Source organism: Allobosea sp. TBD101 (genome assembly GCF_059817965.1).
This window is the reverse complement of record NZ_CM187543.1, coordinates 5,004,712-5,060,101: the sequence shown is the minus strand read 5'-3', so window position 1 is coordinate 5,060,101 and position 55,390 is coordinate 5,004,712. Positions and strand designations below refer to the sequence as shown.

Genomic DNA, 55,390 nt, shown 5'->3' with positions numbered 1-55,390 from the left:
TCGCCAGCAGGCCGAGAACCAGCGTGCGCTGCGGCGGCAGGGCCGTGGCCGAGATCATCACCGGCGCCAGGAAGAGGATCGCGAACGGGTTCTGCAGGCCGCCTGTCATGAAGAGCAGGGCCGCGAGCTGGGCGATGTCGAAGCCGAGCAGGGCGGTCGCGGCCCTGTCCTGCAGGCGGTGGCTCAGCGGGAAGCGGATGCGCAGCGCGATATTGAGCCAGGCGGAGACCGCGATGACGCTGAAGCACCAGCCGAAGGGCAGGGGGAAGCCGAGGCCGAAATGCACGCCGGCGACGGCGAGGCTTTGGCCTGCAATGGCGAGCCAGCGCAGCCGAACCAGCGTATCGAGGCGCAGGTGACGGCTGGAGCGCGCCAGAACCGGGGCGGATAGGTCCGGGAAGCTCAAGATTCGAGGATCTCCTGCGCGGCGCCTGCCAACGGTTTTGCCTGCTTCATCCACATCGCAGGAAAATCTTAGCCTTTAGCCGGGTTGAATGAGAACAAAATCAACGTAAGGTGCGATGCTGCGACGCATCATCGCATGCTGCGTCGCCAGAAGGACGTTGGATCGTATGTACGGGGCCGCCATGTCGTTTGCCTACCATGCCTACGAAGCGGTTCACATGATGGTGAGCCCGGTGCGCGGGGTTTCGGATGCGATGCATCTGGCCTTCAAGAATCCGGCGAATCCGCTGACCTACACGCCGTTCGGCCGCAGCGTCGCGGCTTCCTGCGAATTGTTCGAGCGCATGACGCGCCGTTACGGCAAGCCCGCCTTCGGCCTCGACGAGACCACGATCAACGGCGTCAAGGTCGCGGTCGAGGAGCGCGTCGTCTGGGAGCGCCCCTTCTGCAAGCTGGTCTATTTCGACCGCAAGATTCCATCCAGCCGCCGCAAGCCGCAGCCGAAGGTGCTGCTGGTCGCGCCGATGTCCGGCCATTACGCCACGCTGCTGCGCGGCACGGTCGAGGCCTTCCTGCCCGGCCATGAGGTCTACATCACCGACTGGGTCGATGCCCGCCTGGTGCCGCTCTCCGAGGGCCGCTTCGACCTTAACGATTACATCGATTACGTCATCGGCATGCTGCAGATGCTGGGGCCGGACACCCATGTCATGGCGATCTGCCAGCCATCTGTGCCGGTCATCGCCGCGATCGCCCGCATGGAGGCCGAATCCGACCCCTGCGCGCCGCGCTCGATGACGCTGATGGGTGGCCCGATCGATACCCGCCGCTCGCCCACCGCCGTCAACCAGCTCGCGATGGAGCGCGGCACGGACTGGTTCCGCCGCAATTGCATCACCGTCGTGCCGTTCCCGAGCCTGGGCGCGTTCCGGCAGGTCTATCCGGGCTTCATGCAGCTCTCGGGCTTCATGGCGATGAATATCGACCGCCATGTCACCGCCCATTACGACATGTTCAAGCATCTCGTCAGTGGCGACGGCGATTCCGCCGAGAAGCATCGCGATTTCTACGACGAGTATCTGGCGGTGATGGACCTGACCGCCGAGTTCTATCTCCAGACCGTCGACACCGTCTTCGTCCAGCATGCCCTCCCCAAGGGCGAGATGATGCATCGCGACAAGCCGGTCGATCTCACCGCCATCCGCCGCGTCGCGCTGATGACGGTCGAGGGCGAGATGGACGACATCTCCGGCGTCGGCCAGACGCAAGCCGCGCATGATCTCTGCGTCAACATCCCCGACGACAAGCGCGCCCATTATCTCCAGCCGAAGGTCGGACATTACGGCGTCTTCAACGGCTCGCGCTTCCGTGCCGAAATCCAGCCGCGCATCTCCGACTTCATGGTCAGCCTCGACATGGAAGCGGCCAAGGAGCGTCGCGGCGACAGCGCCAAGGAGCAGCGCAAGGCGCTCAAGGTCGTCCGCTAAGACCTCCCTTTCCCATCGCCCGCGAATCCCGCACAATCGCAGGCGATGCGCATCTCCCTGTTCAGGCGCCAGCCGGATCCCGACCGGATCGAGGTCGTGCATGCCGGCGCGCGCTATGCCGTTCTGATCAAGCGCCGCGCCGCTGCACGGCGGATGACGCTGCGCGTCTCGCAGGCGACCGGCGAGATCACCCTGACCTTGCCCGAGCGTGCCGATTTCGCGGCAGGCCGCACCTTCGCGGAGAATCATGGCGGCTGGATCGCCGCGCGCATGGCCAAGCGCCCGCGCCCGGTGCCGTTCGAGCCCGGACAGAGCATCCCCTTACGCGGCGTGCCGCATCGCATCGTGCACTGGTCGAAGGCGCGCGGGCTGACGCAGGCGACGCGCGATGCCGACGGCGCGCCGGTGATCGCAGTGGCCGGCGATGCCGCCCATGTTTCGCGCCGGGTCAAGGATTTCCTGCGGAAGCTCGCGCTCGAGGATATCGAGAAGGCCGTGCGCCGCCACACGGCGACGCTCGGCATCTCCGCCCGCAAGATCACCATCCGCGACACGACCAGCCGCTGGGGCTCCTGCTCCTCTCAAAGGGACCTCAGCTTCTCCTGGCGCCTGATCCTGGCGCCGTCCCCGGTGCTCGATTATCTCGCGGCCCATGAGGTGGCGCATCTCAGGGAGATGAACCACTCGCATCGCTTCTGGGCGCTGACCCACAAGCTCTGCCCTCATACCGAGGAGGCGGAGGCCTGGCTGAAGCGCCATGGCGCCAGCCTGCACGGCTATGGTTAAGCCGAAGGCTCTGCCGCAATTCCGCCGTTAACCACTTTCTGAAGACTGCCCCCGCACACTGAAGGCCGATTCGCTTTCAGCGTGAGTATGCCTATGGGTCAGGTCATTGCGTTCCGCCTTCCGCAGCAGCCGGCTGCTGCCGCCGAGCCGGTGCTCGGGCTGATGTCGGCCGTCGATTTCGCCCTGCGCGATCTCGCCGAGATTCTCCCTCATATCGCGCTCGATTCGGCGCGCCAGCAGGCCGAGGCCTGCCGCGCCATGCTGGCGCAAGCCTTCGACGCCGAGGTCGAGGCCGAACTCGGGAACTAGAGCATTTTCGAGCGAAGTGGGCACCGGTTCGCGTGAAGAAAATGCGATAAACAAGAATTCAGGGCCTTTCGCGATTTCGGAGAAATTGGAAAAGGCCCTGATCCCGCGCCCGCGCATGCCGCCCCCGGCGATGACGCGGGTTGCCGAAGCGGCTGAAGTGTCGAACCTTTCCGGGAAAGAGCCGGTGATCCGCCGGCGAAACAGCCCGGGAGGCTTCATCCGTGTTTCTGACCAACAGCGATATGGTCGATCTCGTCGATCTCCGGCATCGGCTGCATCGCAGGCCTGAAATCTCGGGCGAGGAGCGCGAGACCGCCGCGACCATCGTCGATTTCCTGAAGCCGACCGGCCCGAACCGCATCGTCACCGAACTCGGCGGCCACGGCGTCGCGGCGATCTACGAGGGCACCGAGCCAGGCCCTACCGTGCTGATCCGCGCCGAGCTCGACGCGCTGCCGATCGAGGAAATCTCCGACGGTGAGCACCGCTCCGAAATCCCCGGCAAGGGCCATCTTTGCGGGCATGATGGTCATATGACCATCCTTGCAGGCCTCGCGCGTGGCCTGCAGCGCAACCCGCCGAAGAAGGGCCGCGCGATCCTGCTGTTCCAGCCGGCCGAGGAAACCGGCGCGGGCGCCGCTGCCGTCATGGCCGATCCGAAATTCGAGGAGATCGTGCCGGATTACGCCTTCTCCCTGCACAACCGCCCCGGCGTCCCGGTCGGTCACGCCCGTATCTCGGAAGGCGCAGCCAACTGCGCCTCGCGCGGCATCAAGATCATCCTGACCGGCGAGACATCGCATGCCTCGACGCCCGAGCACGGCCGCTCGCCGGCGCCGGCCATCGCGACGCTGATCCCCGCTCTGACCGCGCTCGGGCCGGGCGGGCCACTCGACGCCAATTTTCGGCTGGTCACCGTGACCCATGTCGAGATCGGCGAGCAGGCTTTCGGCATCGCGCCGGGCCATGGCGAACTCTGGGCGACGCTGCGCACCGTCAACGACGCTCAGATGGGCGCGCTCTGCGAAGCCGCCGAGAAGCTCGCGCGCGAGGCGGCCGAGGCCGGTCGTTTGACTGTCGAGATCAGCTATCACGACATCTTCCACCATTGCGAGAACGAGCCGGAAGCCGTCGCGATGCTGCGCCGGGCGATGGACGAGGAGAAGGTGCCGCATGGCCCGACGCCGCCCTCGCGCGGCTCGGAGGATTTCGGCCTGTTCGGGCGCCGCTCCAAATCGGCGATGTTCCTGCTCGGCTCGGGTGAGACCGCGCATCTGCACAATCCGGATTTCGATTTTCCGGATGATGCGATCGGCCCCGGCGCGCGCGTTTTCATGCGGGCCTTGCGCAATCTGCTCGGCGAAGTCCGGCCGCAGGGTTGAGGAAGCACGACATGGCTTTGGATTGGACCCGCGCCGCGACCCGCGCGCAGGAGATCGTCGCGAACTGGCAGGGTGCGGCGGGGCCGGGCGGCGCCGTCGTGCTGTTCGACCGCGACGGCGTGCGCGAAGCCTTTGCCGGCGGCCTCGCCAGCATCGAATACGGCGTGCCCTTCACGCCGCAGACGCCGAACCGCTTCGCCTCGATCAGCAAGCATATCCTGGCGGTGGCATTGTTGCGCGCCGGCATCCCGCTCGATGCGCCGCTCGGCCGCTGGCTCGGTGAACTGCCGGCGCCGCTCGCCGCGGTCGAACTCGGCCGGGCGCTGGACATGACCGGCGCCCTGCCGGACATGATGGAGTCCCTCTGGCAGCAGGGCGTGCCCTTCACCGCGACACTGAGCGCGGAGGAGGTCTTCGCGTTTGCCTGCCGCCTGCCTTCGCTGAGTGCCGAGCCCGGCACCGAGATGGCCTATTCCAACACCGGTTGGCGCCTCGGGCAGCGCATCCTCGAGCAGGTCACCGGTAAGCCTTATAAGGAGACTGTCGCGGAACTCTCGGGCGAGCTGGGTGCCTCCTTCCGCCTGCCCTATGACGGCTCGGAGATCGTGCCCGGCCTCGCCACGGGCTACTGGAACGATGGCACGTCCTGGCGGCGTGGCCATAACGGCCCGCATTTTTCGGCCTCGGGCGGCATCGTCGGTTCCGCCGCCGACCTCGCCGGCTGGGCCTCGGGTCTGCTGGCCGGCCGAGGCTCGCTCGCCGGCATGCTGGAGCGCCTGACGGCGCCGCGCCATTTCGCTGACGGCAGCGAGAGCGTCTACCGCCTGGGCCTGGTCTGCAGCCGGTTGGGCGAGACCGGGATCGTCGGCCATGGCGGCTCGCTTTCCGGCTATCGCAACCATTTCTGGATGTCACCGGCCCATGGCGTCGGCGTCGTCGTGCTGACCAATCGCGAGGAAGAGGCGCTCTGGCCCGCCCTGACGGTGCTGGCGGCCCTGCTTGGGCAGGAACTCCCCACGATCGCGCAGGCGCCTGTCGGGCTGTTCGTCAGCGACGAAGGGCCGTTCTGGGCCGAGCTCGCCACGGATTCGATCAGCTATATGGGTGGTTTCGAGCGTCTGATCACCGATGGCGACAGCAGTTTGCGCAGCCTGCCGGCCTATCTCGATATTCGTCTCAAGCGTGACGGCGAGGATCGCCTCACCGGCCTGATCGGCGGCGTGCAGCGCTCGCTCGCTCGCGTGCCGGCCGATACGCCGCTCGACGCGCGGCTGGTCGGGCGCTGGCGTGATCGGCATTTCGGTACGGAGATCGAAATCCGGGCCGACGGTACGGCCCTGATGCCCTGGCCTTCCGGCGGGACGGTGTCGCGCCTGACGCCGCTGCCGAATGGTCGTGCGCTCGCCAGCCACCAGCACGGCCCCTGGCTTGCGCGACCCTGCCTCTGGCTCGATGCCGAAGGCAGCTTGCGGGTTGCCGGCCACCGGGCAAGAATTTTGCAGATGCAACGAGCATGAAACGCGCCGGCTGAAGCGGCTCCGCAGAGGGGCGAGCCGCAGGGCCGGTGACGAAGGAGGAGAACGCCTGATGCAACTGTCCCGTTTCACCGCCGCGCTGCTGCTGTCGGCGGCCACGTTCCTGCCGCTTCCGGCATCGGCGCAGTCGCAGCCGGCCTCGAACCGCATCCTGCGGGTCGCGCCGCATGCCGACCTCAAGACGCTCGATCCGGTCGCTGCCTCCATCGTCATCACCCGTATGCACGGGCTGATGATCTACGAGACGCTCTTCGCCTGGGATTCGAACCTCCAGCCGAAGCCGCAGATGGTCGAGAGCTTCGAGACCTCGCCGGACAAGCTGACCTGGACCTTCAAGCTCCGTCCCGGCCTGAAATTCCATGACGGCCAGCCGGTGACGACCAAGGACGTCATCGCCTCGCTCGGCCGCTGGATGAAGCGCGACACCATCGGCGGCAAGCTCGCGGAATACACCGATGGCATGGAGGCGGTGGACGACGCCACCTTCCGCCTCAAGCTGAAGCGGCCGATGGCGCTGGTGCCCTCCGCGCTGGGTTCCGCCGTCGGCCAGATCCCCGTCATCATGCGCGAGTCCGACGCCAAGTCCGACCCGATGAAGCCGATCACCGAGACGATCGGCTCCGGCCCGTTCAAGTTCAACCGTGAGGATTGGCGCAGCGGCTCGAAGGTCGTCTACGACCGCAATCCCGATTACGTCCCGCGCTCCGAGCCGGCTGATGGGCTCGCCGGCGGGCGCGTCGTCAAGGTCGACCGCGTCGAATGGCAGATCATGCCGGATGCGGCGACCGCCGCTGCCGCGCTCCAGACCGGCGAGATCGACATCTGGGAGCAGCCGAGCCAGGACCTGATCCCGGTCATCTCGACCAACAAGCAGGTCAAGGTCGACCGCTATTCCAACCTCGCCAATCAGGTGATGCTGCGGCCGAACCATCTCCATCCGCCCTTCGACAATCCGAAGGCGAGGCTCGCCTTGGCCTATGCCACCGAGCAGGCCGATTTCCTCGCGGCCGGCTTCGGCGACGAGGAATGGTGGAAGCGCTGCAACGCCTATTTCGTCTGCGGCGGCCCGAACGGCACGGAGATCGGCAGCGAGGGCTATGCCAAGCCCAATCTCGACAAGGCCCGCGAGCTGCTGAAGGAGAGCGGTTACAAGGGCGAGAAGCTCGTGCTCTCGACCAGCAACGACATCGCCCCGATCGGCCGCATGGCCGAGGTCGCGGCCTCCGCGCTCAAGGCCGTCGGCTTCAATGTCGATGTCCAGTTCGCCGACTGGGGCGCCGTCACCACCCGCCAGCAGAACAAGAGCACGCCGGACCAGGGCGGCTGGAACCTCTTCGTCACCTACGCCTCGGGCGCGACCATGCAGTCGCCCCTGACCAATATCGGCACCAACATGGCCTGCGAGCGGGCCTGGGCCGGCTGGCCCTGCGATGCCGAGGCGGAGAAGCTCCGCGGCGCCTTCGTCGATGCCCCCGACGACGCCAGCCGCAAGGTGGCCCTCGAAGTGCTGCACAAGCGCCTGACCGAGATGCAGCCCTATCGGGTGCTCGGCCAGTTCGATCAGCCCTATGCCCGGCGCACCAATGTCGCCGGTGTCCTGGCCGCGCCGGTCATGCTGTTCTGGAACGTCGAGAAGAAGTGACGCGAGGGGAAATTCTCCCCGCTTCCCCTTTGAGCGGTGATCCCGGACAAGCGGCGTCAGCCGCGCCGATCCGGGATCCATGCCTGAGCTTCTATCGGATGCGCTCCGGCATGGATCCCGGGTCTCCGCTTCGCTCCGCCCGGGATGACGGCGCGGGTGAAACGTTAAAGCGTCGCCCGCCAGACGAAATCGCGGCGCTCGCCCGGCGCCAACCGGAGGATGCCGGGCTTTTCCGCGATTTCGCCCTGCCAGCCGGCGGGGCTCGCCATGCTGTACCAGGGCTCGATGCACAGGAACGGCGCGCCTGATGGCTTCGACCAGATGCCGAGGTCCTTGTAACCTTCCCAACTCACCGTCACGGCGCGGCTCTCCCGCCCTGACGCGTCGATCGCCGCGAAGCGCACCGAGCGGTTGGCGGTATCGGGGATCACGATCGCATCGTTGACGAAGAGGCGCTCGTCGAGATCGAGCTCCTTGCCGGAGAAAGGCAGGGGGATCGGCGCGGTCAGCAGGCCGGCTTCGACGCCGAGGCCGTGACCCGGCTCCGCCTGCGGGAAGGTCAGGCGATGCGCCTGTTTCGCGATGCCTTCGGTCAGCGGCCAGAGAAAGGCCGGATGCGCGCCGACACCGCAGATCAAGGGCTCCTCGGCCGGATTGCTGACGCGCGAGATCACGGTCAGCGTATCGCCCGCGACCGCGTAGATCATCTGCAGCACGAACCGGAACGGATAGATCGCCAGCGTTTCCGGGCTCTCCCGCAATTCCAGCACCGCCCGGTCGGCGCTGCGCTCGACCCAGGAGAACAGGCTGTCGCGCGCGAAGCCATGCTGGGTCAGGCGGTAGGAGTGCCCCTGATGGATCAACGTGTCGTCGGTGAGGCGCCCGACCATCGGGAACAGCACCGGTGCATGGCGCGGCCATTCCGGCCCACCGTTCCAGAGCGCCGGCCCGTTTGCGTCGGAGAGCGCGATCAATTCGCCGCCTTGTGCCCGCACCGTCGCGCGCAGCCGGTCGGAGGCGATCTCATGGGTCTCGGTCATCATCGTCTCCGTCGGCGGCACCTCTCGGGATAGCCGATCGGCATCGCTAAAATCCACCGCTGCGGGAGCCGGTCGGTTATGACATGCGTTTCACGCAAGAATGACTGCCTCGATCGCAGCGGTCATGCGACGGAGGTACTTCCCCATAAGGTAATCGAAATCAGCAAGGCTTTGCAGAAAATGGCCTTTCCAGAGATTTCCCGTTCCTTGACGGGTCGATCCGCGATACCGATTCTGCTGCCTCTATCGCGTCGGCTGTCGCCGCCGCTGCCCACGCCGTCAGGACCATCGATGACCGTTACTGCCAATAGCCGCGCCGCCGATCACGCCATCGATCCGCTCTTCCTCGAGCGCTGGTCGCCGCGTGCCTTCACCGACGAGATCATCTCCGAGGCCGGGCTGAAGGTGCTGTTCGAGGCGGCGCGCTGGGCCCCGTCCTCCTACAATTCGCAGCCCTGGCGTTTCATCTATGCGCGGCGTGGCACGGCCCATTGGCCGGCACTGCTCGGCCTGCTCAACCCGTTCAACCAGTCCTGGGCGAAGAATGCCGCTGCGCTGATCTTCGTCGTCTCCAAGGAGACCATGGCGGTTCCCGGCAAGGCCGAGGAGGTGCCGTCCTATACTCATTCCTTCGACGCCGGCGCGGCCTGGGCCAATCTCGCCCTGCAGGCGGTGCGTATCGGCTGGCAGGCGCATGGCATGGCCGGTTTCGATCAGGCGCGAGCTCCGCAGACCCTGAAGCTGCCGGCGGGCTACCGCGTCGAGGCGGCCGTTGCCATCGGCAAGCCCGGCGACAAGGCGCAATTGCCGGAGGCCTTGCAGGCGCGAGAGACGCCGAGCCAGCGCAACCCGATCAGCGTGACCGTTTTCGAGGGCATCTTCGCGGGTTGAGCGCTCGCCTCTTGCAGCGGGGCGCATTTCGCGCGATCCCGCTACCTATGCCGAAGGAGCCACGCCTTGCTGATCACCCGCCGCCAGTTCGCCGCCGGCTCGCTCGCCGCGCCCGCCATCCTGAAGGGCGGACAGGCCTTCGCCGCCGGCCGGCCCATGACCGTCGCCTCGCTCCTGGGCGAGGACAAGCCGGAGACGAAGATCTGGCGGCGCATCGCCGATATCCTGGAGCGCACGGCGCCCGGCCGTTTCGATCTGCGGGTCGTGCCCAATGCCGCGCTCGGCGGCGAGAAGGAGGTCGCCGAGGGCCTGCGCCTCGGTTCGATCCAGGCGGCGCTCTCGACCGTGTCGTCGCTCTCGACCTGGGTGCCCGCAGGGCAGATCCTCGATCTGCCCTTCCTCTTCCGCGATCGCGGCCATCTCGGGCGCGTGCTCGCGGGACCGCTCGGAGACGCACTGAAGGAGCTTTATCAGGCGCAGGGCTTCGTCGTGCCGGGCTTCATCAACTACGGCGCCCGCCATCTCCTGGCGAAGGAGGCGCTGACCACCCCAGCCTCGGTCAAGGGCAAGCGCATCCGCGTCATCCAGAGCCCGCTCCATACCGCGCTCTGGTCGGGCTTCGGCGCCCATCCGACGCCGATCCCGATCCCCGAGACCTATAACGCGCTCAAGACCGGCGTGGTCGACTGCATGGACCTGACCAAGTCGGCCTATGTCGGTTTCCGCCTGTACGAGGTCGTGCCGGTGCTGATCGAGACCGGCCATATCTGGGCAAGCGGCGTCGTGATGTTCGCCGCGCCCTTCTGGAAGGCGCTGACGCAACAGGACCGCGAGGCGCTGACCGCTGCGGTCACCGAGGGCATCGCCTATTTCGACGAGTTGATGCGGGCCGATGAGGACGCCTCGATGGCGCGCGCCCAAGCCGAAGGCGGCAAGGTCGTGCCCGCCGAGAACCGCCAGGGCTGGCAGGACGGCGCCCGCAAGGTCTGGGAGAGCTTCGCGCCGCAGCTCGGCGGCATGTCGGGCATCGAGGCCATCGCGCAGAGCCGCTGAGACCAGCATCGACGGGACGAGAACCATGCCGCTTTCGATCGACCATATCGTCATCGCTGTTGCCGATCTCGACGCGGCCATCCGCGACTACACGGCGCTCGGCTTCACCGTGCTGCCCGGCGGCGAGCACCCGCGCGGTTCGCGCAATGCCTTGATCGTGTTCGAGGACGGCGCCTATCTCGAGATCATCGCCTTCCCGCGCCCGCTGCCGGGTTATCGCTGGTGGCAGGTGCTGGATCGCGCCGGTCCCGGCCTCGTCGACTATGCCGTGCTGCCGGATGATCTCGACGCCGATCTCGCCCGCGCCCGCGCCGCTGGCATCGTCATGGAGGGGCCGATCGATGGCGGTCGCCTCCAGCCCGACGGCACGCGCATCGCCTGGCGCTCGGCGCGTCCGCCGGAGCCCGACATCCCGTTCCTCTGCACCGACGTCACGGCCCGCAGCCTGCGCGTTCCCGAAGGGCCGGGCCGTCGCCATGCCAATGGCGTGACCGGGGTTGCCGGCGTCACCGTGGCGGTGCAGGACCTCGCGACCTCGGTCGCCCGCTACCGCTCCCTGCTCGGGCGCGAGCCGGTCGCTATCGGCGGCGTTCCCGGTCTCGGTTTCGGGCTCGCCCAGTTCCGCATCGGCCGACAGACCCTGTCCCTGGCCGAGGCGCGAGGCTCGGCCGCTGCCGGCCTTGGCGAGCATCTCGTCCGCCGAGGGCAGGGGGCCTATGCCATCTCCTTTTACGGTCCCGATGATGCTCGCCTCGACGACGGCTTGGCTCATGGCGCCCGCCTGGAAATCGTCCGCGACCTCTAGCCGCTGGCGCCGTCATGATGCGGTCACGCCTGCAGGCGAGAGTGGCCCGTTACCTTAAAATAGTTCTATTTCTGTAGTAAAAACAAGAGCTTGCATCGAATCGTCGGCGCGCCTATCTCTCCCTCGCGATCAGTGAATCAGCCGACGGAGAAACCGAATGGGTGGCGTCACCGAGGTCGATGTCGCAGCCGCGATCGGCCGCATCGACGAGATCATCATCCGCGAGATCGTTCGCACCGGAGCGAGCCGGCCGGAACTGCGCCGGGCCCTCGCGCTCGCCAAGGGGCCGGGCGACCTCGACGCTGATGCGGCCTTGCCGCCGCGCATGCAGCGCCTCGTCGACCTGCTGGCGGTGACCTTGCCTGAGCAGGGGCCCAAACCCATCCAAGGGCCACAGCGCCGCCGCCATGCCGCCATCAAGGGCATCGAACGTGCAGCCTGATCAGGGGAGCGCCGAATCGCTGGAGACCGCCCGTGCCGAGATCCGGGAGGCGGTCATGACAGCTTTTTGCGCCGCGCTCCACGATACTCGCCTGCCGCCGCTCGCTTTGATCGAGCTGGCGGCGGCAGCGGTCGGTTCTGTCTACAGAGAGGTGGCGGATGCTCATTGCGGTGACCAGCCATGCCCTTGCGGCTGGCATCCGCGCCTCCAGGTGGATCTGGAGGCGCTTCAGGCGGCGCTGGCGCTGAACGCGACGCCGGTTCCATCCGGCGATCTCGCCCGCATGGCCGTGCTCGGCCGGGCCTGATCTCGCATTCGCGCTTGAGGACGTGCTAAGCCGCCGCGAACCGGCGGAGCAGCATGCGCAACATCCTCATCATCGGCATCGGGGCCGGCAATCCCGAGCACATGACGATCGAGGCGATCGAGGCGCTGAACCGTGCCGATATCCTGTTCATCCCCGACAAGGGCGAGGAGAAGGCCGCGCTTCGGGCCCTGCGCGAGGCGATCTGCGCGCGCTTCATCCGCAAGCCCGGTTACCGCACCGTTCCCGTAGAAATTCCGCGTCGCGCCGAGGCGGGCGATGATTATCACGGCGTCGTCGATGACTGGCATGAGCGCATCGCGGCCCGCTACCGCGCCCTGTTCGAAGCCGAGCTGCAGGACGGGCAGACCGGCGCATTGCTGGTCTGGGGCGATCCGGCGCTTTACGATTCCACCTTGCGCATCATGGATCGCGTCGCTGCCTCTGGCCTCGGCCTCGACTGGCAGGTCTATCCCGGCATCAGCAGCGTCCAGGTGCTCGCCGCGCGCCATCGCATCCCGCTCAACACGATCGGCGCGCCGATCCTGATCACCACCGGGCGTAAGCTGGCGGCTGGCTTTCCGGCCGATCAGGACAGCGTCGTCGTCATGCTCGATGGTGAGCAGACCTTCGGCAAGATCGATCCCGCCGGGCTCGATATCTTCTGGGGCGCCTATCTCGGCACGCCCGACGAAATCCTGCGCGCCGGCCCTCTGGCCGAACTCTCCGCCGAGATCGCCGAGGCGAGGGCGCAGGCCCGCGCGCGGCATGGCTGGATCATGGACACATATCTGCTGCGCCGCCGCCCGGCTTGACGCAGCCGCCGGCATCCGCCATCGCTCGCGCCGATCTTTCTGGAAGCGCCGGAGCCACCTGATGTCCCTCGCCGATCTCAACCAGACCATCGACGCCGCCTGGGAAAACCGGGCCGAGATCGGCGTCCAGACCAAGGGCGCCGTCCGCGAGGCCGTCGAGCAGGCGATCGAGATGCTCGATGCCGGCCAGGCCCGCGTTGCCGAAAAGCAGGGTGCCGACTGGATCGTCCACCAATGGCTGAAGAAGGCGGTGCTGCTCTCCTTCCGCCTGACCGACAACGTCATCATGGCCAATGGCCCGGGCGAGAGCGTGTTCTGGGACAAGGTGCCCTCGAAGTTCGAGGGCTGGGGCGAAAATCGCTTCCGTGCTGCCGGCTTCCGCGTCGTGCCGCCGGCGGCCGCGCGCAAGGGCTCCTTCATCGCGTCCGGCGTCGTGCTGATGCCGTCCTTCGTCAATATCGGCGCCTATGTCGATTCCGGCACCATGGTCGACACCTGGGCGACGGTCGGTTCCTGCGCCCAGATCGGCAAGAACGTGCATCTCTCGGGCGGCGTCGGCATCGGCGGCGTGCTCGAGCCGCTGCAGGCCAACCCGACCATCATCGAGGACAACTGCTTTATCGGCGCCCGCTCCGAGGTCGTCGAGGGCGTGATCGTCGGCGAGGGCTCGGTGCTCTCGATGGGCGTCTTCATCTCGGCCTCGACCAAGATCGTCGACCGCGCCACCGGCCAGGTCCATGTCGGCAAGGTGCCGCCCTATTCGGTGGTGGTGCCGGGCTCGCTGCCGGGCAAGCCTTTCCCGGATGGCACGCCGGGTCCGGCGCTCTCCTGCGCCGTCATCGTCAAGACGGTCGACGCGCAGACGCGTTCCAAGACCGGCATCAACGAGCTGCTCAGGGACTGATCCCCTCACACAACGCCGTCATTCCGGGCGCAGCGAAGCGGAGACCCGGAATCCATCATAGAGCGAGATGCCCTTGGATGGATTCCGGATCGGCGCCGCTATTGCGGCTTGTCCGGAATGACGCTGTGGTGGTGCTGAGCCTCAACCCACCGGCGTCGGCGCACCCGTGCCCTGCGGATAGGGCTCCGGCGGCTCGGCCGCGGGCGGCGCCGCGCTGTGCGCATCGGCCAGCGCATCGCGCAGCTTCTGCTCCTGCGAGCGGTCGAGCGAGGTCTTGAGCACCGTACCGCCGGTGCCGCGGATCGCCTCCAGCACCTTGTCGCCGGTCACCTTGTTGACCAGTACGAACAGTGCCGCATTGCCGGGCTGCAGGCTGGTGGACAGGTCCTTCATGAACTTGTCGTCGACGCCGTAATCGGTCAGCGCCCCGCCGAGCGCGCCCGACGCCGCGCCGAGTGCCGCGCCGAAAATCGGCATCAGGAAGATCGCGCCGATCAGCAGCCCCCAGAACGAGCCGGACACGGCGCCCATCGCGGTCGTGTTCAGGAGCTGGTTGAGCTTCACCTTGCCGCCCTCGTGCATCACCGCGATGGCGGCATCGCCGATCTCGATCAGGTATTCCTTCTGCAGGCCGATCAGCTTCTGGCGCATCTCCTCGGCGCGGGCCTCGGTCGAATAGACGATGACGACGAGATCGGACATGGCGAAACTCCTGGCTAGCGGATGCTGGCATGCTGGCCCGGACGGATGACGGGATCAAGGCAACGCGCAACTGGGCGCGGTGGTTCCGTTTCCCCTTACTCGCCGCCGATCGCCTTGGCCGTCTCCACGGCACGGCCGCGCAGCGGCAGTTCCTGCATCCGCGCCAGGGACAGCCAGGCGAAGGCGAAACCGAGGCTCGCGGCGCCGAAGACATAGCGGAACAACACGACCATGGTCTCGCGGTCGACGGTGCCGAGCTTCAGCGCTTCGGGCGAGAGCTGCGCGCCGACGCCGCCGACGCCACCCAGCACGATCGCGCCGAACACCGCGACGATCAGCGCCCCGCCGATCTGACGGAAGAAATTGGCGACCGCCGTCACCGTGCCGAGCTGATGCGCCTGCACGGCATTCTGGATCGCGACGGTCGCGACGGGCAACAGCGTGCCGAAGCCGATGCTGACGACCGCCAGGATCACGCAGAAGGGCAGGAGCGGGATCTGGCCGGAGAAGGCGGCGAGAACAGCCGTCCCCGTCATCGCGACGAACAGCCCGGCCAGCGGCACGCGCTTGTAATGGACGAGATGCGACATCGCCCGGCCGGAGCTGGTCGCGCCGATGACCGTGCCGCAGGTCAGCGGCAGCAGGCCAAGGCCGGAATGGGTGGCGCTCAGGCCCATCACCGTCTCGAAATAGAGCGGCAGGTAGATGGTCAGGCCGATGAAGGTGCCCATGCCGAACCCGGCGGCGACCGTGCCGCGCCGGACGACGCGGTTGCCGAAGAGGTCGAGCGGAATCAAGGGCTCGGCCGCCCGGCGCAGGCGCCAGGCGAACAGCGCCCAGAGCACCAGGGAGACCACGACGAGGCCCGCGATCGGGAGTGAACTCCAAGGATAGGCGGTGCCACCCCAGGACAGGGCGAGCAGCAGCGACACCGTCGCCAGCGTCATCAGTACGGCGCCGAGCACGTCGAGCTTGTGTGGCCGCTCATGGCGCGGCAGGCGCTTCAGGGCTGCGCTCGACATCCAGTAGGCGCCGAGCCCGAGCGGCAGGTTGATCCAGAAGATCACCGACCAGTGCAGCTTCTCCGCGAGGAAGCCGCCGAGGACCGGGCCGAGCAGTGAGGACGACATGAAGACGCTGGCGAAATAGACTTGGTAGCGCCCGCGTTCCTTGGGCGGCACCATGTCGCCAACGATGGTCTGGGCCAGTGCGATCAGGCCGCCGCCGCCAAGCCCCTGCACGAAGCGCGCGAGGACGAGCAGCCAGAGCGAGGGCGCCAGCGCGCAGGCGATCGAGCCGATCACGAAGACGATGATCCCGGCGAGCAGCGTCACCCGGCGACCATGGATATCGGCGAGCTTGCCGTAGAGCGGCGTCACCGCGGTCGAGGCCAGCAGGTAGATCGTGACGATCCAGGAGAGATGCGTGACGTCGTTGAGTTCGCGGCCGATCGTCGGCAGCGCGGTCGCGACGATGGTCTGGTCGAGCGCGGCCAGGAACATCGCCAGCATCACGCCGATCAGGACCGAGCGGATATCCGCGGGTGTCATGGCCGCGGCATGGGCTGGGGCGTCGAGCCGCTTATCCATGGAGATTGTAATCTTGCTTGCGTCTGAGGAATGGCTGGAGGGTAGTCGCAGCGTAGGTCATGCGCCAGAGGCGCGTTGGCGGGGCGGCCCTGCGGCGCGGGCGGGACAAGCTGCCGCAGATCAGCCCAGCTTGGACTCAGCCCAGCTTGGGCAGGGTATCGCGCAACGTCGCGGGCGCGCCGTCTGGCATGGCAGCCTCGACGATCTCGTGCGTCCGTTGCCAGATCGGTACGGCCGAGGCGAGCAGCGCCATCCCGTCCTCTGTCAGCGTCAGCAGGCGGCCGCGGCGATCGGCCGGATCGACAGCGACAGCGACGAGTCCGCGCCGTTGCAGCGGCTTCAGCGCGGCGGTGAGCGTCGTTCGATCCATCGCCAGCAGCGCTGCCAGCGGGCCGAACGAGGCCGGCACCGGGCGATTGAGGGCCATCATCAGCGAGAACTGGCCGTTCGTCAGCCCGACCGGGCGCAAGGCTTCGTCGAAACGGCGCGCCAGCGCCCGCGCCGCGCGCTGCACATGCAGGCACAGGCAATGGTCGCGCACATGCAGCGTCGTCGCGAAGGGAACGATCCGTTTGCCGTCCATGTCGTCTGCATGTTGACTGCCGTTAGGCAAGTCAAGCCAGGCTTGCTCCGCAGATTCCACGCTGATCGGCGGAGCTGCGCCCTGGAGCGTTGCGAAAGTCCTCGGACGGCCACAGGAGGAAAGGTCCATCATGCCGCTTCTCGCCGCGAAGAATGCCATGCTGGTCGTCATCGACTTCCAGGCCAAGCTGATGCCGGCGATCCATGACGGCGAGACGGTGTTGCTCAATGCCGGGCGCCTCGCCGAGGCGGCGCGTCTGCTCGACGTGCCGGCGGTCCTGACCGAGCAATATCCGCGTGGCCTCGGCACGACGGTGCCGGAATTGGCTGGCGTTGCTCCCGCCGTGGCCAAGATGAGCTTCGATGCCTGCGGCGAGCCCGCTTTCCTCGAAGCCGTGGCGGGAGATCGCGAACTGGTGGTCTGCGGCTGCGAGGCGCATGTCTGCGTCGGGCAGACCGTGCTGACCTTGCTGGAGCATCGTCGCCGGGTCGTCGTAGTCGCCGATGCGATCGGCTCGCGCGTGCCGCAATCGCGCGAGATCGCATTGCAGCGCATGGCAAGCCACGGCGCCGAGATCGTCACCACCGAGATGGTGCTGTTCGAATGGCTAGGGAGTGCCGAGCACCCGCAGTTCCGAACGGTCTCGAAGCTGATCCGTTAGATGTTGTTTGACTGGATGGCAGTGGCTTGAGCGACACCCTTGTCATTCCGGGGCTTCGCGTAGCGAAGAACCCGGAACCCACGACTGGGCGAGCCGTCGGCAAGGAGCTATCGAGGGCGCCCAGTCGTAGGTTCCGGGTTCGCGCCTGAGGCGCGCCCCGGAATGACAAGGGTGTCCAGACGTGGTCCAGCGGTCGTTCGGCTGCCTTGATCGCGGCTCTTAGAGCGGCTTCTTGATCGCCTTCGAGATGACGCCGACGATGCCCTCGCGGAACAGTAGGACGCAGAGCACGAAGATGCCGCCCTGGACGACGGTGACCCAGGCGCCGAGCGTCGCGAGATAGTTCTGCATCGCGACGATGACGATGGCCCCGACGATCGGTCCGAAGACGGTGCCGAGCCCGCCGACCAGCGTCATCAGCACGACCTCGCCGGACATGGTCCAGTAGACGTCGGTGAGCGAGGCCAGCTGGAAGACGATCGCCTTGGTCGCGCCGGCCAGCCCCGCGAGCGTCGCCGAGAGCACGAAGACCATGAGCTTGTACTGGTTGGCGCGGTAGCCGAGCGAGATGGCGCGGGGCTCGTTGTCGCGGATCGCCTTGCAGACCTGGCCGAAGGGCGAATGGATGACGCGGTAGATCAGCAGCAGCCCGCCCATGAAGATGGCGGCGACGAGCCAATAGAGCGCGCGGTCGTCGGCAAGGCTGACGAGGCCGAAGAGCTTGCCGCGCGGCACGGCCTGGATGCCGTCCTCGCCGCCTGTGAAGCGCGGCGTCTGCAGCGAGAAGAAGAACACCATCTGGGCGAGCGCCAGCGTGATCATCGCGAAATAGATGCCCTGGCGGCGGATGGCGAGCGCGCCGAAGACGAGGCCGAGCCCCGCGCCGACCGCGGTGCCGAGCAGGATCGCGAGCTCCGGCGTCAGGCCCCAGTTCTTGGCGGTATAGGCCGAGACATAGCTCGCCATGCCGAAATAGGCGGCATGGCCGAAGGACAAGAGCCCGCCATAGCCAAGCAGCAGGTTGAAGGCGAGCGCGAACAGCGCGAAGCACAAAACCTTCATCACGAAGACGGGATAGGCGACGAAGGGTGCGATCGCGAGCATCACGGCGATCGCGATGAACAGGTTGCGGTGCAGGCGCGCGGTGCCGTCGTCGGTCTCGGCGAGCGAGAGGCCGGCGGCGGGGGCGTCGGTCGAGGCAAGGTCGGTCATGTCTTCAGTCCTTGCGTCTTACGTCAGGCCGTGCGGCCGAACAGGCCGGCGGGCTTCACCAGCAGCACCAGCACCATGATGACGAAGATCACGGTGGCGGCGCCTTCCGGATAGAACACCTTGGTCAGGCCCTCGATCAGGCCGAGCGAGAAGCCGGTGACGATGGCGCCCATGATCGAGCCCATGCCGCCGATCACGACGACCGCGAAGACGACGATGATCAGGTCGCCGCCCATGTTCGGGTTGACCGAGTAGATCGGCGCGGCGAGCACGCCGGCGAAGGCAGCAAGCGCGACGCCGAAGCCGTAGGTCAGCGTCACCAGGAGCGGCACGTTGATGCCGAAGGCCTGGGTCAGCGTCGGGTTCTCGGTCGCGGCCCGCAGATAGGCGCCGAGCTTGGTCTTCTCGATCAGGAACCAGGTGCCGAGGCAGACGATCAGCGAAGCGACGATCACCCAGGCGCGGTAGTTCGGCAGGAACATGAAGCCGAGATTCTGGCCGCCGGTCAGCTGCGGCGGGATCGCGTAGGGCAGGCCGGACGAGCCGTACTGGTTGCGGAACAGGCCCTGGATGATCAGCGCCAGGCCGAAGGTCAGCAGGAGCCCGTAGAGATGGTCGAGATGGGCGATGCGCTTCAGCAGCAATCGTTCGACCGCGACGCCGGTCGCGCCGACGATGATCGGCGCCAGCAGCAGGGCCGCCCAGTAGTTGAGGCCGAGATAGTTCAGGCACATCCAGGCGACGAAGGCGCCCATCATGTACTGTGCGCCATGCGTGAAGTTGATGATGTTGAGCAGCCCGAAGATCACCGCCAGCCCGAGGCTGAGGATGGCGTAGAACGAGCCGTTGATCAGGCCGAGCAGGACCTGACCAAACAGCGCTTGCGGCGGAACGCCTAGAAGCTCGAACATGCGGGACTCAGATCATCGTGTGGGGCGGGCTCTCGATCCTCTTCGTCACCCCGGCCAGGCGAAGCGCAGAGCCGGGATCCATCGTAGAGTTCCGGAGCCCTCCGATGGATCCCGGGTCGACCTGCGGTCGCCCGGGATGACGGCGGAGGACGTCTTGGCGGCGTTCAGCCGCGGCGTCACTTGACTAGCGAGCAGCCGGTTTCGGCCAGCGGCTGGAAGGCCTGCTCAGCCGGCAGCACCGAGACCTGCTTGTAGTAATCCCACGGGCCCTTCGACTCCGACGGCTTCTTGACCTCGTAGAGATACATGTCGTGCATCTTGCGGCCGTTCGGACGGATCGAGCCCTTGCCGAACAGCGGATCCTCCGTCGGCATCTCCTTCATCTTGGCCATGACGGTGGCCGAGTCCTTGCTCTTGGTCGCCTCGACCGCCTTCAGATAGTGCAGCAGGCCGGAATAGACGCCCGCCTGGACCATGGTCGGCTTCTTGCCGCCATTGAGCTTGGCGAAGCGCTCCGACCAGGCGCGGGTGCCGTCGTCGCGATCCCAGTAGAACGACTCGGTCAGGACGAGGCCCTGTGCCGCCTGCAGGCCGAGCGAGTGCACGTCGGTCAGAAAGACGAGCAGGCCCGCGAGCTTCTGGCCGCCGGCGACGATGCCGAATTCGCCCGCCTGCTTGATCGCGTTGGTGGTGTCGCTGCCGGCGTTCGCAAGGCCGATGACCTTGGCCTTGGAGGCCTGCGCCTGGAGCAGGAAGGACGAGAAGTCGGTGCCCGGGAACGGGGTGCGGACCGCGCCGACCACCTTGCCGCCGTTCTTGATGACGGTGGCGCTGGCGTCGCGCTCCAGCGCGTGGCCGAAGGCATAGTCCGCGGTCATGAAGAACCAGCTGTCGCCGCCGGCCTTCACCATCGCGCCGCCGGTGCCCTGCGCCAACGCATAGGTGTCGTAGGTCCAGTGGATGGTGTTGGGGCTGCAGGCCTTGCCCGAGAGGTCCGACGAGCCGGCGCCCGAGTTGATGTGGATCTTGTTCTTCTCCTTGGTGATCTGGCTCACCGCCAGCGCGACCGAGGAGGTCGGCACGTCGAGGATCAGATCGACGCCGTCCTGGTCGTACCACTGCCGGGTGATGGTCGAGCCGACGTCGGGTTTGTTCTGGTGATCGGCCGAGACGATCTCGACCTTGATGCCCTTCTCGGCCGCCTTGAAGTCCTCGACCGCCATGCGCGCCGCGATCACCGAGCCTTCGCCGGCGAGGTCGGCATAGAGGCCCGACCGGTCGTTCAGCACGCCGGCCTTGACCGAGATCTGCTGGGCGAGCGCGGGGGCCGCCATCAGGGTCGCAAGCGCCGTGGTCGCGAGAATCGTCTTCAGCTTCATGATCGTTCTCCCTCTGTCGATACCGGGCGAGCCGGTGCTGTTCTGGTGGATCGCGCTGCTTCAGACGCCGAGATAGCGATGCAGCTTGTCGATATTGGCGTCGAGCTCGGCGTTCGGGATCATGTCGATCACCTTACCTTGCTCGACCACGTAGTGCCGGTCCGCGACCGTCTGGGCGAAGCGGAAGTTCTGCTCGACCAGGATGATGGTGAAGCCCTTTTGCTTGAGCATGCGGATGGTGGCACCGATCTGGTCGATGATGACGGGGGCGAGACCTTCGGTCGGCTCGTCGAGCAGCAGCAGGTTGGCGCCGGTGCGCAGGATGCGGCCGATCGCCAGCATCTGCTGCTCGCCGCCCGAGAGCTTGGTGCCCTGGCTCTTCAGCCGCTCCTTGAGGTTGGGGAAGAGCGTGAAGATCTGCTCGACCGGCAGGCCGCCCGGCTTCACCTGCGGCGGCAGCATCAGATTCTCCTCGACCGAGAGGGTCGAGTAGATGCCGCGTTCCTCCGGCACGAAGCCGATGCCGAGCCTTGCGATCGAGCGCGAGGGCAGGCCGATCGTCTCCTTGCCCTCCAGCGCGACCGAGCCCTTGCGCTTGCCGATCACGCCCATGATCGATTTCAGCGTCGTGGTCTTGCCGGCGCCGTTGCGGCCGAGCAGCGTCACCACCTCGCCGGGCGCCACGTCGAAATCGATGCCATGCAGGACATGGCTCTCGCCATACCAGGCCTCGAGCCCGCGGACCTTGAGCAGCGGGGCGGTGCCTGCGGCCACCGCGGGGGTCTTCAGCGCTTCAGTGGTGGCCATGGCCGACTCCCGAGCCGATATAGGCCTCGACCACGCGCGGGTCCTTCGAGACGGTGGCGTAGTCGCCCTCCGCCAGCACCTGGCCGCGCGCCAGAACGGTGATCCGGTCCGAGAGCGAGGCGACGACCGAGAGATTGTGCTCGACCATCAGGATGGTGCGGTTGGCCGAGATCTTGCGGATCAGCGCCGCGATGCGCTCGACATCCTCGCGGCCCATGCCGGCCATCGGCTCGTCGAGCAAGAGCATTTCGGGGTCGAGCGCCAGCGTCGTCGCGATCTCCAGCGCACGCTTGCGGCCGTAGCTGAGTTCGCCTGCGGTCAGTCCGAGGAACGGGGTGAGGCCGACGGCGTCGACCAGGCTCGCGGCCTCGGCGTCGAGCTCCTTGAGTGAACTCTCGGAACGCCAGAAATCGAACGAATCGCCGCGCTTGCGCCGCTGCAGGGCGATACGGACATTGGTCAGCACCGAGAGCTGCGGGAACACCGCCGAGATCTGGAACGAGCGCACCAGTCCGAGCCGGGCGATCTCGGCCGGTTTCTCGCGCGTGATGTCGCGGCCGTTATAGACGATCGAGCCGCGCGTCGGCGCCAGGAATTTGGTCAGCAGATTGAAGCAGGTTGTCTTGCCGGCGCCGTTCGGCCCGATCAGAGCGTGAATAGACCCGCGACGTACACGGAGATCTACGCCGTTCACAGCTGTAAAGCCGGCAAATTCTTTTGTAAGGCCTGATGTCGAAAGAATAGTATCCTCAGACATGCCGGTTGCCAGCCTTCATCAGCTTGCTCTTTCTTTTTTAAGCGGTTCCCCTTGCATGTCATGCTGCACCGCGCTCCGGGCATAAGTCAACGCTGGAGGGTTTCAAAGCGGTCTTGGCAGGCGTGCACTCATCCCTTCGTCTTATGCTGCGCGTCTCATGCAAACGAAGGATGCAGGCGCCTCCGCGCCGGTTCGATGCTCGCGATCCGGCGCGCGATTCGGCGCAGTGTTTGAACCGACGCCGGGGTTCGCGCGACGAAGGGATGTTCCGGTTTACCACCGGAGCGTGTTGCGGTAAAAAAGACGGCCACCTTTCGTCCATATTGCCGCCGTGTTTTTTGATTGTGCGCTGCGCCGACCGTTGCGGGCGGGCAGCCGATTGCCGAATTGGGGAGGTTGTCGTGAACTTCGCGTCTCTGGTTCCAGGGTTCCGTGCCCGAATGGCTGTCGCCTTTGCGCTGGTGCTCTCAGCGGTGGCGCTGGCCTCTCCCGGCTCTGCGGCCGTGCCCGAGCGGCGGGTCGCGCTCGTTATCGGCAACAGCGCCTATACGGCGGTGCCGCCGCTCGCCAATCCGCAGCGTGACGCCAAGGGCATTTCCGCTGCGCTGAAGCGTCTCGGCTTCGACGTCGTCGAGGGCTACGACCTCAAGATGGACGAGATGACGGGCATCGTGCGCGAGTTCGCGCAGAAGCTCGACGGCGCCAAGGCCGGCCTCGTCTATTATGCCGGCCACGGCATCGCCGTCGGCGACGAGAACTACCTGATCCCCGTCGACGCCTCGCTGCGTTCGGAAGCCGATCTCGATTTCCGCGCGGTCAACGTCCAGCTCGTGCTGCGCCAGATGCAGCGCGACGAGCGCGTCAACATCGTCATCCTCGACGCCTGCCGCGACAACCCCTTCGCCGCCCAGCTCGCCGCGAAGTCGCGTGCCGTCACCCGTGGTCTGACCGCGATCGAGACGCAATCGGCCTCAGGCATCCTGATCGCCTTCGCGACCGACCCGCGCGCCACGGCGCTCGATGGCGAGCGCGACGGCAACAGCCCCTTCACCAGTGCGCTGCTCAAGCATATCGAGACGCCGGAAGTGTCGATCACCACGGTGATGGACCGCGTGCGTGCCGATGTCTGGGAAACGACCAACAAGAAGCAGAAGCCCTGGACCAATTCCTCGATCATCGGCGAGTTCAAGATGAACCCGACGCTGAAGCTCGCCGCGGTTGATGCCGGCGTGGCCGCGACCAAGACCATCGACGCGGCCGTGCCGATGCCGGCGATGCCTGCCGCTCCTGCGCTCGATCGCGCCCAGATCGACATCAAGACCTGGGAAGTCGCCGAGCGCGGCAATTCAGCCGCCGACTACCGCGCCTATCTCGACGCCTTCCCGTCGGGCCAGTTCGCGACCTTCGCCCGCAACCGCCTCGCCAGCCTCGAGGCGTCGAAGCCTGCGAGTGGTTTCCTGGCGACCCCTCCGGGCGTCACCGAAGAGGCGCTGAAGAAGGAGATCGGCACCGCGCAGACCGAGACCGCGATGAAGCTCGACGCCAAGGGCCGGCGCGAAGTGCAGACCCGCCTGCGCGTCAGCGGCTTCCAGCCGGGCAAGGCTGCCGCCGCCTTCGGTCCGAGCCATCGCAAGGCGATCCAGGCCTGGCAGAAGTCGCGCAGCATCCCGGAGACAGGCTTCCTGACCGCGATGCAGGTGAGCGCGCTCCGCGTCCAGAGCGAGACCGCCTATCAGGCTGTCCTCGCCGAGGAGAAGGCCGCGGCCGAGAAGAAGCGCAGCACCAAGACCGCCGGGGAAGGCAAGGCTGCCACCCGCAACGTCTCCTCCTATGACGGCGACGAGATGTACCAGCGCGACCTCGCCCGCGAGCGTGGCCAAGCCTATCAGGGCACGACCACGACACCGCGTCGGGGCACGACCAGCACCGGCTATCAGGGCCGCGTCCGGACCCGTGAAGGCGATGCCGGTGACAGCGCCGGCGCGGCGATCTTCGGCGGGATCGTCGGCGGCGTGCTCGGTGGCGCGATCGGCGGCGGTTTCCGCCGCTGACGCACCGTTCCTGGTTCATACCATCGAAGGCCGGTCCCTTGGGCCGGCCTTCTTCGTTTCAGCCGTCGTGAAGCTGTGGTTCGGCGCAAAGTCGCGTCAGCGCCGCCGCAATCTGGTTCCGGCCAGCATCGGGCTGCTGATGCAAGGCAGCAATCTCGGCCAGGTCCTGGGACCGGCCGTGGTCGGGCTGGTGATCTCCGGCATCGGCCTGGCTCGTGGCGATCCTCGCCGTTCTGGCGGTGCTGGTTTCCTTCGGCCTGCGCCGCGATCTCGCCGGCCTCGCGCTCAGCCGCGCTCCCAGCCAGCCCTGACCAGCTCGGGCACGTCGCATGCCTCCTCCGGCCAGCCGACGCAGAGATAGGCGACGAGCTTCCACGCCGGCGGTGTATCAAGGGCGGCGGTAATCGCGCCGGGATCGAGGATCGAGACCCAGCCGACGCCGAGCCCGTGGACGCGCGCCGACAGCCAGAACTGCGTGATCGCGGCGACGACCGAGTAGTCCAGCATTTCCGGCATGGTGGCCCGGCCGAGGCCATGGCCGCGCTCGGTGCCATGATCGCAGAACACGGCGAACTGGACGGGCGCCTCTCGCAAGCCTTCCAGCTTGAGGCGGGCATAGAGCGCCGCCCGTTCGCCGTCATAGGACGCAAGCGCATTCGCATTGCAGCGGCCGAAGCTCTCCTGCACGGCCGCGCGCTGTGCTGGCTGCGCCACGGCGACCCAGCGCCAGGGCTGCGCATGTCCGACGGAAGGGGAGAGGCTGGTCTGTGCCAGGAGCGCTTCGATCAGCGCGTCCGGGACCGGATCACGCTTGAACCGCCGGACATCGCGCCGCCAGCGCAGCAGCTCCTCGAACTGCCGGGCGAAAGCTTCGTCGAACTCCGGCGCCTGTCTCACGCCGGGCCTGCCGTCGCGATGGCGTGGAAGAACGAGCCCGTCACAAGGCCGCGCCGGCTTCCGGCGGGAACGGGCGCCGAGCCGTGCGGGTCCGTCACCACGGCGAAGGGCGGGTCCTCGCCCTGCGCGACGATGCTTGCATAGTGGAATTCATGCCCGGTCAAGGTCGTGCCGGCTGCCCCGAGCGGGCCATCCGCCGCCAGAACCGCCCGGCGATAGCCGAGATTCATCTTCCGTTTGGCGAAGGAGGTCTCGACCGAAAGCAGGCCGGCCATCTCATGCACGACGCCCCCGGCATCGGTCAGGTTGCGCCCGAGAACCATGTATCCGCCGCACTCGCCATGCACCGGTCGGGTCCGTGCGAAGTCGCGCAAACCTTCAAGGAAGTGGCTCGCTGCCGCGATCGTGCCGGCATGCAGCTCCGGATAGCCGCCCGGCAGCCAGCAGGCATCGCAATGATCCGGCGGCGCCTCGTCCTTGAGGGGCGAGAATGGAGCAAGTTCGGCACCCGCCGCGCGCCATCCTGCCTCGACATGCGGGTAGACGAAGGAGAAGGCGGCATCACGAGCGATGGCGATCCGGCGGCCGGGTGCGGGCAGGGCCGGGGCGTTGTCGTCGATCGCTGTCGGGAGCGTCGTCGCGCCGGCAGCTGCCATGACCGCATCGAGATCGACGGCCTTCGAGACGGCTTCCGCAAGGGCATTCAGCCGTGCATGCAGGTCGGCGGTCTCGCCGGCCTGGACCAGCCCGAGATGGCGTTCCGGCAGGATCAGGCTCGCTTCGCGCGGCAGCGCGCCGAGGACCGGCAAGCCGATGCGCTCCATGCCCTGTCGGACCAGCCGTTCATGACGGGCGCTCGCGACCTTGTTGAGGATCACGCCGGCGATGCGGATGCGCGGATCGTAGAGCTTGCAGCCGAGCGCGACCGCCGCCACCGATTGCGCCGCCCCGGATACGTCGATGACGAGCACGACCGGCCAGCCGGTCAACGCGGCGATATCGGCGCCGGCGCCGGTATGCCCAACCTCGCCCGGCACGGCGTCGAACAGCCCCATCGAGCCCTCGGCGATGACGATGTCGGCGGCATCGGCCGCTTCCCCCGCGATCCGGCCGAGCAGCCCGTCCGTCATCGCATAGCTGTCGAGATTGGCGCTGGGCGCACCCGTCGCAGCGGCATGAAAGGCCGGGTCGATATAATCCGGCCCGCATTTCAGCCCGCGCACGGTGAGGCCACGCCGCGTCAACGCGCGTTGCAGCCCGAGCGTGATCGTGGTCTTGCCGGAGCCGGAGCGCGGCGCGGCGATGAGCAGCCCGCGCGCGTTCATTGCCCGCCTCGCGGCCGGAAGCGGCGGTCGTAATCGACCGAATAGAGCGCACTCTCGCCGAAATCGTCGGCCGCCAGCGCAGGCCCGACCAGGATCAGCGCAGTACGCTCAAGCGCGCTGTCACGAACTTTCGCGGCGATGTCGGCGAGCTTGCCTTGCAGCACGGTCTCATCCGGCCATGTCGCGCGGAACACGACCGCGACCGGGCAATCGGCCCCGTAGAAAGGTGTCAGCTCCGCCACGACCTGCTCGACGACATGGATCGAAAGATGGATGGCGAGCGTCGCACCGGAGGCGGCGAAGGTTGCGAGCTTCTCCTTCTCGGGCATGGCCGAGGCTCGGCCGGAGGTACGCGTCAGGACCAGCGATTGCGCAACGCCCGGCAAGGTCAGCTCGCGCTTCAGCACGGCGGCGGCGGCGGCGAAGGCCGGCACGCCCGGTGTCACCGTATAGGGAATGTCCGAGCGGTCGAGCCGGCGCATCTGTTCGCCGCAGGCGCTCCAGATCGAGAGGTCGCCGGAATGCAGCCGCGCGACGTCCTGTCCGGCGCGGTGGGCGGCCTCCATCTCCGCGATGATCGCGTCGAGATCGAGCGGAGCGGTATCGACGACGCGCGCGCCCGGCGGGCACCAGTCGAGCATCGCCTTGGGGATCAGCGAACCCGCATAGAGACATACAGGCGAAGCCGCGATCAGGTCGCGTCCACGCAAGGTGATGAGATCGGGTGCGCCGGGGCCGGCGCCGATGAAATGGATGGTCATGCGGGGCTTCTGGCGAGCGCGCAGGTCACGCGCGCGGTTGCGATGCGTGGTTGCACCAGTTCGCCGCCGGGACCTGCGGCAGCCAGCGCCGCGGCTTCCGCCACCGAGCCGACGCCGTAGAGCGAGGCAATCCGGGTCGAGCGCGTCGCGCAGGCGGCCTCGAAGCCCTTCAGGGCCTCGTCGGGGATGGCGACGAGTTCGGCCGCGCGTTCGGTGGCGGCAGCGACCATCCCGGCTTCCGCCACGCGGCTCGCCAGCGTAGCGAAGCGTGGCGTTTGCGCACCCGCAAGCCCTGCGCTCGCCAGGGCCTGATCGAGGCAGGCGAGGATATCGGCGGCCTCCGTGCCGGGCCGGATGCCGATGCCGGCAATGAGGCGGCCGGTCATCGGGAAATCCCTGTGATAATACACGCCGTCATCCCGGGCGACCGAAGGAAGACCCGGGATCCATGCCTGAACCGTTCCGGAATGGATCCCGGATCGGCGCCGCAAACGCGGCTTGTCCGGGATGACGCGGTGGGTTGTACGGAGCGCGTCAAGGCTTCTCGACCCGCCATTGCGTCACCGGCATCGCCGGGCGCCAGCCATGCTTGCCGCCGACAGGCGCGAGCCGGTCGATCGAGATGCGCCTGAGCGAGCCGCCATGCTCGGCATGGAGCGCGGCGAGCTTGGCCTCGCCTTCGATCGTCACGACATTGGCGACGAGCCGCCCGCCCGGCTTCAGCGCCGCCCAGGCGGCGTCGAACAGCCCATCCTCGGTGAGGCCGCCGCCGATGAACACCGCATCCGGTGCCTCGCGGCCGACGAAACCGGCCGGCGCCTCGCCGACGACCTCGACGGAAAGCCCGCCGAGCTTGAGCTTGTTGCGCCTGATGCGCTCGGCCCGCTCCGGTTTCGCCTCGAAGGCGACGGCCCGGTTGCGCAGATGGCGCTGGCACCATTCGACGGCGACCGAACCCGAGCCTCCGCCAACATCCCAGAGCAATTCGCCGCCGCGCGGGGCGAGTGCCGAAATCGTGATCGCGCGGATTTCCGACTTGGTGATCTGCCCGTCATGGGCGAACCACTCCTCGTCGAGCCCCGGCGCCAGCGGCAGGATGCGGGAGTCGCGGGTGGCCGCGACCTCGACCGCGATCAGGTTGAGCGGCACGATATCGTCGAGCGCGAAGGCGTCGGCGCGGGTCTCGCGGATGCGTTCCTGTGGCCCGCCGAGCGATTCCATCACCACGATGCGGCTCGCGCCCATGCCGCGGGCGGTCATCAGTTCGGCGACGGCGCGCGGCGTCGTCTCGTCCCAGGACAGGGCCAGGATGCGGGCCTCCGGCTGCAGATGCGGCACGATCCGGTAGAGCGTGCGGCCATGCAGCGAGACCAGCGCGCATTCCTCCTGCGGCCAGCGCATCCGCGTGCAGGCCATCGAGAAGGAGGAGAGCTGCGGGATGATCCGCATCTCCTCGGCCGGGATCGCCCGGCTGATGCTGTTGCCGATGCCGTAATGGAACGGATCGCTGGTCGCGAGCACGCAGACCTTGCGGCCGCGCTCGGCCAAAATCTGCGGGAGCGCGTTGCGGAAAGGCTGCGGCCAGGGCCGAAGCTCTCCCGGCACGGAGCCGACGAGCGCGATATGCCGCTCGCCGCCGAAGACGATTTCGGCCTCGTTCAGCGCGGCCAGCGCCTCGCGGCTTAAGCCCGTGGCACCGTCCTCGCCGAGACCGATCAGCGCGAGCCAGGGAGCTGGCACCTCGACGCTCGACAGAACACCCGATTCACGCAAAACTGTCGTCATGACCGTCCTCATCCTTGGCGGAACGACTGAAGCTGCTGCGCTTGACCAGCACCTGGCTGATCAGGCTCCCGATATCCGCGCCATTATCTCGCTGGCGGGCCACACCGTCGATCCCCGCCCGACCAATTTGCCGGTTCGCATCGGGGGCTTCGGCGGTGTCGAGGGCCTGAGGCGCTATCTGGTCGAGGAAGGCATCGTCGCCGTCGTCGACGCGACCCATCCCTTCGCCGCGATCATGCCTTTCCATGCCGAGCATGCCTGCAAGGCCGAAGGCGTGCCGCTGCTCGCGATCCGCCGCGATTCCTGGAAGCCGCGTGCCGGCGATCGCTGGAAGTCCGTGCCCGATATCGAGGCCGCCGCACAGGCGCTGGGCGACGCGCCACGGCGCGTCTTCCTCACCGTCGGTCGTCTGGAGCTGCCCGCTTTCGCCGACGCTCCGCAGCATCGCTATCTCGTCCGCGTCATCGAGCCGATCGGAGACCGCCTGCCGGTGCCGCATGTCGATGTCATCCAGCAGCGCGGCCCCTTCGACGTCGACGATGAGGAGGATCTGATGCGCCGTGAGGGCGTCGAGATCCTGGTCAGCAAGAATTCCGGCGGGCCGGCGACGGTCGGCAAGCTCGTGGCGGCGCGCCGGTTGTCCCTGCCGGTGGTGATGGTGGAGCGCCCGCCCAAGCCCGATGTCGAGACCGTCGATCATATCGATCAGGTCCTGCCCTGGCTGGTGGCGCAGGGCATCTTCGCGACCGAGCGCGGCGTGTAGACGTAAGGCGCGGCGCCCTCGCGCGCGATCAGGCGCGTGCCCGACGCCCCGATCATCACCAGCGTCGCCATATCCGCTGTGCCGGCAGCCGCGACGGCTTCCGCCAGCGTCAGGATGCGCAGGTATTCGTCCGGCCGCCCGACGGCGCGGGCGAAGAGCACCGGCGTCGTCGCGTCGCGCTGCTTGGCCGCCAGCTCCAGCGCCTTGCCGAGCTGCCAGGGCCGGGCCTTCGAGATCGGGTTGTAGAGGCAGATCACCAGATCCGCAGTGAGCACCGCTTCGAGCCGTGCCGTCACGACGTCCCAGGGCTTCAGGTTGTCCGAGAGCGAGATCGCGCAGAAATCGCCGCCGAGCGGGGCACCGGCCCGTGCCGCCGCCGCGAGCATCGCGGTGATGCCGGGCTCGACACTGATCGGAAGTCCGCGCCATTCCATTGGCCCGGCCTCCAGCGCCTCGAACACCGCCGCCGCCATGGCGAAGACGCCGGGGTCGCCGCCCGAGACCACCGCGACCGTCCGGCCGTCCGCCGCCAGTTGCAGCGCATGCGAGGCGCGCTCGACCTCGACGCGGTTGTCGGAGGCATGCTTGGTCAATCCCGCCCTTTCGGGCACCCGGTCGACATAGGGGCCGTAGCCGACGATATCGGTCGCGGCATCGAGTGCCGCCTGCGCGGCCGGCGTGATCCACTCCGCTGTGCCCGGGCCGAGCCCGACGATGGTGAGGGAGCCGGTCATGCCTGGTCTCTCCTTCTCCGCCCCATATTCCTTCGCGCCGTCATCCCGGGCGACCGCAGGGAGACCCGGGATCCATGCCGGAACGCCGACCTCGGGAAGCTCAGGCATGGATCCCGGATCTCCGCTTCGCTGCGTCCGGGATGACAGCGGGGAGGTGGAAAAAGAGACGGGAGTGCCTTCACAGGCGCCGCCCTTCGCCGGGCACCAGCACCATCGCGAAATAAGGCGCCTCGTCATCGCTCTTGTCGGCAAGGCGCGCCACCACCTGTCGTGCCATCGTCGCGCGCTCGACATAGATCGCCCGCCCTTCCAGCCCGGCGGCGACAAGCGCGCGGCGCACCTTCGGCAGGTTGCGGCCGAGCTTCATGATGACGGCGGCGTCGGTATCGGCGAGGCGCCGCGCCAGCTCGGCTTCCGGCAGCGTGCCTGGCAGCACGGTCATGACGTCGTCGCCCCACGTGATCGGCGCGCCGGCTTCGCCCCAGGCCCCGGTCATGCCGGTGACGCCGGGCACCACCTCGGTCGGAAAGCGGTGGCTGAGCCGCCGCCACAGATGCATGAAGGAGCCGTAGAAGAACGGATCGCCGTCGCAGAGCACGGCAAGCGTCCGCCCGGCCTGCATCTCGGCGGCAAGTCGCTCGGCCGCCTCCTCGTAGAAAGCCGCGATCGGGCCGTCGTAGTCGGGCTCGCCGACGCTGGCCTCGATCGTCACCGGGAAGGCAAGCTCGATCTCGCGGGCCGGATCGGGCGCGATGATCGCGTCCGCCGTGCTGCGGGCATTGCCGCGTCGGCCGCGCTTGCAGAAATGCACCAGCCGGTCGGCCGTGGTGATGATCTCCCGCGCCCTGACCGTCATCAGGTCCGGCGCGCCGGGCCCGAGCCCGACGCCGTAGAGCAGGGTCCTGTTCGTCCCACTCATGGCTTATTCCTTGTCCTGCGCCAGCGCGTTGACGGCCGCCGCCGCCATGGCCGAGCCGCCGCGCCGTCCATGCACGACGACGAAGGGCACGCGCCCGTCCTTCGCGAGCGCGTCCTTTGATTCCGCCGCGCCGACGAAGCCGACGGGGATGCCGATCACGGCAGCGGGCTTCGGCGCGCCGGCATCGAGCATTTCGAGCAGGCGGAAGAGCGAGGTCGGCGCATTGCCGATCACCACGACCGAGCCGGCGAGCCGGGGCTTCCAGAGCTCCATCGCGGCGGCGGAGCGGGTCGTACCCATCTGAGCGGCGAGCGCCGGAACCTGCGGATCGTCCAGCGTGCAGAGAACCTCGTTGTTTGCCGGCAGGCGGGCGCGGGTCACGCCATTGGCGACCATCTTGGCATCGCAGAGGATCGGCGCGCCGCTCCTGAGCGCGGCCTGCGCGACCTCCGCGAAACCGGCGGACATCTCGACATCCCTGGGCAGGTCGGTCATGCCGCAGGCATGGATCATGCGGACGACGATGCGCTCGGCCGCGCCGCTGAACCGGGTCAAGTCAGCCTCGGCGCGGATGATGGCGAAGGAGCGCTCATAGATCGCCGCGCCGTCCTGGATGTAGTCGTATGCCTTGCTCAACCCTGCGATCCCGTCGTGCGCAGGGCCTTGGCCAGCCGCGCGTGAATGTCTTGTCCGGGCTGCAATCGCGTGAGCAGCGCCGAAAGGTCAAGCGTCGCGACCGGCTTGTCCCGCGTCGTGCCGCCCGGCACGACGTCGTAGCGCCCGTCTCGCCCCACCAGCGTGAGATCAGCCGCTGCCGGATGAGCACAGGCCTTGACGCAGCCGGAGACATGCAGCGTCACACCCTGCGCAAGCAGATCGGCGGCAGCGTCGGCGAGCCTGGCTGCATCCGCCATGGTCGGCGCCTCGGCGCGCGAACAGGCGGGGCTGCCGGCGCAAGCCTGCACCGAGAGGCGGGGGTCGTCGTCCTGCGTGATGAGGCCGAGATCGCCGGCCAGCCGCAGCAGCGCCTCTGCTCCGGTGCGGTCGAGATCGCGGAAGGCCAGCCCGCGCCAGGGCGAAAGCCGGATGTCGGCCTCTGCCTGGGCCGTGCCGAGCCTGTCGAGCGTCTCCGCATCGCAGCGGCCGAAGGGCAGGCCGACGAGCGCGGCGAAACGATCGCCCTCCAGAGCAAACAGCCCGGCGCGTCGGGGCGGCATCCGTGGCGCCGGAGCGGCGGCTTCGGGCAGGGCGCTCAGGCTCGCCAAGGCCTCGGGCGACAGGTCGCGCAGGCGGCGGATCTGATCCGGCGTGGCGGCTCGCAGCGCTGCAAAGTCACGCAGGATCGCGGCCACGGTCGGCACGGCTTCTGTGACCGGGATAGGGCCGAGCCAGAGACGATCGGCGAGGCACAAGGCTGCGCTCGTGGCGTCCATCCCAACCAGCCGGATATCGCAGGAGAAATCATCGAGGGCCTGCGCGCCGCCATCGTCCACGACGACGCCGAGCTTGGCCGGCAGGCCGGGTACGGTACGGGCGCGTTGCTCGATCTGTGCGGCCAGTGCGGCGGCGTCGATCAGGCCGGTCGGGTCCCGTCCGGCCAGCGGCGAGACCAGTGTCACACGTTGCGGCCCGTCGCCCTCGTGCTCGTCGACGAGATGTTCCCCCAGCAGGCGCTCGATCAGCGTCGGATGACTTTCGATCGTCACGCCGCGGATCTGCAGATTGGCGCGGGCAGAAATCTCGATCAGCCCGTTGCCATGCTCTACTGCCAGCGCCGCGATCCGCCGCAATTGCGCTGGTGCCAGCTTCGCGCCCGGTGGATGCAGTCGCACCAGCCAGCCGTCGCCGGTCTCCATCGGCCTCAGCGTGCTCGGGCACCAGCCGCGCCGCAACGTTTCCTGTGACCGCGCGCTCATTCCGCCGCGTCCCGTGCCAGGAAGGCGCCGACCGAGTTGCGGCGGCTGGTCCAGAGCCCGCGTCGTGCGGCTTCCGCCAATCGCGAACGGATCGAGGCGGCAGCGGGCGCATTGGCGGCTTCGAGCGCGGTCCAGACCTGCGGATCGGCGCAATAGGCCTGGAAGACGGAATCGAACAGCCCGTCGGCGACGGCATCGGTGCTGGCGGCAAAGACGAAGAGGGTATCCACCGCCTCGGCCAGCTCCGCCGCACCGCGCCAGCCATGGGCGAGTTGCGACGCGATCCAGCGCGGATGCGTCAACCGGCCATGGACGATCCGGGCGATGTCCTGTGCCAGCGTACGCGCCTTCGGCGCTTCCGGGTTCGAGCTGTCGAGGCTGTAGAGCGCGGGGTCGGCACCGAGCGCTTTCGCCGCCGCCGCAAGCCCACCGATCACGTCGGCAGCGCTGCTCGCTTCGAGGATGTCGCGCCCCGCTGTGTCGCTGACATGGATGAAGGCGTCGGAGACGCGGATGCGCTCGGTGAAGCCGGCATCGGCGGCGCCCACGCCCCCCGCCCCGCCATAGGCATGGTCTGACGCCGCGAGATAGGCCGCACCCAATTCCTCGCGGTGGGTCCAGTCGCCATCAAGGGCGCGGTCCGCCATCGCCGCGCCATAGCGGCCGGGCGCGGCGCCGAAGATGCGCGCGCCAGACTCGCCCCGGCGATAAGCGGCGGCGGGCTCGTTCCACTCGTCCGCCTCGTCCAGCGTGGCGACGGCCCGCGCGGCCTGGTCGAGCAAGGCGATCTGCCCCGGAAACGTATCGCGGAAGGTGCCGGAGATGCGCACGGTCACGTCGAGACGCGGATAGGAGAGCTTCGGCTGCGGGACGATGCTGAAGCCCGTGACGCGGGTCGAGGCATTGTCCCAGAGCGGCTCGACGCCCATCAGCGCGAGAGCATGCGCGATATCCTCGCCACCCGAGCGCAGGGTAGGCGAGGCCCAGAGGTCCATGACGATCCGGCGCGGATAGTCGCCATGATCCTGGAGATGGCGCGAGACGACGGCCTGGGCTGCCAACCTGCCGAGCCTTGCGGCCGCGCGCGTCGGGATCGCGCGAGGGTCGAGCGTCGAGAGATTGCGTCCGGTCGGCAGCACATCGGGGCGGCCGCGATGCTGCGAGCCGGCCGGGCCGGGCGGGACGAAGCGGCCGTCGAGAGCGGCGAGCAGGTTTTCGCGCTCGTTGCGGGCGGAGGCAGGGTCGATCTCCGAGCGCCCGAAGATATGCAGGCCGTCGCGGAAGGGCAGTTCGGCGATGTCGCAGAGATGGGCGTCGAGAAGCGTCAGCGCCTCGTTCATCTCGGTATCATCGGTGACGCCGCAGGAGGCGGCGAGACCGCCCGCCTCGGCCCGCGCCCGGATTTCGCCGGCGACGATATCGGCGCGGCGCGGATCGAGCACCTGCGCCTGCGAGAACTCCTCGACGAGATCGCGCAGGAGCGCGGTCTCGCCGGCGGCCTCCGCCTCGGCCAGCGGTGGTGGCAGATGGCCGAGCGTGACGGCCGAGAGCCGCCTTTTTGCCGGCGCCGCCTCGCCGGGATCGTCGACGACATAGGGGTAGATCACCGGCAGCCCGCCGACAGCGAGGCGCGGCCAGCAGCCGCCTGAAAGCGCGACCGCCTTACCCGGCAGCCATTCGGTGGTGCCGTGCGTGCCGAGATGGATCAGCGCGTCGGCGGTCTCGGATTGGCGCAGTGCGAGATAGAAGGCGAGATAAGCGTGGCCCGGCGGCGCGTCGGGGTCGTGATAAACAGCCTTGCGGTCTGGCGTCGCATCGCGCGGCGGCTGCAGGGCGACGGTGAGGTTGCCGAAGCGGACGGTGCGGAAATGGAAGGCGCCGCCGTGGCAGGCGGGGTCGGCTTCGGGCTTGCCGTGGGCGGCATGAAGGCGCTCACAGGCTGCGGCAGGAATGGCGGCAAGCCAGTTGCGATAGGTTGCGAGGGGAATGCTCAGATCGGCCGAGCCGCCGGTGAGAGCGGCCATGAGCCGCGCGCTCTCATCCACATCTGCGCCGTCATCCCGGACAAGCCGCGTCAGCGGCGCCGATCCGGGATCCATGCCTGAACTTTGATTGGAAGCGCTCTGGCATGGATCCCGGGTCAAGCCCGGGATGACGGCGGAGGTGGTAGAGCCGACCTCATACCCCGCTCCTGCCAGCAATTCCCGGATCGCCGTCACGCTCGTCGGCGTGTCGAGCCCGACGGCGAAGCCGGCCCGTCCGCCGCGCGCGGGATAATCCGACATCACCAGCGCCAGTTTTCGCTCGGCGGCAGGCTTCCCTGCCAGCGCAATCCAGCCCTTCGCCAGATCGGCCAGTGCGGCGACCCCCTCAGGAGCGGGCATCAGCCGGCGGATGGAAAGCCCGGTTGCCGGATCGGTCGCTTCCGCCTTGAAGGCGACGGGGATCGCCCCGATGCGCCCGTCGAATTCCGGCAGTGCCACCTGCATGGCGAGATCGGCGGCCGATAGCCCGCGCGGCGATGCCTCCCAGGCCTCGCGGGGGCTGCTGACAGGAATCGCCTGCAGGATCGGGCAATCCGCGCCGTCGAGCACGAAATCCGCACCTTCGCGGGCGGAGAAGGCGGTGGTGGTGATGATCAGCGCCGGCTTGCGCGTCGCGATCAGCGCTGCAAGTTCGGCGGTGACGGCGGGGTCCTTCAGGCTGGTCAGCGCCAACGGCAGGGGCGCGAGGCCGCGCGCCGCCAGCGTCGTGGCAATCGCCTCGCCCATGGCGGTGTCCCCGGCTGCAACGCCGGAGCGATAGAGCAGGACCGGGACGAGCGCGCGATCGGGGGGCAGGGCGGCGAGCGCCTCGCGCCAGGGCAGGGGCGTGCCGTCTCTGCCGAGCGCTAAGAATGATGGCAGCGGGACGGGAGGGAGGCCGGAGGAGTCACGCGACCCCTCATCCGTCTCGGCTCTGCCGAGCCACTTGCTCCCGCAAGGGGAGAAAGGAGCAGCGTGCGCCGTCTCGCCCTTCTCCCCTTGCGGGAGAAGGTGCCGGCAGGCGGATGAGGGGTCTCTCGACGCCGCCAGATACTCGTCTATCCGCCCCAGCAGCCGCCGCATGTTCTCGGCGCCGCCACCGGCCTGAAAATAGGCCAGCAACTCGCCTGCGAATTCCGCCGGCACGCTCGCATGTTCGCCGAGCCTCGGATCGTCGCGCTCGTCACCGGGCAGGATCGCGAGCGGGATGCCGCGCTCGCGGCAGGCGATGCCGAGCTGCTCGATGCCATAGCGCCAGTAATCGAGCCCGCCGAGGCAGCGCAGCAGTATAAAGCGGGATTGCGCCGCCGTCTTCTCGATCAGGAAATCCACCGAGAGCGGGTGTTTCAGCCGCCGGAGCGGCGCGAGCCGCACCGACAGGATGCTGTCACCTGCCGCCACCGCCAGCGCCGAAAGGTCGCTGTCGGTGAAGGACAGCACGAGCACGTCTCCCGGCGGCAGGGCGAGATCGACGGCGTCCTCGCCGTCGTCGAGTCTGATCTCGCTGGTCGGGAGAAGATGCATCGGCGGATGTTACGCCCCCGCGAGGGCCGCTTCCACGGCCTTGAGATCGAAGCCCTTGAGCCCGATCACGGTGAGGCGTCCGTCGCGCGGTTCGCTCGCGCCCCAGGCCCGGTCGAAATGATGACTGAGGCGCCGGCCGACGCCCTGTACGACCAGACGCATCGGCTTGCCCGGAACGGCGGTGAAGCCCTTGAGGCGCAGCACGCCCTCGGCCTCGGCCGCCTTGGCGACGCGCGCCGTGAGCTCCTCCGGCGAGAGGCCGGCCGGCAGCGGCACGGCGACCGAGTCGAAATCGTCATGGTCGTGATCGTGCTCGCCTTCGCCATGATGCGAGGGGCGGGCGGCGAGGTCGCTTTCGGCGGCAGCGCCGAGGCCGACGATCAGCGCCGGCTCGACCTTGCCATGGGCGGTCTCGACGATCTTGATCGCTTTCGGCAGATGCTCGGCGATCTCGGCTTTCATCCGCGCGCGGCCGGCCTCGTCGACGAGGTCGCTCTTGTTGAGCAGGATCAGGTCGGCGCAGAGGATCTGGTCCTCGAACACCTCCTCCAGCGGGTTGTCGTGATCGACGGAGGCGTCCGCTGCCGTCTGCGCCGCGAGCGCCTCCGGATCATCGGCGAACTGACCCTCGGCCACGGCCGGCCCGTCGACCACGGCGATGACGCCGTCGACGGTCACGCGCGAGCGGATCGCCGGCCAGTTGAACGCCTGCACCAGCGGCTTCGGCAAAGCGAGGCCGGAGGTCTCGATCAGGATGTGCTCCGGCGGGTTCGGCCGGTTCAAAAGCTTTTCCAGTGCGGGCACGAAATCATCGGCGACGGTGCAACAGATGCAGCCGTTCGGCAGCTCGACCACGTCCTCGTCGCTGCAGCCGGCAATGCCGCAGCCCTTCAGGAATTCGCCGTCGAAGCCGAGATCGCCGAACTCGTTGACGAGTACTGCGAGCTTCTTGCCTTGCGCATTCTCGAGGAGATGGCGCACCAGCGTCGTTTTCCCGGCGCCGAGGAAGCCGGTGATGATCGTGCAGGGCGTCTTGCTGAGTGACGTCTTGCCCAGGTTGGTGGTCTGCGGAGCGTTCATGATGTCATCCTTGCTGGCGCGCTGGCAAAGGCGGCACGCGCGCGACCACGCCCTTGCGGAAGGACTGCGGCCGCTCTTTCCAGGGAACGATGCCGTTGGCGCTGGCGGCATAGGCCTCCGCGGCGCCGACGATCTCGTCGAGATGGGTGTCGGTGTCGAGATCGCCGATCAGATAGGTCCATTTCCCGTCGGCGCTGAGCGCGATGGTGCAGGGCCGCTTGCAGACGGCGAGGCATTCGACGGGCAGCACGGGGATCGTGCTGCCCTTGGCTTTAAGCTGCGCGGCGAGACGCTCGGCCAGCGCCAGTCCCGGCTGGTCGTAACCTTCCGGGAGATCGGCGCGGGCGCGGCGGCAGGCCGTGCAGACATGGATGGTGAGGTCACCCTCGGACATGGCTTGTCCTCAGGCGTCCGCGGCCCGGCGGCTCGCCCGGGGCCAAAGCACGCCGACCATGAAGGCGGTGACGAGCCAGAGCGCGGCCTGGATGCCGAGCGAGAGCGACGCGAAATGCGCGGCGACCTCGGCCGGCACCTTGCTCGCCGGCGCGGCCGGATGCGGCGCGCCGACGACATGCGGCAGCAGGATCACGACGATGGCGACGAGCTTCAGCCAGGGCTGATCGAAGCGCAGGAACAGGAAGAGCCCCAGCGCCGTGGCGATCACCGTCGCGAGCCACCAGACCTGGCGCTGCTCCAGCGCGGCCGAGGCTGCACCCGGCAGCTCGGGAGCCAGCCCCATCGCCGGGGCGAGCCCGAGCGCGAGGAAGCCGCAGGCGCCCCAGACGAGCGCGCTGCGCTGGTCGATGCTGTCGCCGGCCGCGATCATCCCTGCGAGCAGCAGAGCCGCGAAGCCGATCGCGGTCGCAATCGTCACCGCGCTGGTGAAGAGCGTGCGCTGGAAGCCGTCCTGCGGCTTCCATTCGGCATGGTCGTGGCCGGGCGCGTCGCCGGCCGGTCCATGCGCGAGGATGATCTTCGCCTCGCCGTCGAACGCGGCCAGCGTCGGCGCTTTCAGCGCCAGCGCCGCCTCATAGGTCTCGGCCTTGAGGATCAGCGGGGTGGTGGTGACATGCTGCAGGGCGGCGACGATCAAGCCAGCCAGAAGCCCGGCCAGGATGCTGACCGTGAGAACACGCGTGACCATGGATGCTTTCCCTCAGTGGCAGGGAAAGGCGAGGCCGTGACGGCTGTCATGCGCGGCGTTGTGGACATTGGTCGAGGCCGCGAAGCCGGTCGTGTAGATCAGCGCGACGCCGATCACGAGCGCGGCGGCAACCGCCTTGACGCGTTCCGAAACGCTGAGTGTAGGGGTGGAAACCGAAGCGGTGTTCATAAGCGTTCTCCGTGGCCGCCCCGCCGGCAGCCGGTTGGATCTCTGCGGGTTGACGGCAGGTCTCCTGGCTCGCGGACTTCGCGCCCCTTGCCGCCTTCCCGGAGCGAGCGCTCCAGTGGCCGATGGCGAAGGACATCCGCTTACAGTTGCGGGGGCAGCCGCGGTCTCGCACCGCGTTCCCTTTTCACCTCCTCGCGGAGGCACCGTCACGGATCATCATTAGCCATCGCCGTGTTGCTGTGCAATGCAAGAACGGTCCGACACATACATGCGGTCATCCCGGCCGGAGCGCAGCGAAGAGCCGGGATCCATGCCTGAACCTCTACCGGAAGCGTTCCGGCATGGATCCCGGGTCTCCCTATGGTCGCCCGGGATGACGGCCAGCGAAACCAAGCCGCCGATGCAGTCTCTTCCGATCCCCCATCTCACGCTCGTCCTCGGCGGCGCCCGCTCCGGCAAGAGCCGCCATGCCGAGGCGTTGATCGAGGCGCTGCCGGCGCCCTGGACCTATGTCGCCACCGCGCAGGCCTATGACGACGAGATGCGCGAGCGCATCGCCGAGCATCGCGCCCGGCGCCCGGCCGGCTGGGAGACGGTCGACGCTCCGCTCGAACTGGCCGAGGCGATTGCGGCCCAGCCGGCGGGGCGCCCGATCCTGGTCGATTGCCTGACGCTCTGGCTGACCAATCTCATCCTTGCGGAGCGCGACACTGTCGCGGCCCGCGATGTCCTGATTGCCGCTTGCGAGCGCGTATCCGCCCCGCTCGTTCTGGTCGGCAACGAGGTCGGGCTCGGCATCGTCCCGGAGAACGCGCTCGCCCGCCGCTTCCGTGACGAGGCCGGGCGCCTGCATCAGGCGCTTGCGGCGCGTGCGGCCAGCGTGGTCTTCATGGTTGCCGGATTGCCGATGCGAGTGAAGTGATGACCGACACTGAAGATGCCGCCCGCCACAAGGCCAAGATGGAGAAGCGCAAGGCGGTGCAGGACGCCGAAGTCGCCTCCAAGACGCTCGAAAAGGGCCTGCTGATCGTCAATACCGGCCCTGGCAAAGGCAAGTCGACGGCGGCTTTCGGCTTGATCCTGCGCGCGCTCGGCCATGGCTGGCGCATCGGTGTGGTGCAGTTCATCAAGGGCGCCTGGTCGACCGGCGAGCGCCGGGCGCTTGAAGCCTTTGGCGATCAGGTGAGCTGGCACAGCATGGGCGAGGGTTTTACCTGGGAGACGCAGGACAAGGCTCGCGACATCGCGGCAGCCGAACGCGCCTTCGCAAAGGCGAAGGAATTGATGGCCGATCCGGAGATCAGGCTTCTGGTGCTGGACGAGCTCAACATCGCCCTGCGCTACGACTATCTGCCGCTCGCCGAGGTTGTCGCGACGCTGTCTGCCCGCAGGCCTGACCTGCACATCGTCGTCACCGGCCGCAACGCCAAGCCGGAGCTGATCGAGGCAGCCGATCTCGTCACTGAGATGACGCTGGTGAAGCATCATTTCGCTGCGGGTGTGAAGGCGCAGCAAGGCATCGAGTTCTGAGAGCCCGCTCTGTGCCTCGGCAGCATTGAGTCATCCCGGACGCAGCGAAGCAGAGATCCGGGATCCATTCCGGAACCTGCCCGAAAGAGGTTCCGGCATGGATCCCGGGTCAAGCCCGGGATGACCAAGTATCTCCGGCGCGGGCCAACCCCCCTCCCGTTGCGATAAGCCATCCTCGATGTGGAGCGATCGCCTCGACCGGCTCATCCACTTGACGGTGATCGATCCAGTCTTCAGATTGAATCTGAATTCAAATTCAATTTTGAGACCAGCCATGGCCGACGGCGCATCGAAGCAACCCCGCAAGGCCGGCAAGCGCGAGGCGATCCTCGCCGCCGCGCGCGGCATCGTGTCGGAAGTCGGCTTCCATGAGACCTCGATCGCCGCGGTGGCTTCCGCCAGCGGCGTCTCGACCGGCAGCGTCTATTCCTATTTCGCTTCGAAGGCCGAGCTGATGGCCGAGATCGTCGCGGCCGTGTCGTCGCGCGAGCTTGCCGTGCTGCGTGAGATCGCCGCGAGCGACGCCCCCGTCGCCGAGCGCCTGACCGCAGCGGTCGAGGCCTTCGCGCGCCGCGCCTTCGCCAATCGCCGCTTGGCCTGGTCGATGATCGCCGAGCCCGCTGACCCCGCCGTCGATGCGACGCGGCTCGATTATCGCCGCGAGATCGCCGGCATTTTTCGCGCGCTCGTCGTCGAAGGCGGGAGGCTGGGCGCCTTTCGTTCGGTCGACCCCGATGCCGCCGCGGCGATGATCGTCGGCGGCTTCATGGAAGCGTTGATCGGCCCGCTGTCGCCGGATCGCCCGATCACGCCTGAGCGCGGCCGCGAGATCGCCGCTGCCCTTGCCGATCTCTCCATCGCCGCGCTGATTTCCCGAGAAGGACAGGCCGCATGACCACGCTCGACGCTTACGGCTACGACACGCATGAAGTGCTGAATCAGGCGCCGGCGCTGGCGGATTATGACGCCTTCGCCGCCGATCCGGCGCTCGGCTCGATCCTCGATGCCTTTGGCGCCGGCTGGTTCAGCGAGCAGGCGAGCGTGGTCGGCGGCCATGTCGGCTCTCAACGCGTGCAGGACTTGGCGCGGCAGGCTAATCGCAGCTTGCCGGAACTGCGCACGCATGACCGCTGGGGTCGGCGCGTCGACCAGATCGAGTTCCATCCGGCCTGGCACGAACTGATGGGGCTCGCGATGCGCGACGAGTTCCATTCCTTGTGCTGGACCAGGCCGCGCGAAGGCGCGCAGGTGGCGCGCGCGGCGGTGTCCTATCTCTGGAACCAGGGCGAGAACGGCATCTGCTGCCCGCTCGGTATGACCTATTCGGCGATCCCCGTCCTGCAGCGCGATCCCGCGCGCTGGGCCGAGTTCGGCCGATTGATCACCTCCACCGACTACGATGGGCGTCCGCTGCCGGCGGTGCAGAAGCGTGGCGGCACGGTCGGCATGGCGATGACCGAGAAACAGGGCGGCTCGGATCTGCGCCAGACCCAGACGGTGGCGACACGCAATGCCGACGGCACTTACTCCCTCACTGGCCATAAATGGTTCTTCTCCGTCCCGCATTCCGACGTGTTCCTGACGCTGGCGCGCACGGAGGAGGGCGTGTCCTGCTTCGTCGTGCCGGGCTGGCTCCCGGACGGCTCGCGCAATCGCCTGCAGATCCAGCGCCTCAAGGACAAGTGCGGCAACAAGTCGAATGCATCCTCCGAGGTCGAATTTCGCGGCGTCATCGCCCATCTGATCGGCGAGCCCGGCCACGGCATTCGCGCCGGGCTGGAGATGAACCACTATACGCGGCTCGATTTCGCCGTCGGCTCGGCCGGATTGATGCGCCATGCGGTGGCGCAGGCCGCGCATCACACCGCCCATCGCCGTGCCTTCCAGAAGGCGCTGATCGACCAGCCGATCATGACGAACGTCATCGCCGACCTCGCGCTGGAGGCCGAGGCCTCCGCCTGGCTCGCCTTCCGCTTCGTCCACGCGCTCGACCGCGAGGACGGAAGCGAGGCCGAGAAGCTGATCGGCCGCATCGGCGCGCCGATCGCGAAATACTGGAACTGCAAGCGCGCCACGCCGGTCGTGGTCGAGGCGCTGGAATGCCATGGCGGCAACGGCTTCATCGAGGACCACTTGATGGCGCGGCTCTATCGCGAGGCGCCGCTCAACGGCATCTGGGAGGGCACGGGCAATGTCGTCTGCCTCGACGTGCTCCGCTCGATCCGCCGCTATCCCGATTGTGTGCCGGCTTTGCTCGACGAATTGCGTGCCGCCCGCGGCAGCGATCCGCGCTACGACGCCTTCCTCGCCGAGCTGGAAACCGATCTCGTCGATGTGCTCAGGCATGAGCATCTGGCGCGCCGCTTCGTCGAGCGCATGGCGCTGGCGCTGTCGGCCTCGCTCTTGATCCGTCACGCGCCGCATGCGGTCGCCGACGCTTATGTCGCCTCGCGCTTGGCGGGCGGCTGGTCCGGCCATTTCGGCTCCCTGCCGCAGGGCGCCGATCTGCAGGCCATCGCGCGGCGGGCCGTGCCCGTGTCAGAGTGAGGCTTCAGAGCAGCGTCACGGCCGCCAGCAGCGCGGCAGACGCCCAGAGCAGAGTACAGGAGCGCTTGTAGAGCGTGAGCGCCCGGCGGATATCGGCGGCATTGGCCTCGGCCCGGCCATCGCCCATCCAGTGATCCTCGACGCGGGTCTCGCCATAGACGCGCGGGCCGGCAAGTCTGAGGCCCAGCGCCCCGGCCATGGCGGCTTCCGGCCATCCGGCATTGGGCGAGCGATGCTTGCCGGCATCGCGCCGCAACGCTCGCCAGGCACCAACAGCGTCCGCCTTCGGGTCCAGCGCGGCCGAGGCGACCAGCAGAAGCGCCGTCAATCGCGAAGCCGGCAGGTTGACGAGATCGTCGAGCCGCGCCGCCGCCCAGCCGAAGGCGAGATGGCGCGGCGTCCGATGGCCGATCATCGAATCGGCGGTGTTGATCGCCTTGTAGGCGGCGATGCCCGGCAATCCGCCGACGCCGAGCCAGAAGGCCGGCGCGGTGATCCCGTCCGAGAAATTCTCGGCGAGGCTTTCGATGGCAGCGCGCGAGACGCCGGCCTCGTCCAGCGTCTGCGGATTGCGGCCGACGATCATCGAGACGGCGCGCCGTCCGCCCTCGAGCCCGTCACGTTCCAGTCCCTCGGCGACGCGGGCGACATGCTCGTGCAGGCTGCGCTGCGCGATCAGGGTCGAGGCAAGGAGGGCGAGCGGGATCAGGCCGAGGAGGCCGAAGGAGAGGCACAGCCGCTGGATCAACGCCGACAGGGCGATGATGATGGCGAGCAGCAGCGTCAGCGCCAGAACCCCCATGGCCTTCCGCCTGACGAAGGAGGCGGTCTCTTGGTTCAGCACGCGATCGAACATGCCGATCAAGCGGCCGATCCAGGTGACGGGATGGCCTATCGCGGCATAGAAGCGCTCGGGATAGCCGAATGCCGCCTCGATGGTCAGTGCGAGCACGAGCAGCGGCAGGTTGGCGGAGAGGTTCATGCGGGGGCGCGGGCGTGGCTGAGGACGGTATCTGGCATGGCGGCGATCTCGCCACGGCCCGCGCGCTCTTTCCGGAGGCGCCGCAGCCCTGGGTCGATCTCTCCACCGGGATCAACCCGATCCCCTATCCGCTTCCGGCGCTGCCGTTAAGCCTCTGGACGCGCCTGCCCGGAGCCGATGACGAGGCCGCGCTGATCGAAGCCGCCCGCGCCGCCTATCGCGTGCCGGTCTTTGCTGAGATCGTCGCAGCGCCCGGGACGCAGATCCTGATCGAATGGCTGCCGCGCCTCGCGCCGGCCGGCCCCGTCGCGGTTCTTGGTTCCACCTATGCCGAGCACGGCCATGCCTGGCGCAAGGCTGGCTACGCCGTCAGCGAAACCGTGACGCCTGCGGAGGCGGCCGCGACCATCGTCGTGGTCAATCCGAACAACCCCGACGGGCGTGTGCTGTCGCAGGCCGAACTGACAAGCCTTGCCGCGCATTGTGTGGCCCGTGGCGGCCTTCTCGTCGTCGACGAGGCCTTCGCCGATTTCACGCCTGAAACCAGCATCATCCCGGACCTTCCGGCCGGGGTGATCGTGCTGCGTTCTTTCGGCAAGACCTACGGCCTTGCCGGCCTGCGCCTCGGTTTCGTCGTCGGCGCGCCCGAGGCGATGGCGAAGCTCAAGGCAGCGTTTGGTCCCTGGTCGGTGGCGGGGCCGGCGCTTCATGTCGGCGCGCAGGCCCTGTCGGATGCCGCTTGGCTCGCCGAGGCGGGCCGGGAGCGGGCGCGCGATGCTGCCCGCCTCGACGCCCTGCTTGCGCCGCATGGCCGGATTATTGGCGGCACCACCCTGTTCCGCCTGCTCGAAACCCCCGGGGCCGCGGCGCTCTTTGCCCATCTCGGCCGGCACGGCATCTATGTCCGCCACTTCCAGAACGCGCCGGATCGGCTGCGCTTCGGCCTGCCGGGCGATGAGGCCGAATGGTCGCGTCTGCGCGCGGCGCTCACCTTCGATGCCCCGGAAGCATCGCCGTCAGCGTGAAGCTTGCATGCGGCGGATGCGGGGACAGGAGCCGGCGGGCCGGCTAACGTCGACCGTATAAGGAATCGGGGAGAGACAACGCATGGCATTCCTGCCGCCGGAAGGCGACCTGACGATCGGCTTCGCTCACGCCGCCTATCAGCTTCGTGACGAGTTCCTGACGCGCGGCCGCGCCGCTGGGAGCTTCGAGGTCCGCAGCCTCGACGAACTGCGTGAGCGGGCACCGGAAGCCGATGTGCTCGTCGTCTCCGGTCTGTGGCGCAACGACCTGCTGCCGCGCCTGCCGAAGCTGCGCTTCATCCAGTCGATCAGCGCCGGCACGGACCAGTTCGACAAGTCCGCGATCGGCGCAGCCGGCGTTCGCCTCGCCAGCGCCCAGGGCGGCAACGAGCGGGCCGTGGCCGAGCATGCCATGTCGCTGATCCTGGCGCTGACCCGCCAGATCCATTTCGCGCGGGACAACCAGGCGAAGCAGGTCTGGCGTCCGATGATCGGCGATCGCGCGCGGCGCGAGGATGAACTCGGCGGCAAGACGCTGGTCATCGTCGGGATCGGCCGCATCGGCCTGCGGCTGGCGAAACTCGCGAGCGCCTTCGACATGCGCGTCATCGGCGTGCGCCGCAGCCCCGAGCCGCAGCCGCATGTCGAGGCGGTCGTCCATCCCGATAAGCTGGCCGAGACGGTGGCCGCGGCCGATTTCGTCGCCCTGACCTGCCCGCTGACGCCGGAGACCGAAGGGCTGATCGATGCCCGCATCCTTGGCGCGATGAAGCCTTCCGCTTACCTGATCAACGTGGCGCGCGGCCGCGTCGTCGACGAGATGGCCCTGCTCGATGCGCTCGGCAGCAGCCGCATCGCCGGCGCCGGGCTCGACTGCTTCCACGAGGAGCCGCTGCCGCCGATTTCGCCCTTCTGGCGCATGCCGCAGGTCATCGTGACCCCGCATAGCGCGGGCGAGACCCGGGTCTACGAAAGCAATGTGGTCGATATCCTCCTCGACAATCTGGACCGGCTGGCGCGCGGCGAAACGGGCCTGCGCAACCAGATCGTCTGATCGGGGACAGGGGGAACGGCCATGGCTTTGCCGCGAGCTGCCCGGCCGGGCGGGCCTTCGCTGATCGTCGCGCTCGGCGTCACGCAGGTCTTCGGCTATGGCGCGCTCTATTACGCCTTCACCGTGCTGGCGCCGCGCATGACCGCCGATTTCGGCTGGGCCCCGGAATGGACCTTCGGCGGTTTTGCGGTGGGGCTGCTGCTGGGTGGCGCGGTCGCCCCCGTCACCGGCAGCCTGATCGATCGCTACGGCACGCGGCTGGTGATGACGATCGGTTCCGGCCTGGCGGGCCTCTCGCTCTTCGCGCTGGCCGAGGCGCGAGGGATCGTCAGCTACACGCTCGCGATGGTCGCCTTGCAGGCGGTGACGACGGCCGTCTTCTACGACGCCGCCTTCGCCGCGCTGACGCAGGCGCGCGGCAGCCAGGCGCGGCGAGCCATCAGCCAGCTCACCCTGATCGGCGGCTTCGCCTCGACCCTGTTCTGGCCGCTGACCTCCAGCCTGCTCGCGATCATGGACTGGCGCGGCGTCTATCGACTCTATGGTCTCTCGCAGATTCTGGTCTGCCTGCCTCTGCATCTCTTCTTCCTGCCGGGGCGCGTGAAGCGGCCGGTGGTCGCCGAGACCGGTGTTGCCGTCCCGTCCTCCTCGCAGGAGCCGGAGACGACTTATCTCACGGGGGAGGCTCGTCGCCGCGCCTTCCTGCTGCTGGCACTGGCCTTCTCGCTGCAGGGCTTCGTCGTCTCGGCCATGGCCGTGCATATGCTGGCGCTGCTGCAGGGTTTTGGCCTCAGCGCCGCCGTCGCGGTCGGCATCGGTGCGATGCTCGGTCCGTCGCAGGTCGCCGGGCGTCTCACAGAGATGTTGTTCGGGCGCTCCGTCTCGCCGGTCACGACCGCCTGGGTCTCGGCCTGGCTCATGCCGCTCGGCCTCGTCCTGCTCCTGATCGGCGGCTCGCTCCCGGTCGTTGCCGGGCTCTTCGCCATCGCCTTCGGCATCAGCATGGGCCTGAGCTCGATCGTGCGCGGCACTGTCCCGCTCCAGCTCTTCGGTCCGGTCGGCTTCGGTGCGACCATGGGCAAGCTCTCGGCGCCTGGCCTCGTCATCAAGGCGACGGCCCCACTCGCCTTCGCCATCGCGCTGGAGCGTGGCGGCGTCACGGTCTCGACGCTGTTGCTGATCGCCTTCTCTGCGCTCGCAGCCGGCGCCCTCATGCTGCTGGCACGCGGCCGCTCGGCCTGAGGCTCAGGCCCGCATCGTTCGCCACCAGTGACGCACGGCATCACGTGTCCGCATCGCCAGGCCATAGGCGGCGGTGGCTCGGACCCAGCCGAGCACGCCGTCGCGAACGCGCACGACCTGGCCCATGACCCAGGCGAACCAGCGATAGCTCAGAAGCTTCTCGCGGCCGGCATGATAGATCCGCTCCACAAAGACGAAGCTCATCAGATGCGCAAAGGCGGTCACCACCAGACCGGCCCAGAACTGCCCGCGTGCGAACAGCAGCAGCCCGAACAGCTTCAGCGGCTCGGCAATGGCGAAGGGGATCGCCAGCGCCAGCATCACGAGCGGGCGCGGCAGCGCGGCGACGCTCTCCTCCAGCCGGCGCATGATGCGCAGTTCCGCGAGCCGGCGCAGCAGTGGCCGGTAGAGCGGCCGCAGGAACTCGTCGAGGATGACGAAGACGGTGATGACGGCGCGCAGGAGCGCGAGCAATCCGCGCGTCAGCGGACCGCGTTCGAGTACAGGTGAGGGCGGAAGGCTATCGGACATCCCTACGATTCATAGGTCGCGATTTGCGGCAATTCCATGCCGCTGACCCGATAGCCGCTAGCGGCGTGCGTCTTCCTTCAGCATCGCCACGCCCTTCTCGGCGATCATCATCGTCGGATTGGCGGTGTTGCCGGAGGTGATCGTCGGCATCACCGAGGCGTCGATGACGCGCAGGCCCTCGACGCCACGCACCCTGAGCCGTCCGTCGAGGACCGCGCCCGGATCGTCATCGCCACCCATCCGGGCCGTGCCGACGGGATGGAAGATCGTGGTGCCGAGTTGGGCGGCGGCTTCCAGCAGGGCTTCGTCGGATTGGGCGGCCTCGCCCGGCATATGCTCCTCGGGCCGGAAGCGGGCGAGCGGCGCTTGGGCCACGATCCGGCGCGTCAGCTTCATCGCATCGACAGCGACCTGCCGGTCCTCCTCCGTGTCGAAATAGTTCGGCGAGATGACCGGATTGTCGCGCGGATCGGCCGAGCGCAGATGCACGCTGCCGCGGCTCGTCGGCCGGAGATTGCAGACGCTCGCCGTGAAGGCGTCGAACGGGTGCAGGCCCGAGCCCCAGCTGTCGAGGGAAAGCGGCTGGAAATGGTATTGCAGGTTCGCCGTCGCGTAATGCGGCGAGGACTTGGCGAAGGCACCGACCTGCGAGGGCGCCATGGTCAGCGGTCCGGTGCGCAACGCCGCCCACTCCAGGGCCATCAGGGGCCGGCGCCAGAGCTTGGCATAGTCGCTGTTCAACGTCTTGACGCCATGGACCTTGTAGACCGGCCGGATCTGGAGATGGTCTTGCAGGTTCTCGCCGACGCCGGGCGCATCGACCAGCGTCTCGATGCCGAAGCTCTGCAATCGCGCCCCGCTGCCGATGCCGGAGCGTTCGAGCAGGAGCGGCGAGGCGACGGCCCCGGCCGAGAGCACGACCTCGCCGTTGATCTCGACCTTCAGCCTCTCCTCGCTCGCGGTGCCCAGGCCATGCGTGAACTCGACGGCCTTGGCCCGGCCGTTCTCGAACAGGATGCGCTCGACATGGACGCCGGTCTCCAGCCTGAGATTGTCGCGGTCGTGCCGTTCGAGCATCGGCTTCAGGAAGGCGCGATAGGCGCTGAGGCGTCGCCCGCGACGCTGGTTCACCTGGAAATAGGAGGAGCCTTCATTGTCGCCGGTGTTGAAATCCGGGATCTTGGCGATACCGGCGGCCTCCGCGGCGTCCCGGATCGCGTCGAGGATCGCCCAGCGCACCCGCGGATGCTCGACGCGCCATTCCCCGCCCGCCTTGTGCAAACCGCCCGGCGGCGGCGCCATATGGTCCTCGTGCCGCAGGAAATAGGGCAGCACGTCGTCCCAGCCCCAGCCGGCGAGGCCGCGCTGGCGCCAGCCGTCATAATCGGCGGCCTGGCCGCGCATATAGACCATGGCGTTGATCGCCGAGGAGCCGCCGACGACCTTGCCGCGCGGGTAGGCGAGGGCCCGCCCGCCGAGCCCGGCCTGCGGCTCGGTCTGGAACAGCCAGTCGGCGCGGGGATTGCCGATCGCGAAGAGGTAGCCGACCGGGATATGGAACCAGACCCAGTCATCCATGCCGCCGGCTTCGAGAACCAGAACCCTGTTCTTCGGATTGGCCGCCAGCCGGTTGGCGACGACGCAACCGGCCGAGCCCGCCCCGATGACGACATAGTCGAAGGTCCCGATCGGGCGGCGGTCGGTGGAGGCGTGGTCGGGCATAGTGCTCCCCGGCAGGTGGCGGATAATGATCCGCTTCAAGCTGTATATGAGGGATAGGCGTGGGAGCGTCTGGCGACAATGCCACTAAACTCCAAAACCGCCTGAGCTTTTTCGACGCGCTGACCGCCTCCGCGCTCCCTCTCGTGCTCTCGACCGATCGGAAGCGGGTCATTATAAGCCACGCCGACGCCCGGCGATGCTTCCGGCGGCGTCGATCCGCTTCGATGAGGCTATTGGATGTGCGGTATTTTCGGCTCGCTCGGTTACGAGCCTGATCCCCAGCGGATCGACATCGTCGCCCATCGTGGCCCGGACGGTCGCGGCTGGAACGTCTTCGAGAGCGCGAAAGGGCCGGTCGCGCTCGGTCATCGCCGCCTCGCGATCATCGACGTCTCCGATGCCGGCCTGCAACCGATGTCGGATGCGTCGCGCCGTTACTGGCTCGTCTTCAATGGCGAGATCTACAATTACGTCGAACTGCGCGAGGAAATGCGGGCAAAGGGCGAGGTCTTCGTCTCGGAGTCCGATTCGGAGGTGCTGCTGCGCGCCTACATGCTCTGGGGGGAAGACGCGCTGCCGCGGCTGCGCGGGATGTTCTCCTTCTTGATCTGGGACCAACGCGACAGGAAGCTCTTTGCTGCTCGCGACCGCTACGGCATCAAGCCGCTCTACATGGCTGCGACGCCGCGTGGCGTGGCGTTCGGCTCCGAGATCAAGCAATTGCTCGGCCTGCCTGGAGTTTCGGGCCGCATGAACGTCGCTCGGGTCCATGATTTCCTGGCTTCCGGCATTTCCGACCACACCTCGGAGACGATGTTCGACGGCGTGATGCAACTGCGCGGCGGCGAATGCGTCATGATCGATGCGAGCGGGCAGGGACCGGTCACGGTCAATCCGCGGCGCTGGTATCCGGCGACCGCTGGTGAACTCTCGATATCCGAGGGCGAGGCAGCGGACCGTTTCCGCGATCTCCTGACAGACGCAGTCCGGCTTCATCTGCGGTCCGACGTGCCGGTGGGTTCCTGCCTTTCGGGCGGCCTCGATTCATCGGCGATCGTCTGCCTGATGTCCGGCATGATGGGCTCGGGGGCGGGCGGCGCAAGGGTGAACACGGTCTCAGCCTGTTATGCTGAGAAGAGTGTCGACGAAAAGCCATTCATGGACATGGTCGTTTCTCACGCCCATACCGAGCCGCATTTCGTTTTCCCGAAGGCGGAGGACGTCTTTCAACGCGCTTCCGACATTACTTGGCATCAGGACGAGCCTTTCGGCTCGACCTCCATCTTCGCCCAGTGGTGTGTGTTCGAGGAGGCGCGTCGCGTCGGCGTGAAGGTGATGCTCGACGGGCAGGGCGCTGACGAGCAGCTATCCGGCTATCACGGCGGCTTCTCCTACTACATGGCCAGTCTGACGCGGCAGTGGCAGTTCGGGCAGCTTCTGCGCACGATGGTCGAGCGCAAGCGCTATCACGGCACGCCGGTCTCCGAGCAGATGCGCCTTCAGCTGCTGCGGCTTCTGCCCCCCGGACTGATCGGCGGGTTGCGGCGCCAGCATCGGGCATTGGCTGAGCATGACTGGCTCGGGACGGCACTTCTGCGCGAGCACGGCAATCCGCGAACTGCGCTGCAGCTTGCAAGCGACGAGCTCGGCTTGCCGCCGGTGACCGACATCCGGTCCTTGTGCATGACGCTGACCTACGGTTCCAACCTCGCGATGCTGCTGCACTGGGAGGATCGCAACTCGATGGCGCATTCGATCGAGGCGCGCGTGCCGTTCCTCGATCATCCTTTGGTCGAGTTCAGCCTGGCGCTGGGCAACGACCACAAGATCGTCGGCGGCGATACCAAGCGCGTGCTGCGCCGGGGCATGAAGGGCATTCTGCCCGAGGCCGTGCGTGAGCGTCGGGACAAGCTCGGCTTCGCGACCCCGGAGCAGATCTGGTTCCGGGGGCCTCTGCGCGGCCTGGTCGAGGACGGCATCGAGAAGACGCTGGCACGCTATCCCGGGCTGATGAATGCCAAGGGCGTCAGGTCGCTGGCGAAGGAAATGCTCGACGGTCAGCGGCCGCTCGATTTCACGCTCTGGCGGATCGTGAATCTCGGGATGTGGGGCGAGCGGGCCGGGGCGACCCTCTGATCAACCCCGGGGCGGCGCTTGCATCAGCGCGTGCGGCGGATCCAGTAGCTCGAGCTGCTGTTGACGTGCAGCGCGGGCTTGTATGGTGAGAACGCAGCCTGGAACGCGTCGCGATGGTCCTGCATGATGAAGCTCATCGCGAGCAGCGTCTCGTAGGACGAATTGAGGCTGAGGAAGGCCTGAAGCAGGTAGCTCTCGGTCCAGAGCATCCGGAAGGCCGGGTTGGTATAATAGACTTCGTGATATTCGAACGGCATCGGAATATCGTGGAAGTGCACGATGACGCCCGGTGCCAGGCGTGGCAGCACGTCCAGGATCATGAAGTTGACGTCGCCACCGATGCGGACCGTATGGCCGCTATCGACGAACAGGACGTCGTTTTCCTGCAAGGTCTCGAATAGGGCGAGATCGGCCATCTCGACGCGTTCGATTTCGAAATGATCGATCCCCGGAACGGCGCGCGTCTCATCCGAGGGATAGGGATCGATGACGGTATAGGTGCAAGCTTGGCCTTCGGCCCGATTGCGGTTGAGGGCACCAGCGATGACGCGGGTCGAGTTGCCGGAACCGACCTCGATCACCCGCTTCGGCTTGTAGCGGCGCAGGATGCAGTGGAGGCTGGCGGCGCAGCCGAAGCTGAAGCCGGAATTGTTGGTGTGGAACTCGTTGGGTGAACGCTGGTCATGCGGCCAGTCGCATTCCGCGCCATAGGTCTGGCCGAGCTCGGCAAGGTAGGCGAGCTGCCGTTCCGGCTGGAAATCAATGCCGGCCAACGGGCTGCGGCGCGCGAAGACGCCTCTTGCCTGAAGATCGGGGATATCAGGTACCGGCGAGTAGAAGTGCACGGGCAGGGGCAGGGCGCCCTCGGCCAGGCAGGTGTCGGTCCCCTCGCCGGTTCTGGCCATATAGGCGACCTTGCGTGCCAGGCCGCGGTTGAGCAGAGCGACCGTGCTACGCTCGGCGAACTGCTTGGTGCGGCGGGAGAGCGCCCTTGCAATATGTTGCGGGGTCCAGCGGCGTCCGGTCATGTGGATTCTCGTGAAAGAAGTGTCTGATAGAGCGTGCCGAGACGGTCGGCAATGAGATCATGCGCGAACCGGTCGAGCGCGGACTTCCGCAACGTTGCGGGTTCAAAGGCGCGATGACGGTTGGCCATGTCGATAAACCCGGCGGTGAGACCGGCCTGGTCGTTGCTGGTAAGAATTCCGAGTGCTGTTGAATCGATGATCGATTCAGGCCCCCCGCACCGCGTCGATAGTACGGGACGGCCCGATACAAGTGCTTCGAGGGTTGCCAGGCTGAACGTCTCGGCCTTGCTCGACACCACCACGAAATCGGCCTCGCCCAGTGCCGCGTTGATGCCTTGCCGATCGAGGGGGCCGAGCCATTCGATCGGCTCTGACAAGCCGAGTTCCCCGGCATATCGGCGCAATTCCGCGCCGAGCGGGCCATCGCCTGCAAGGCGCAGGTGCAGACGCGAATCCCGCCGGTAAGCGGCGGCGAAAGCCTCCAGCAGCATGTGCGGCTGTTTGACGGGAACGAGACTGCCGATCCAGAGCGCGATGATCCTGCCGTCGGTCGCGCGGGGCGCATGGCATGGCATGGCATCTCCGGAGATCCCGTTGCCGATGATTGCGATATCGCGGCTGGCGGCTTGGGGCAGGGATGTCTTGATCTGCTCGCCAAGGAAATCGGAGACCGCGATCAGTTGATCGGCTCGACGAAGCGCGCGTAGCGTGCACCGCCGCTTCACGGGATTGTCGATCTGCGTCGAGAACGGTCCGCTATGTTCTGTCAGGACGACCGGTACGTTGAAGGCATCGCCGATCAAGCTGGCAGCGTGTCCGTCGAGGAAGCTGGTATGCGCATGCACCAGATCGAACGGGAATTCTTGCCGGATGGCTGAGGCCGCGCGCAGAGCGGCGCGGCCGTAGGCCGGGCCAGCCAGAAGCTGCCAGAGCCGGTGCGGAACGCGATACTGGAAGCTGGCGGATGGGATGCCTGCGATCGGCGCCGGTATCCAGTCCGCCTTGAATTCCGGCTGCCGCAGCGGCATGCCCAGGCTGAAGCCCCAGAGGGCGCGAGCATCGATGCCGCGCGCTCGCAAGGCTGCCACTTGCTCGACCACGAAGATGCCGCTCCACGGTTCCGCTGGACGAGGAAACAGATAGGACAGCACCAGAACGCGCACGGCGCATCAGCCCATGTGATGGCCGAGCACGATCCTCAGCACGACATCGCTGACCCGCTCCGCGAGATATTCCGGAGGCGGTGTCCAGTTGGTCTGGCCGCTGATGACGAGGTCGACCGCGCGCAGGATCGTGTCGGGATCGGAGCCGGCGATGATGTTGCTGCCGCTCTCCAGCGTCTCCTGCCGCTCGGTCGTATCGCGCAGGGTGACGTTCGGCGTGCCGAACAGGCAGCTTTCTTCCTGCACCGTTCCGCTATCGGTCAGCACGCAGAAGGCGTGGCGCTGCAGCGTGATGAAGTCCGGGAAGCCGAAGGGTTCGACGAAGCGGATCCGAGGGTTGGTGGCGGCGCGATGGTTCAGGCCGGCCAGTTTCTGCCGCGTCCTGGGATGCGTGCTGACGAGGATCGTCTTGCCGAACCGCTTCTCGATCATGTCCAGAGCGGTGAGAAAGCGCTCGAGCCGGTCCGGCTCATCGACATTCTCGGCCCGATGCAGCGTCACGAGCATGAACTGCTGCGGCTCGACCTCGGCTCGGGCGAAGGCGTCGGCCCGGTCTGTCGGAACATGACGCTCGATCACTTCCCGGATGGGATTTCCGGTCACGAAGATGCGCGACGGCGGAATGCCCTCACGGAGCAGGTTGTGCCGGCTACGATCAGTATAGGGCAGCAGAATATCGGACGAGTGATCGATCACCCGGCGATTGACCTCCTCCGGCACCCGGTCATCGAAGCAGCGGTTACCCGCTTCCATATGATACACCTTGATGCCCATGCGCTTGGCGATCAAGGCCGTGAGCGCACTGTTGGTATCGCCGAGAAGGAGCAGCCGATCCGGCCGTTCCTTGGCGAATAGTTCCGCCGAGCGCGCGAGAATCTGGCCGATCTGGTCGCCGAAATGCGCGGACTGGATCGCCA

The 55,390-nt window shown here is 67.7% G+C and carries 54 protein-coding genes and 1 riboswitch (2 of these 55 running past the window's edge); of the genes, 23 read left to right on the top strand and 31 right to left on the bottom strand.

What is annotated here, in order from left to right:
* Positions 1-406, bottom strand: the 5' portion of a protein-coding gene (locus AC6RIC_RS24560; protein ID WP_499734311.1) for an ActS/PrrB/RegB family redox-sensitive histidine kinase. The gene continues 947 nt to the left of window position 1, outside the view; 406 of the gene's 1,353 nt are visible here — the first part of the coding sequence; its start codon is at positions 404-406; its stop codon lies off the left edge, out of view.
* A gap of 181 nt (positions 407-587) precedes the next feature.
* Here AC6RIC_RS24560 and AC6RIC_RS24555 point away from each other — a divergent pair, with 181 nt between their 5' ends.
* Together AC6RIC_RS24555 and AC6RIC_RS24550 are read left to right on the top strand one after the other, a co-directional pair.
* Positions 588-1,892, top strand: a complete 1,305-nt coding sequence (locus AC6RIC_RS24555; RefSeq protein ID WP_454658562.1) for a polyhydroxyalkanoate depolymerase — start codon at positions 588-590, stop codon at positions 1,890-1,892.
* 45 nt (positions 1,893-1,937) lie between these two features.
* A complete protein-coding gene (locus AC6RIC_RS24550; protein ID WP_499734310.1) occupies positions 1,938-2,678 on the top strand; it encodes a M48 family metallopeptidase in 741 nt (246 codons plus the stop codon).
* Positions 2,679-2,705: 27 nt separating this feature from the next.
* On the opposite strand, the gene AC6RIC_RS24545 is transcribed toward AC6RIC_RS24550, so the two are convergent.
* Positions 2,706-3,206: a hypothetical protein gene (locus AC6RIC_RS24545; RefSeq protein ID WP_454658560.1), complete on the bottom strand. Its 501-nt coding sequence runs from the start codon at positions 3,204-3,206 to the stop codon at positions 2,706-2,708.
* A 2-nt stretch (positions 3,207-3,208) separates the two neighbouring features.
* Between AC6RIC_RS24545 and AC6RIC_RS24540 the strand changes: the two genes are divergently transcribed.
* The 3 genes from AC6RIC_RS24540 (at position 3,209) to AC6RIC_RS24530 (ending at position 7,546) form a co-directional block, all read left to right on the top strand.
* Positions 3,209-4,369 carry an amidohydrolase gene (locus AC6RIC_RS24540; RefSeq protein WP_499734309.1) on the top strand — a complete coding sequence of 387 codons (1,161 nt, stop codon included), beginning with the start codon at positions 3,209-3,211 and terminating at the stop codon, positions 4,367-4,369.
* A gap of 11 nt (positions 4,370-4,380) precedes the next feature.
* The gene (locus tag AC6RIC_RS24535) at positions 4,381-5,886 is read left to right on the top strand and encodes a serine hydrolase domain-containing protein (RefSeq protein ID WP_499734308.1); all 1,506 of its coding nucleotides are present in this window, start codon (positions 4,381-4,383) and stop codon (positions 5,884-5,886) included.
* 70 nt (positions 5,887-5,956) lie between these two features.
* Complete coding sequence (locus tag AC6RIC_RS24530; RefSeq protein ID WP_499734307.1) at positions 5,957-7,546, top strand: ABC transporter substrate-binding protein; 1,590 nt, start codon at positions 5,957-5,959, stop codon at positions 7,544-7,546.
* 164 nt (positions 7,547-7,710) lie between these two features.
* Here AC6RIC_RS24530 and AC6RIC_RS24525 read toward each other — a convergent pair whose 3' ends face one another.
* Positions 7,711-8,586: an aldose 1-epimerase family protein gene (locus AC6RIC_RS24525; protein WP_499734306.1), complete on the bottom strand. Its 876-nt coding sequence runs from the start codon at positions 8,584-8,586 to the stop codon at positions 7,711-7,713.
* Between the two features lie 291 nt (positions 8,587-8,877).
* Here AC6RIC_RS24525 and AC6RIC_RS24520 point away from each other — a divergent pair, with 291 nt between their 5' ends.
* The 7 genes from AC6RIC_RS24520 (at position 8,878) to dapD (ending at position 13,800) form a co-directional block, all read left to right on the top strand.
* Positions 8,878-9,477 (top strand): nitroreductase family protein, encoded by a 600-nt coding sequence (locus AC6RIC_RS24520; RefSeq protein WP_499734305.1) that lies wholly within the window; start codon positions 8,878-8,880, stop codon positions 9,475-9,477.
* Positions 9,478-9,543: 66 nt separating this feature from the next.
* On the top strand, positions 9,544-10,530 hold the full coding sequence (locus AC6RIC_RS24515) for a TRAP transporter substrate-binding protein (RefSeq protein WP_499734304.1): 987 nt from the start codon (positions 9,544-9,546) through the stop codon (positions 10,528-10,530).
* Positions 10,531-10,555: 25 nt separating this feature from the next.
* On the top strand, positions 10,556-11,335 hold the full coding sequence (locus AC6RIC_RS24510) for a VOC family protein (RefSeq protein WP_499734303.1): 780 nt from the start codon (positions 10,556-10,558) through the stop codon (positions 11,333-11,335).
* 157 nt (positions 11,336-11,492) lie between these two features.
* Complete coding sequence (locus tag AC6RIC_RS24505) at positions 11,493-11,777, top strand: hypothetical protein (protein ID WP_499734302.1); 285 nt, start codon at positions 11,493-11,495, stop codon at positions 11,775-11,777.
* A 55-nt stretch (positions 11,778-11,832) separates the two neighbouring features.
* Entirely contained in the window at positions 11,833-12,084 is a 252-nt protein-coding gene (locus AC6RIC_RS24500; RefSeq protein WP_499734301.1) for a hypothetical protein, read from the top strand.
* Between the two features lie 53 nt (positions 12,085-12,137).
* Positions 12,138-12,896, top strand: coding sequence for a precorrin-6A synthase (deacetylating) (cobF, locus tag AC6RIC_RS24495; RefSeq protein ID WP_499734300.1), 759 nt, complete (start codon positions 12,138-12,140; stop codon positions 12,894-12,896).
* Between the two features lie 61 nt (positions 12,897-12,957).
* A complete protein-coding gene (gene dapD, locus AC6RIC_RS24490) occupies positions 12,958-13,800 on the top strand; it encodes a 2,3,4,5-tetrahydropyridine-2,6-dicarboxylate N-succinyltransferase (protein WP_499734299.1) in 843 nt (280 codons plus the stop codon).
* Positions 13,801-13,941: 141 nt separating this feature from the next.
* Here dapD and AC6RIC_RS24485 read toward each other — a convergent pair whose 3' ends face one another.
* From AC6RIC_RS24485 to AC6RIC_RS24475, 3 genes are all read right to left on the bottom strand, one after another.
* A complete protein-coding gene (locus tag AC6RIC_RS24485; protein ID WP_499734298.1) occupies positions 13,942-14,502 on the bottom strand; it encodes a DUF1269 domain-containing protein in 561 nt (186 codons plus the stop codon).
* Positions 14,503-14,597: 95 nt separating this feature from the next.
* Positions 14,598-16,091: an MDR family MFS transporter gene (locus tag AC6RIC_RS24480; protein ID WP_499734297.1), complete on the bottom strand. Its 1,494-nt coding sequence runs from the start codon at positions 16,089-16,091 to the stop codon at positions 14,598-14,600.
* A 136-nt stretch (positions 16,092-16,227) separates the two neighbouring features.
* A complete protein-coding gene (locus AC6RIC_RS24475; RefSeq protein WP_499734296.1) occupies positions 16,228-16,674 on the bottom strand; it encodes a MarR family winged helix-turn-helix transcriptional regulator in 447 nt (148 codons plus the stop codon).
* Positions 16,675-16,804: 130 nt separating this feature from the next.
* Between AC6RIC_RS24475 and AC6RIC_RS24470 the strand changes: the two genes are divergently transcribed.
* On the top strand, positions 16,805-17,335 hold the full coding sequence (locus tag AC6RIC_RS24470) for an isochorismatase family protein (protein ID WP_499734295.1): 531 nt from the start codon (positions 16,805-16,807) through the stop codon (positions 17,333-17,335).
* Between the two features lie 219 nt (positions 17,336-17,554).
* Here the strand turns inward: AC6RIC_RS24470 and AC6RIC_RS24465 are convergent, their stop codons facing one another.
* From AC6RIC_RS24465 to AC6RIC_RS24445, 5 genes are all read right to left on the bottom strand, one after another.
* Positions 17,555-18,547 (bottom strand): branched-chain amino acid ABC transporter permease, encoded by a 993-nt coding sequence (locus tag AC6RIC_RS24465; protein ID WP_499734294.1) that lies wholly within the window; start codon positions 18,545-18,547, stop codon positions 17,555-17,557.
* A gap of 23 nt (positions 18,548-18,570) precedes the next feature.
* Positions 18,571-19,458, bottom strand: a complete 888-nt coding sequence (locus AC6RIC_RS24460; RefSeq protein ID WP_454658544.1) for a branched-chain amino acid ABC transporter permease — start codon at positions 19,456-19,458, stop codon at positions 18,571-18,573.
* A 176-nt stretch (positions 19,459-19,634) separates the two neighbouring features.
* Positions 19,635-20,837: an ABC transporter substrate-binding protein gene (locus tag AC6RIC_RS24455; protein ID WP_454658543.1), complete on the bottom strand. Its 1,203-nt coding sequence runs from the start codon at positions 20,835-20,837 to the stop codon at positions 19,635-19,637.
* Positions 20,838-20,897: 60 nt separating this feature from the next.
* Positions 20,898-21,644, bottom strand: coding sequence for an ABC transporter ATP-binding protein (locus AC6RIC_RS24450; RefSeq protein ID WP_499734293.1), 747 nt, complete (start codon positions 21,642-21,644; stop codon positions 20,898-20,900).
* Positions 21,631-22,401 (bottom strand): ABC transporter ATP-binding protein, encoded by a 771-nt coding sequence (locus AC6RIC_RS24445; RefSeq protein ID WP_454658541.1) that lies wholly within the window; start codon positions 22,399-22,401, stop codon positions 21,631-21,633. The genes AC6RIC_RS24450 and AC6RIC_RS24445 overlap by 14 nt, the downstream gene beginning before the upstream one ends.
* Before the next feature lie 440 nt (positions 22,402-22,841).
* Here AC6RIC_RS24445 and AC6RIC_RS24440 point away from each other — a divergent pair, with 440 nt between their 5' ends.
* The gene (locus AC6RIC_RS24440) at positions 22,842-24,452 is read left to right on the top strand and encodes a caspase family protein (protein ID WP_454658540.1); all 1,611 of its coding nucleotides are present in this window, start codon (positions 22,842-22,844) and stop codon (positions 24,450-24,452) included.
* A 285-nt stretch (positions 24,453-24,737) separates the two neighbouring features.
* Here AC6RIC_RS24440 and bluB read toward each other — a convergent pair whose 3' ends face one another.
* The 5 genes from bluB to cbiE form a co-directional block, all read right to left on the bottom strand.
* Positions 24,738-25,349 carry a 5,6-dimethylbenzimidazole synthase gene (bluB, locus tag AC6RIC_RS24435; RefSeq protein ID WP_499734292.1) on the bottom strand — a complete coding sequence of 204 codons (612 nt, stop codon included), beginning with the start codon at positions 25,347-25,349 and terminating at the stop codon, positions 24,738-24,740.
* Positions 25,346-26,674, bottom strand: coding sequence for a cobyrinic acid a,c-diamide synthase CobB (locus AC6RIC_RS24430; protein ID WP_499734291.1), 1,329 nt, complete (start codon positions 26,672-26,674; stop codon positions 25,346-25,348). Before AC6RIC_RS24430 ends, bluB begins: the two co-directional genes overlap by 4 nt.
* On the bottom strand, positions 26,671-27,435 hold the full coding sequence (cobM, locus tag AC6RIC_RS24425; RefSeq protein ID WP_499734290.1) for a precorrin-4 C(11)-methyltransferase: 765 nt from the start codon (positions 27,433-27,435) through the stop codon (positions 26,671-26,673). Before cobM ends, AC6RIC_RS24430 begins: the two co-directional genes overlap by 4 nt.
* On the bottom strand, positions 27,432-27,821 hold the full coding sequence (locus tag AC6RIC_RS24420; protein ID WP_454658537.1) for a cobalamin biosynthesis protein: 390 nt from the start codon (positions 27,819-27,821) through the stop codon (positions 27,432-27,434). Before AC6RIC_RS24420 ends, cobM begins: the two co-directional genes overlap by 4 nt.
* A gap of 148 nt (positions 27,822-27,969) precedes the next feature.
* Positions 27,970-29,220 carry a precorrin-6y C5,15-methyltransferase (decarboxylating) subunit CbiE gene (gene cbiE, locus AC6RIC_RS24415; protein WP_499734289.1) on the bottom strand — a complete coding sequence of 417 codons (1,251 nt, stop codon included), beginning with the start codon at positions 29,218-29,220 and terminating at the stop codon, positions 27,970-27,972.
* On the opposite strand from cbiE, the gene AC6RIC_RS24410 reads away from it, so the two are divergent.
* Complete coding sequence (locus tag AC6RIC_RS24410) at positions 29,219-29,983, top strand: cobalt-precorrin-6A reductase (RefSeq protein ID WP_499734288.1); 765 nt, start codon at positions 29,219-29,221, stop codon at positions 29,981-29,983. The genes cbiE and AC6RIC_RS24410 overlap by 2 nt on opposite strands.
* Here AC6RIC_RS24410 and cobJ read toward each other — a convergent pair.
* The 9 genes from cobJ to AC6RIC_RS24365 all read right to left on the bottom strand — a co-directional run bounded on the left by cobJ (position 29,926) and on the right by AC6RIC_RS24365 (position 39,513).
* Positions 29,926-30,717 carry a precorrin-3B C(17)-methyltransferase gene (cobJ, locus tag AC6RIC_RS24405; RefSeq protein WP_499734287.1) on the bottom strand — a complete coding sequence of 264 codons (792 nt, stop codon included), beginning with the start codon at positions 30,715-30,717 and terminating at the stop codon, positions 29,926-29,928. The two genes, AC6RIC_RS24410 and cobJ, sit on opposite strands and share 58 nt — an antisense overlap.
* Before the next feature lie 178 nt (positions 30,718-30,895).
* On the bottom strand, positions 30,896-31,636 hold the full coding sequence (locus AC6RIC_RS24400) for a precorrin-2 C(20)-methyltransferase (protein ID WP_499734286.1): 741 nt from the start codon (positions 31,634-31,636) through the stop codon (positions 30,896-30,898).
* A gap of 3 nt (positions 31,637-31,639) precedes the next feature.
* Entirely contained in the window at positions 31,640-32,272 is a 633-nt protein-coding gene (locus AC6RIC_RS24395; RefSeq protein WP_499734285.1) for a precorrin-8X methylmutase, read from the bottom strand.
* Entirely contained in the window at positions 32,269-33,552 is a 1,284-nt protein-coding gene (cobG, locus tag AC6RIC_RS24390) for a precorrin-3B synthase (protein ID WP_499734284.1), read from the bottom strand. Before cobG ends, AC6RIC_RS24395 begins: the two co-directional genes overlap by 4 nt.
* On the bottom strand, positions 33,549-37,100 hold the full coding sequence (gene cobN / locus AC6RIC_RS24385) for a cobaltochelatase subunit CobN (RefSeq protein ID WP_499734283.1): 3,552 nt from the start codon (positions 37,098-37,100) through the stop codon (positions 33,549-33,551). Before cobN ends, cobG begins: the two co-directional genes overlap by 4 nt.
* 9 nt (positions 37,101-37,109) lie before the next feature.
* Positions 37,110-38,180, bottom strand: coding sequence for a cobalamin biosynthesis protein CobW (gene cobW / locus AC6RIC_RS24380; RefSeq protein WP_499734282.1), 1,071 nt, complete (start codon positions 38,178-38,180; stop codon positions 37,110-37,112).
* Positions 38,181-38,184: 4 nt separating this feature from the next.
* The gene (locus AC6RIC_RS24375) at positions 38,185-38,574 is read right to left on the bottom strand and encodes a DUF1636 family protein (RefSeq protein WP_499734281.1); all 390 of its coding nucleotides are present in this window, start codon (positions 38,572-38,574) and stop codon (positions 38,185-38,187) included.
* Between the two features lie 9 nt (positions 38,575-38,583).
* Positions 38,584-39,324, bottom strand: coding sequence for a CbtA family protein (locus AC6RIC_RS24370; protein WP_499734280.1), 741 nt, complete (start codon positions 39,322-39,324; stop codon positions 38,584-38,586).
* Between the two features lie 12 nt (positions 39,325-39,336).
* Entirely contained in the window at positions 39,337-39,513 is a 177-nt protein-coding gene (locus AC6RIC_RS24365) for a CbtB domain-containing protein (RefSeq protein ID WP_454658526.1), read from the bottom strand.
* A 37-nt stretch (positions 39,514-39,550) separates the two neighbouring features.
* A riboswitch (cobalamin riboswitch) is annotated at positions 39,551-39,736 on the bottom strand.
* A 150-nt stretch (positions 39,737-39,886) separates the two neighbouring features.
* Between AC6RIC_RS24365 and cobU the strand changes: the two genes are divergently transcribed.
* From cobU to AC6RIC_RS24345, 4 genes are all read left to right on the top strand, one after another.
* Positions 39,887-40,435 carry a bifunctional adenosylcobinamide kinase/adenosylcobinamide-phosphate guanylyltransferase gene (cobU, locus tag AC6RIC_RS24360; RefSeq protein WP_499734279.1) on the top strand — a complete coding sequence of 183 codons (549 nt, stop codon included), beginning with the start codon at positions 39,887-39,889 and terminating at the stop codon, positions 40,433-40,435.
* On the top strand, positions 40,435-41,043 hold the full coding sequence (cobO, locus tag AC6RIC_RS24355) for a cob(I)yrinic acid a,c-diamide adenosyltransferase (protein ID WP_499734278.1): 609 nt from the start codon (positions 40,435-40,437) through the stop codon (positions 41,041-41,043). The genes cobU and cobO overlap by 1 nt, the downstream gene beginning before the upstream one ends.
* Before the next feature lie 274 nt (positions 41,044-41,317).
* A complete protein-coding gene (locus AC6RIC_RS24350) occupies positions 41,318-41,938 on the top strand; it encodes a TetR/AcrR family transcriptional regulator (RefSeq protein WP_499734277.1) in 621 nt (206 codons plus the stop codon).
* A complete protein-coding gene (locus AC6RIC_RS24345) occupies positions 41,935-43,590 on the top strand; it encodes an acyl-CoA dehydrogenase family protein (RefSeq protein WP_499734276.1) in 1,656 nt (551 codons plus the stop codon). The genes AC6RIC_RS24350 and AC6RIC_RS24345 overlap by 4 nt, the downstream gene beginning before the upstream one ends.
* A gap of 4 nt (positions 43,591-43,594) precedes the next feature.
* On the opposite strand, the gene cbiB is transcribed toward AC6RIC_RS24345, so the two are convergent.
* Complete coding sequence (cbiB, locus tag AC6RIC_RS24340) at positions 43,595-44,572, bottom strand: adenosylcobinamide-phosphate synthase CbiB (RefSeq protein ID WP_499734275.1); 978 nt, start codon at positions 44,570-44,572, stop codon at positions 43,595-43,597.
* A gap of 14 nt (positions 44,573-44,586) precedes the next feature.
* Here cbiB and cobD point away from each other — a divergent pair, with 14 nt between their 5' ends.
* The 3 genes from cobD (at position 44,587) to AC6RIC_RS24325 (ending at position 47,893) form a co-directional block, all read left to right on the top strand.
* Positions 44,587-45,597 carry a threonine-phosphate decarboxylase CobD gene (gene cobD / locus AC6RIC_RS24335; RefSeq protein WP_499734274.1) on the top strand — a complete coding sequence of 337 codons (1,011 nt, stop codon included), beginning with the start codon at positions 44,587-44,589 and terminating at the stop codon, positions 45,595-45,597.
* An 82-nt stretch (positions 45,598-45,679) separates the two neighbouring features.
* Positions 45,680-46,651: a D-2-hydroxyacid dehydrogenase gene (locus AC6RIC_RS24330; RefSeq protein WP_499734273.1), complete on the top strand. Its 972-nt coding sequence runs from the start codon at positions 45,680-45,682 to the stop codon at positions 46,649-46,651.
* Positions 46,652-46,672: 21 nt separating this feature from the next.
* Entirely contained in the window at positions 46,673-47,893 is a 1,221-nt protein-coding gene (locus AC6RIC_RS24325) for an MFS transporter (RefSeq protein ID WP_499734272.1), read from the top strand.
* A gap of 3 nt (positions 47,894-47,896) precedes the next feature.
* Here the strand turns inward: AC6RIC_RS24325 and AC6RIC_RS24320 are convergent, their stop codons facing one another.
* Complete coding sequence (locus AC6RIC_RS24320; protein ID WP_499734271.1) at positions 47,897-48,424, bottom strand: hypothetical protein; 528 nt, start codon at positions 48,422-48,424, stop codon at positions 47,897-47,899.
* Positions 48,425-48,481: 57 nt separating this feature from the next.
* Positions 48,482-50,146 (bottom strand): GMC family oxidoreductase, encoded by a 1,665-nt coding sequence (locus tag AC6RIC_RS24315; protein ID WP_499734270.1) that lies wholly within the window; start codon positions 50,144-50,146, stop codon positions 48,482-48,484.
* A 237-nt stretch (positions 50,147-50,383) separates the two neighbouring features.
* Here AC6RIC_RS24315 and asnB point away from each other — a divergent pair, with 237 nt between their 5' ends.
* A complete protein-coding gene (gene asnB / locus AC6RIC_RS24310; protein WP_499734269.1) occupies positions 50,384-52,282 on the top strand; it encodes an asparagine synthase (glutamine-hydrolyzing) in 1,899 nt (632 codons plus the stop codon).
* A gap of 23 nt (positions 52,283-52,305) precedes the next feature.
* Here the strand turns inward: asnB and AC6RIC_RS24305 are convergent, their stop codons facing one another.
* The 3 genes in view from AC6RIC_RS24305 to wecB are tightly spaced (at most 6 nt apart) and all read right to left on the bottom strand, a layout consistent with a single transcriptional unit that may run on beyond the window.
* Entirely contained in the window at positions 52,306-53,310 is a 1,005-nt protein-coding gene (locus AC6RIC_RS24305) for a class I SAM-dependent methyltransferase (protein WP_499734268.1), read from the bottom strand.
* Positions 53,307-54,473, bottom strand: coding sequence for a glycosyltransferase (locus AC6RIC_RS24300; RefSeq protein ID WP_499734267.1), 1,167 nt, complete (start codon positions 54,471-54,473; stop codon positions 53,307-53,309). Before AC6RIC_RS24300 ends, AC6RIC_RS24305 begins: the two co-directional genes overlap by 4 nt.
* Before the next feature lie 6 nt (positions 54,474-54,479).
* On the bottom strand, positions 54,480-55,390 hold the 3' portion of the coding sequence (gene wecB / locus AC6RIC_RS24295) for a non-hydrolyzing UDP-N-acetylglucosamine 2-epimerase (RefSeq protein WP_499734266.1). Its footprint extends 175 nt past the window's final position; the window shows 911 of its 1,086 coding nt (coding positions 176-1,086); its start codon lies beyond the right edge, outside the window — the gene reads right to left on this strand; its stop codon occupies positions 54,480-54,482.

Coding starts and splice junctions, on each gene's coding strand:
- AC6RIC_RS24555 (WP_454658562.1), top strand. CDS start 588: ATGTCGTTTGCCTACCATGCCTACGAAGCGGTTCACATGATGGTGAGC.
- AC6RIC_RS24550 (WP_499734310.1), top strand. CDS start 1,938: ATGCGCATCTCCCTGTTCAGGCGCCAGCCGGATCCCGACCGGATCGAG.
- AC6RIC_RS24545 (WP_454658560.1), bottom strand. CDS start 3,206: ATGAAGCCTCCCGGGCTGTTTCGCCGGCGGATCACCGGCTCTTTCCCG.
- AC6RIC_RS24535 (WP_499734308.1), top strand. CDS start 4,381: ATGGCTTTGGATTGGACCCGCGCCGCGACCCGCGCGCAGGAGATCGTC.
- AC6RIC_RS24530 (WP_499734307.1), top strand. CDS start 5,957: ATGCAACTGTCCCGTTTCACCGCCGCGCTGCTGCTGTCGGCGGCCACG.
- AC6RIC_RS24525 (WP_499734306.1), bottom strand. CDS start 8,586: ATGACCGAGACCCATGAGATCGCCTCCGACCGGCTGCGCGCGACGGTG.
- AC6RIC_RS24520 (WP_499734305.1), top strand. CDS start 8,878: ATGACCGTTACTGCCAATAGCCGCGCCGCCGATCACGCCATCGATCCG.
- AC6RIC_RS24510 (WP_499734303.1), top strand. CDS start 10,556: ATGCCGCTTTCGATCGACCATATCGTCATCGCTGTTGCCGATCTCGAC.
- AC6RIC_RS24505 (WP_499734302.1), top strand. CDS start 11,493: ATGGGTGGCGTCACCGAGGTCGATGTCGCAGCCGCGATCGGCCGCATC.
- AC6RIC_RS24500 (WP_499734301.1), top strand. CDS start 11,833: ATGACAGCTTTTTGCGCCGCGCTCCACGATACTCGCCTGCCGCCGCTC.
- cobF (WP_499734300.1), top strand. CDS start 12,138: ATGCGCAACATCCTCATCATCGGCATCGGGGCCGGCAATCCCGAGCAC.
- dapD (WP_499734299.1), top strand. CDS start 12,958: ATGTCCCTCGCCGATCTCAACCAGACCATCGACGCCGCCTGGGAAAAC.
- AC6RIC_RS24485 (WP_499734298.1), bottom strand. CDS start 14,502: ATGTCCGATCTCGTCGTCATCGTCTATTCGACCGAGGCCCGCGCCGAG.
- AC6RIC_RS24480 (WP_499734297.1), bottom strand. CDS start 16,091: ATGGATAAGCGGCTCGACGCCCCAGCCCATGCCGCGGCCATGACACCC.
- AC6RIC_RS24475 (WP_499734296.1), bottom strand. CDS start 16,674: ATGGACGGCAAACGGATCGTTCCCTTCGCGACGACGCTGCATGTGCGC.
- AC6RIC_RS24470 (WP_499734295.1), top strand. CDS start 16,805: ATGCCGCTTCTCGCCGCGAAGAATGCCATGCTGGTCGTCATCGACTTC.
- AC6RIC_RS24465 (WP_499734294.1), bottom strand. CDS start 18,547: ATGACCGACCTTGCCTCGACCGACGCCCCCGCCGCCGGCCTCTCGCTC.
- AC6RIC_RS24460 (WP_454658544.1), bottom strand. CDS start 19,458: ATGTTCGAGCTTCTAGGCGTTCCGCCGCAAGCGCTGTTTGGTCAGGTC.
- AC6RIC_RS24455 (WP_454658543.1), bottom strand. CDS start 20,837: ATGAAGCTGAAGACGATTCTCGCGACCACGGCGCTTGCGACCCTGATG.
- AC6RIC_RS24450 (WP_499734293.1), bottom strand. CDS start 21,644: ATGGCCACCACTGAAGCGCTGAAGACCCCCGCGGTGGCCGCAGGCACC.
- AC6RIC_RS24445 (WP_454658541.1), bottom strand. CDS start 22,401: ATGTCTGAGGATACTATTCTTTCGACATCAGGCCTTACAAAAGAATTT.
- AC6RIC_RS24440 (WP_454658540.1), top strand. CDS start 22,842: ATGGCTGTCGCCTTTGCGCTGGTGCTCTCAGCGGTGGCGCTGGCCTCT.
- AC6RIC_RS24430 (WP_499734291.1), bottom strand. CDS start 26,674: ATGAACGCGCGCGGGCTGCTCATCGCCGCGCCGCGCTCCGGCTCCGGC.
- cobM (WP_499734290.1), bottom strand. CDS start 27,435: ATGACCATCCATTTCATCGGCGCCGGCCCCGGCGCACCCGATCTCATC.
- AC6RIC_RS24420 (WP_454658537.1), bottom strand. CDS start 27,821: ATGACCGGCCGCCTCATTGCCGGCATCGGCATCCGGCCCGGCACGGAG.
- AC6RIC_RS24410 (WP_499734288.1), top strand. CDS start 29,219: ATGACCGTCCTCATCCTTGGCGGAACGACTGAAGCTGCTGCGCTTGAC.
- cbiE (WP_499734289.1), bottom strand. CDS start 29,220: ATGACGACAGTTTTGCGTGAATCGGGTGTTCTGTCGAGCGTCGAGGTG.
- cobJ (WP_499734287.1), bottom strand. CDS start 30,717: ATGACCGGCTCCCTCACCATCGTCGGGCTCGGCCCGGGCACAGCGGAG.
- AC6RIC_RS24400 (WP_499734286.1), bottom strand. CDS start 31,636: ATGAGTGGGACGAACAGGACCCTGCTCTACGGCGTCGGGCTCGGGCCC.
- cobG (WP_499734284.1), bottom strand. CDS start 33,552: ATGAGCGCGCGGTCACAGGAAACGTTGCGGCGCGGCTGGTGCCCGAGC.
- cobN (WP_499734283.1), bottom strand. CDS start 37,100: ATGCATCTTCTCCCGACCAGCGAGATCAGACTCGACGACGGCGAGGAC.
- cobW (WP_499734282.1), bottom strand. CDS start 38,180: ATGAACGCTCCGCAGACCACCAACCTGGGCAAGACGTCACTCAGCAAG.
- AC6RIC_RS24375 (WP_499734281.1), bottom strand. CDS start 38,574: ATGTCCGAGGGTGACCTCACCATCCATGTCTGCACGGCCTGCCGCCGC.
- AC6RIC_RS24370 (WP_499734280.1), bottom strand. CDS start 39,324: ATGGTCACGCGTGTTCTCACGGTCAGCATCCTGGCCGGGCTTCTGGCT.
- AC6RIC_RS24365 (WP_454658526.1), bottom strand. CDS start 39,513: ATGAACACCGCTTCGGTTTCCACCCCTACACTCAGCGTTTCGGAACGC.
- cobU (WP_499734279.1), top strand. CDS start 39,887: ATGACGGCCAGCGAAACCAAGCCGCCGATGCAGTCTCTTCCGATCCCC.
- cobO (WP_499734278.1), top strand. CDS start 40,435: ATGACCGACACTGAAGATGCCGCCCGCCACAAGGCCAAGATGGAGAAG.
- AC6RIC_RS24350 (WP_499734277.1), top strand. CDS start 41,318: ATGGCCGACGGCGCATCGAAGCAACCCCGCAAGGCCGGCAAGCGCGAG.
- AC6RIC_RS24345 (WP_499734276.1), top strand. CDS start 41,935: ATGACCACGCTCGACGCTTACGGCTACGACACGCATGAAGTGCTGAAT.
- cbiB (WP_499734275.1), bottom strand. CDS start 44,572: ATGAACCTCTCCGCCAACCTGCCGCTGCTCGTGCTCGCACTGACCATC.
- AC6RIC_RS24330 (WP_499734273.1), top strand. CDS start 45,680: ATGGCATTCCTGCCGCCGGAAGGCGACCTGACGATCGGCTTCGCTCAC.
- AC6RIC_RS24325 (WP_499734272.1), top strand. CDS start 46,673: ATGGCTTTGCCGCGAGCTGCCCGGCCGGGCGGGCCTTCGCTGATCGTC.
- AC6RIC_RS24320 (WP_499734271.1), bottom strand. CDS start 48,424: ATGTCCGATAGCCTTCCGCCCTCACCTGTACTCGAACGCGGTCCGCTG.
- AC6RIC_RS24315 (WP_499734270.1), bottom strand. CDS start 50,146: ATGCCCGACCACGCCTCCACCGACCGCCGCCCGATCGGGACCTTCGAC.
- asnB (WP_499734269.1), top strand. CDS start 50,384: ATGTGCGGTATTTTCGGCTCGCTCGGTTACGAGCCTGATCCCCAGCGG.
- AC6RIC_RS24305 (WP_499734268.1), bottom strand. CDS start 53,310: ATGACCGGACGCCGCTGGACCCCGCAACATATTGCAAGGGCGCTCTCC.